This window comes from Peribacillus sp. NPDC096448 (assembly GCF_044762675.1).
Taxonomy (GTDB): domain Bacteria; phylum Bacillota; class Bacilli; order Bacillales; family DSM-1321; genus Peribacillus; species Peribacillus frigoritolerans_B.
This window is the reverse complement of record NZ_JBIWEU010000005.1, coordinates 57,672-115,342: the sequence shown is the minus strand read 5'-3', so window position 1 is coordinate 115,342 and position 57,671 is coordinate 57,672. Positions and strand designations below refer to the sequence as shown.

General features: G+C 38.2%; 35 protein-coding genes and 1 riboswitch (1 of these 36 only partly in view). Of the genes, 27 read left to right on the top strand and 8 right to left on the bottom strand.

What is annotated here, in order from left to right; translation table 11 throughout:
• Positions 1 to 1,114: the 3' portion of a malate:quinone oxidoreductase gene (locus ACIQ0C_RS10765; protein WP_403059659.1), read on the top strand. It extends 392 nt beyond the left edge of the window; 1,114 of the gene's 1,506 nt are visible here — the last part of the coding sequence; its start codon lies beyond the left edge, outside the window; its stop codon occupies positions 1,112 to 1,114.
• 291 nt (positions 1,115 to 1,405) lie between these two features.
• On the opposite strand, the gene ACIQ0C_RS10760 is transcribed toward ACIQ0C_RS10765, so the two are convergent.
• On the bottom strand, positions 1,406 to 2,461 hold the full coding sequence (locus tag ACIQ0C_RS10760) for a potassium channel family protein (protein WP_403059656.1): 1,056 nt from the start codon (positions 2,459 to 2,461) through the stop codon (positions 1,406 to 1,408).
• 687 nt (positions 2,462 to 3,148) lie between these two features.
• Here ACIQ0C_RS10760 and ACIQ0C_RS10755 point away from each other — a divergent pair.
• The 4 genes from ACIQ0C_RS10755 (at position 3,149) to ACIQ0C_RS10740 (ending at position 7,230) form a co-directional block, all read left to right on the top strand.
• Positions 3,149 to 4,486, top strand: a complete 1,338-nt coding sequence (locus tag ACIQ0C_RS10755) for a YjiH family protein (RefSeq protein WP_403059653.1) — start codon at positions 3,149 to 3,151, stop codon at positions 4,484 to 4,486.
• A gap of 527 nt (positions 4,487 to 5,013) precedes the next feature.
• Positions 5,014 to 5,790 carry a transporter substrate-binding domain-containing protein gene (locus ACIQ0C_RS10750; RefSeq protein ID WP_402838818.1) on the top strand — a complete coding sequence of 259 codons (777 nt, stop codon included), beginning with the start codon at positions 5,014 to 5,016 and terminating at the stop codon, positions 5,788 to 5,790.
• Positions 5,791 to 5,854: 64 nt separating this feature from the next.
• The gene (locus ACIQ0C_RS10745) at positions 5,855 to 6,499 is read left to right on the top strand and encodes an amino acid ABC transporter permease (RefSeq protein ID WP_403059650.1); all 645 of its coding nucleotides are present in this window, start codon (positions 5,855 to 5,857) and stop codon (positions 6,497 to 6,499) included.
• Complete coding sequence (locus ACIQ0C_RS10740; protein ID WP_403059647.1) at positions 6,496 to 7,230, top strand: amino acid ABC transporter ATP-binding protein; 735 nt, start codon at positions 6,496 to 6,498, stop codon at positions 7,228 to 7,230. Before ACIQ0C_RS10745 ends, ACIQ0C_RS10740 begins: the two co-directional genes overlap by 4 nt.
• 231 nt (positions 7,231 to 7,461) lie before the next feature.
• On the opposite strand, the gene ACIQ0C_RS10735 is transcribed toward ACIQ0C_RS10740, so the two are convergent.
• Positions 7,462 to 9,969 carry an NEW3 domain-containing protein gene (locus tag ACIQ0C_RS10735; protein WP_403059644.1) on the bottom strand — a complete coding sequence of 836 codons (2,508 nt, stop codon included), beginning with the start codon at positions 9,967 to 9,969 and terminating at the stop codon, positions 7,462 to 7,464.
• 257 nt (positions 9,970 to 10,226) lie between these two features.
• Between ACIQ0C_RS10735 and ACIQ0C_RS10730 the strand changes: the two genes are divergently transcribed.
• Genes ACIQ0C_RS10730 through argH form a run of 5 tightly spaced genes read left to right on the top strand, consistent with a single transcriptional unit; the run spans position 10,227 to position 16,857 of the window.
• Complete coding sequence (locus ACIQ0C_RS10730) at positions 10,227 to 11,453, top strand: ROK family transcriptional regulator (RefSeq protein WP_403059641.1); 1,227 nt, start codon at positions 10,227 to 10,229, stop codon at positions 11,451 to 11,453.
• A complete protein-coding gene (locus ACIQ0C_RS10725) occupies positions 11,453 to 12,544 on the top strand; it encodes an extracellular solute-binding protein (protein ID WP_403059638.1) in 1,092 nt (363 codons plus the stop codon). Before ACIQ0C_RS10730 ends, ACIQ0C_RS10725 begins: the two co-directional genes overlap by 1 nt.
• Before the next feature lie 15 nt (positions 12,545 to 12,559).
• Complete coding sequence (locus ACIQ0C_RS10720) at positions 12,560 to 13,672, top strand: ABC transporter ATP-binding protein (protein ID WP_402838829.1); 1,113 nt, start codon at positions 12,560 to 12,562, stop codon at positions 13,670 to 13,672.
• On the top strand, positions 13,669 to 15,357 hold the full coding sequence (locus ACIQ0C_RS10715; protein ID WP_403059635.1) for an ABC transporter permease: 1,689 nt from the start codon (positions 13,669 to 13,671) through the stop codon (positions 15,355 to 15,357). Before ACIQ0C_RS10720 ends, ACIQ0C_RS10715 begins: the two co-directional genes overlap by 4 nt.
• Positions 15,358 to 15,372: 15 nt before the next feature.
• Entirely contained in the window at positions 15,373 to 16,857 is a 1,485-nt protein-coding gene (argH, locus tag ACIQ0C_RS10710) for an argininosuccinate lyase (protein WP_403059632.1), read from the top strand.
• 830 nt (positions 16,858 to 17,687) lie between these two features.
• On the opposite strand, the gene ACIQ0C_RS10705 is transcribed toward argH, so the two are convergent.
• From ACIQ0C_RS10705 to ACIQ0C_RS10695, 3 genes are all read right to left on the bottom strand, one after another.
• Positions 17,688 to 19,166, bottom strand: coding sequence for a sodium:solute symporter family protein (locus ACIQ0C_RS10705; RefSeq protein WP_403059629.1), 1,479 nt, complete (start codon positions 19,164 to 19,166; stop codon positions 17,688 to 17,690).
• Positions 19,163 to 19,363 (bottom strand): DUF3311 domain-containing protein, encoded by a 201-nt coding sequence (locus ACIQ0C_RS10700; RefSeq protein WP_402838836.1) that lies wholly within the window; start codon positions 19,361 to 19,363, stop codon positions 19,163 to 19,165. Before ACIQ0C_RS10700 ends, ACIQ0C_RS10705 begins: the two co-directional genes overlap by 4 nt.
• A 275-nt stretch (positions 19,364 to 19,638) precedes the next feature.
• Positions 19,639 to 20,982 (bottom strand): amino acid permease, encoded by a 1,344-nt coding sequence (locus ACIQ0C_RS10695; RefSeq protein WP_403059626.1) that lies wholly within the window; start codon positions 20,980 to 20,982, stop codon positions 19,639 to 19,641.
• Positions 20,983 to 21,188: 206 nt separating this feature from the next.
• Positions 21,189 to 21,267: riboswitch (glycine riboswitch) on the bottom strand.
• 503 nt (positions 21,268 to 21,770) lie between these two features.
• Between ACIQ0C_RS10695 and ACIQ0C_RS10690 the strand changes: the two genes are divergently transcribed.
• Both ACIQ0C_RS10690 and ACIQ0C_RS10685 read left to right on the top strand, forming a co-directional pair.
• Complete coding sequence (locus tag ACIQ0C_RS10690; RefSeq protein WP_403059623.1) at positions 21,771 to 23,159, top strand: amino acid permease; 1,389 nt, start codon at positions 21,771 to 21,773, stop codon at positions 23,157 to 23,159.
• A 54-nt stretch (positions 23,160 to 23,213) separates the two neighbouring features.
• Positions 23,214 to 23,408, top strand: coding sequence for a hypothetical protein (locus ACIQ0C_RS10685; RefSeq protein ID WP_403059620.1), 195 nt, complete (start codon positions 23,214 to 23,216; stop codon positions 23,406 to 23,408).
• A 352-nt stretch (positions 23,409 to 23,760) separates the two neighbouring features.
• Here the strand turns inward: ACIQ0C_RS10685 and ACIQ0C_RS10680 are convergent, their stop codons facing one another.
• Entirely contained in the window at positions 23,761 to 24,546 is a 786-nt protein-coding gene (locus ACIQ0C_RS10680) for a glucose-1-dehydrogenase (protein ID WP_403059990.1), read from the bottom strand.
• An 18-nt stretch (positions 24,547 to 24,564) separates the two neighbouring features.
• The gene (locus tag ACIQ0C_RS10675; protein ID WP_403059617.1) at positions 24,565 to 25,416 is read right to left on the bottom strand and encodes a GRP family sugar transporter; all 852 of its coding nucleotides are present in this window, start codon (positions 25,414 to 25,416) and stop codon (positions 24,565 to 24,567) included.
• A 214-nt stretch (positions 25,417 to 25,630) separates the two neighbouring features.
• On the opposite strand from ACIQ0C_RS10675, the gene ACIQ0C_RS10670 reads away from it, so the two are divergent.
• Positions 25,631 to 26,191 (top strand): thioredoxin family protein, encoded by a 561-nt coding sequence (locus ACIQ0C_RS10670; protein ID WP_402838843.1) that lies wholly within the window; start codon positions 25,631 to 25,633, stop codon positions 26,189 to 26,191.
• Positions 26,192 to 26,374: 183 nt separating this feature from the next.
• On the opposite strand, the gene ACIQ0C_RS10665 is transcribed toward ACIQ0C_RS10670, so the two are convergent.
• Positions 26,375 to 26,920, bottom strand: coding sequence for a helix-turn-helix domain-containing protein (locus ACIQ0C_RS10665; RefSeq protein ID WP_403059614.1), 546 nt, complete (start codon positions 26,918 to 26,920; stop codon positions 26,375 to 26,377).
• A 402-nt stretch (positions 26,921 to 27,322) separates the two neighbouring features.
• Here ACIQ0C_RS10665 and ACIQ0C_RS10660 point away from each other — a divergent pair, with 402 nt between their 5' ends.
• The 14 genes from ACIQ0C_RS10660 (at position 27,323) to ACIQ0C_RS10595 (ending at position 57,661) form a co-directional block, all read left to right on the top strand.
• Complete coding sequence (locus tag ACIQ0C_RS10660; RefSeq protein WP_403059611.1) at positions 27,323 to 27,562, top strand: PLD nuclease N-terminal domain-containing protein; 240 nt, start codon at positions 27,323 to 27,325, stop codon at positions 27,560 to 27,562.
• Complete coding sequence (locus ACIQ0C_RS10655; RefSeq protein WP_402838845.1) at positions 27,559 to 28,464, top strand: ABC transporter ATP-binding protein; 906 nt, start codon at positions 27,559 to 27,561, stop codon at positions 28,462 to 28,464. The genes ACIQ0C_RS10660 and ACIQ0C_RS10655 overlap by 4 nt, the downstream gene beginning before the upstream one ends.
• On the top strand, positions 28,461 to 29,249 hold the full coding sequence (locus ACIQ0C_RS10650) for an ABC transporter permease (protein ID WP_402838847.1): 789 nt from the start codon (positions 28,461 to 28,463) through the stop codon (positions 29,247 to 29,249). Before ACIQ0C_RS10655 ends, ACIQ0C_RS10650 begins: the two co-directional genes overlap by 4 nt.
• Before the next feature lie 49 nt (positions 29,250 to 29,298).
• Positions 29,299 to 30,015 carry an ABC transporter ATP-binding protein gene (locus ACIQ0C_RS10645; RefSeq protein ID WP_402838849.1) on the top strand — a complete coding sequence of 239 codons (717 nt, stop codon included), beginning with the start codon at positions 29,299 to 29,301 and terminating at the stop codon, positions 30,013 to 30,015.
• Positions 29,990 to 31,582: a hypothetical protein gene (locus tag ACIQ0C_RS10640; protein ID WP_403059608.1), complete on the top strand. Its 1,593-nt coding sequence runs from the start codon at positions 29,990 to 29,992 to the stop codon at positions 31,580 to 31,582. The genes ACIQ0C_RS10645 and ACIQ0C_RS10640 overlap by 26 nt, the downstream gene beginning before the upstream one ends.
• An 88-nt stretch (positions 31,583 to 31,670) precedes the next feature.
• Positions 31,671 to 31,958 (top strand): transposase, encoded by a 288-nt coding sequence (locus ACIQ0C_RS10635; RefSeq protein ID WP_402838852.1) that lies wholly within the window; start codon positions 31,671 to 31,673, stop codon positions 31,956 to 31,958.
• A gap of 354 nt (positions 31,959 to 32,312) precedes the next feature.
• Positions 32,313 to 33,023 (top strand): 4'-phosphopantetheinyl transferase family protein, encoded by a 711-nt coding sequence (locus ACIQ0C_RS10630; RefSeq protein WP_403059605.1) that lies wholly within the window; start codon positions 32,313 to 32,315, stop codon positions 33,021 to 33,023.
• Positions 33,014 to 33,673, top strand: a complete 660-nt coding sequence (locus ACIQ0C_RS10625) for a hypothetical protein (protein ID WP_403059602.1) — start codon at positions 33,014 to 33,016, stop codon at positions 33,671 to 33,673. The genes ACIQ0C_RS10630 and ACIQ0C_RS10625 overlap by 10 nt, the downstream gene beginning before the upstream one ends.
• 12 nt (positions 33,674 to 33,685) lie before the next feature.
• Positions 33,686 to 41,221: an amino acid adenylation domain-containing protein gene (locus ACIQ0C_RS10620; protein WP_403059599.1), complete on the top strand. Its 7,536-nt coding sequence runs from the start codon at positions 33,686 to 33,688 to the stop codon at positions 41,219 to 41,221.
• A 10-nt stretch (positions 41,222 to 41,231) separates the two neighbouring features.
• On the top strand, positions 41,232 to 41,498 hold the full coding sequence (locus tag ACIQ0C_RS10615) for a phosphopantetheine-binding protein (RefSeq protein ID WP_402838858.1): 267 nt from the start codon (positions 41,232 to 41,234) through the stop codon (positions 41,496 to 41,498).
• Positions 41,499 to 41,525: 27 nt separating this feature from the next.
• Positions 41,526 to 46,244 carry an amino acid adenylation domain-containing protein gene (locus tag ACIQ0C_RS10610; protein ID WP_403059596.1) on the top strand — a complete coding sequence of 1,573 codons (4,719 nt, stop codon included), beginning with the start codon at positions 41,526 to 41,528 and terminating at the stop codon, positions 46,242 to 46,244.
• A 79-nt stretch (positions 46,245 to 46,323) separates the two neighbouring features.
• Entirely contained in the window at positions 46,324 to 54,009 is a 7,686-nt protein-coding gene (locus ACIQ0C_RS10605) for an amino acid adenylation domain-containing protein (protein ID WP_403059593.1), read from the top strand.
• On the top strand, positions 54,006 to 56,909 hold the full coding sequence (locus ACIQ0C_RS10600; RefSeq protein ID WP_403059590.1) for an amino acid adenylation domain-containing protein: 2,904 nt from the start codon (positions 54,006 to 54,008) through the stop codon (positions 56,907 to 56,909). Before ACIQ0C_RS10605 ends, ACIQ0C_RS10600 begins: the two co-directional genes overlap by 4 nt.
• 20 nt (positions 56,910 to 56,929) lie before the next feature.
• Positions 56,930 to 57,661: a thioesterase II family protein gene (locus ACIQ0C_RS10595; protein WP_403059587.1), complete on the top strand. Its 732-nt coding sequence runs from the start codon at positions 56,930 to 56,932 to the stop codon at positions 57,659 to 57,661.
• The last annotated feature ends 10 nt before the right edge of the window (positions 57,662 to 57,671 follow it).

The following is a 57,671-nucleotide window of genomic DNA, read 5'->3' as shown; positions in this document are numbered from 1 at the left end:
ACGTTTTGAAGCGCTGTCAAAAAATCCTCTGTTCCAAGGTATGGAGTATTCCGATGACCCAGCAAAACTGATGGAATGGATTCCACTTATTATGCAAGACCGTCCATCGAATGATTCTATAGCGGCAACAAAAATTGATTACGGTACAGACGTTAACTTCGGTGCTCTAACACGTATGTTGTTTGACCACTTAAAGACTCAAAACGTCGATATCAAATATAAACATAGTGTTGATAATGTTAAACGTGCCAGTGATGGCTCATGGGAATTAAAAGTGCGTAATGTGGATACCGGTAGCGTAGAACGCCATAATGCTAAATTCGTCTTTATCGGAGGCGGGGGCGGAAGCTTGCATTTACTGCAAAAATCCGGCATTCCTGAAGGGAAGCATATCGGAGGATTCCCGGTAAGCGGATACTTCATGGTATGTAATAATCCTGAAGTTGTTGCGCAGCATCATGGGAAAGTATACGGAAAAGCTAAAGTTGGTGCTCCACCAATGTCTGTTCCGCATCTTGATACACGTTTTATCGACAATAAAAAATCGTTGCTATTTGGACCATTTGCGGGCTTCTCACCGAAGTTCTTAAAAACAGGTTCAATGTTCGATTTAATAACTTCAGTAAAACCGAATAATGTTTTAACTATGTTGGCGGCAGGCGCAAAAGAGATGCCATTGACAAAATACCTGATCCAGCAAGTTATGTTATCGAAAGAACAGCGCATGGAAGAGTTACGGGAGTTCATCCCGAACGCTAAGAGCGAGGATTGGGATTTAGTAGTAGCTGGCCAACGTGTACAAGTTATCAAAGATACTGCTGAAGGCGGGAAAGGTACACTTCAATTTGGTACGGAAGTTGTCAGTGCATCCGATGGCTCTATTGCAGCTTTGCTAGGTGCTTCTCCAGGGGCTTCTACTGCTGTTCACGTTATGCTTGAGGTAATTAATAAATGCTTCCCGCAACGCATGAAAGAGTGGGAACCGAAAATTAAAGAAATGATTCCTTCTTATGGAGAGTCACTAATGGAAAATCCAGAGCTTCTGCACGAAATTCAAACTTCAACATCAGAGACGCTTGGTCTGAGCAAAAAAAAAGAGCTAGTTTATAGTTAATTTTTGGATATTGAAGCAACATTGAAATTAAAAACAACAGAACCTTTAATCTATCTTTGATTGAAGGTTCTTTTTTTGTTTTGGGATGCTTTAATTGCATCCCTCAGTTTGTAGACAAAAGGGTTCTATCTAAAAGTTAAAACTTGGTTGATTGGAGCGGGTGTTCTCGAGACTCCTGCGGGGAAAGCGGGTCTAGGGAGAGCCCGCAGGCGCAAGCCGAGGAGGCTCCAAACCGCCCGCGGAAAGCGAGTGCCCTACGTTCCAATCAACGTCCAAATTGTACAAGAGCTTCTAATGTATTTTTGAATTTATTTTGGAAATGGTCTCTTTATCGCAAATAATGAAAAGCTGTGCATCATCAGGAATTCGTGCATCTAATTTTTGGTTTATGTTAAGATCACCACGATCTGCCACCAGTGTGGCTCCTTTATCGAGAAGATCTATGAATGCATCACGATAAGTTCGCCATTCATCTTGTTTAGGAATTTCATACATCGTCTCTTCATACTTTGTGCTCATAAGTTCAGAATACATGTGGGTGACTCCATGAGAAAATAATGATCGTACTGCTGCGTGGGAGATCATTTCTTGTGTAGGAATAAACTCATCCACCTTTACACGCTCGAATAAACGAATATGCTTTTGATTGATCACTTCAGCGGTGACATGAATGGACGTATTCGTTTTTTCTTCAATGGACGTTATGGCAGTGGCAACTAATAATGTCTTTCCATCGACAAGTAACGGATCTTTTGTAGCATAATTATCTTGTGTTATTTGGTCAGCAAAAATGATAACGCCTTTTGCTTTAGGAAGGTTTGCACGGAGTAATGTTTCTTCATCGGTGGCATCCCCGCGAACATAAAACAGACGCTCCTCCATCATGGGGGATTTTTCCAAGTTATCAATGATTACAATATCAATGGTTTCATCAGATTTAAAAATTTCTTGGAGTGCTGATTTTGACTTATCACTCCATCCAATCAGAATGATATGATTTCTACCTGTATATTTCATTTTTCCACCAACTTTACGTTTTTCGATAAGATATACAGATTTAATGATTTTTCCAATAAATAGACTAACAAGCCCAATACCCGTTATGTAAAGACCGATGGTAAATGCTTTTCCAAGATCGGTGACAGGTGCATAGTCACCAAAACCAACCGTAGCAAGCGTTGTAAGAACCCAGTAAACTGAAGTTAAATATGATTCGAACGTCTGTGGCTCTATAGAAAAAGCAACATATGCTGCAACTAATATGTACAAAATGGCAAATGGTATAAAGATTCTACCTCTTAATTTTATCAGGTAATATATTATTTTTTTTACCTTAATTCTCATCATACTCATCCTAGTTTTAAAGTCATCATCGATTGAATTTATATTTCCCCAATTTAACAGATAATTAAACGTAAGTGTAAGAACTATTTATCCCCAAGTTAGGAGCAAGAAGCATATAAAAGAAAGATTGGTTCTTTAATGATATGTGCGTTCCGCTCCTGTTCTTATGCAGAAAAAGGGCAGGAACACTCTGCCCAAGTTTTATAGACTACATATTCAAGCTTTTTGTACCAAAACTACAGATTCTCCTATTAAATTTTGCTCTAATATTAATATAGATTATAAAAAGAACAATAATAGATGAATTTTTGAAAATAAATTATAAAATAATCATCAAAAAATAAAAATATTTTTCGAATTTTCAGTATACAATGGATGTTAAATGATGAGGAGGTCAACCAAAATGAAAGCGGATACAATAGAAAAAGTAACGATATGGAAAAAAGAACAGGATTGCATATAAAAGTCTCGCAACAAGTGGCAGTGTTCGCATGTTAGTGAACAATTTGGCCGGGGTGTAGTTGTGCACCGATATACGGCGGGATTGGAAAGCGGCACATAACTGTGGTGTTTTGCTTCGAATGTTCAATCATTTAAAGAGCTGTAAGCAGGTGAAGCTTTACTTGATTGGATGTGGGTATGACGCCAGGGATTTACCCAATATGCAATTAAATTATAGGGGGAATGATTATGGGATCACCAAATGTTGCGACAAATACGAAACATGAGAAGCCGCAAATTCAATCAACCACCAATGTACTGAAGTTTATTATATATAGTTTAATAGGAAGTTTTATGTTTTTCATTCCTATTACCATAAATGGTGTTTCAAGCATACCAATTGATCATATGGTAACATGGATCAAAGTAAACTTACCGTCAGCTGTTCCTATTTATGCTCTAATCGTTATCCTATTAGGAGCTGTTTATCCATTTATTTCAAAAAACTGGAGGAAAGATAAGGTATCGATAGTTTTTTCTTTCTTAAAAGTAATAGGTGCTGTTGTTGCGATATTAATATATTTCAAGATTGGACCTGAATGGTTAATGGCCCCAAGTATGGGTCCTTTCCTTTTCGATAAACTTGTCATACCTGTTGGACTTGTTGTTCCTTTTGGTGCAATATTTTTGGCGCTGCTCATTGGATACGGACTTCTCGAATTTTTGGGTGTGTTGATGCAGCCAATCATGAGGCCGATATTTAAAACGCCAGGGCGTTCAGCGGTTGATATGGTTGCTGATTTAGCAGGTAGCTACTCTATTGGCATGCTTATTACGAATAGACTATATAAAGAAGGAAAATACACCCTTAAGGAAGCTGCTATTATTGCAACCGGCTTTTCAACCGTTTCAGCAACGTTCATGATCGTTGTTGCAAAAACTCTCGGGCTTATGGACATATGGTCGCTTTTCTTTTGGGTTTCTTTAGGGATAACGTATCTTGTCACTGCCATTACCGTACGTATTTGGCCATTAAATAAAATGAGCGACGAATATTATTCGGATAATGCCGATCCAGAAGAAGTTATCAAAGAAGGACTTTTCCGAAATGCCTGGAACAGTGCGATGGTGGGGGCAAACAATTCCGTAAGTCTTGGCAGAAATTTATGGGAAAACTTAAAGGACGGTTTTCTTATGACAATAAGCATTCTGCCGTCCATTTTATCCGTTGGTCTCATCAGCCTTGTATTAGCGGAGTATACTCCAGTATTTAATTTACTTGGCTATCTTTTTTACCCATTTACCTGGGCATTGCAAATACCTGAACCATTTTTGGCTGCAAAAGCTTCAGCTATAGGAATTGCAGAAATGTTCCTGCCGGCGCTTCTCGTGGTTGAAGCACCTCTGGTAACTAAGTTCATCATTGCCGTGGTATCTGTATCATCCATATTATTCTTTTCAGCGACGATACCTTGTATCCTATCAACCGAAATCCCGATCAGTATTACGAAGTTGGTTGTAATTTGGTTTGAACGGACGCTCATCACGTTAATTATAACTGCACCTATCGCAATATTGCTGCTTTAGTACAAATCAACGAATCTTAATTCGATCATAAATCGAAAAGGTGCGTTCGTATCATAAGGTCGACCAGTAAATTACTGGTTGACCTTTTTTTGATAGAATCTTAAATCAGTAGACATGGTAGGACGCACGGTTGCACGGGACATTTAAAGTAAGGGTAGTGGAGGCGGAAAATACAATTCCTATATTCTAGTTTATGAGCCTCCAAAAGTTAATTGATTTAGTTTTTTGGGGGGATCCCTAATAGGGATGACTAAGGAACCCTGGTGAAAAACTGCCCTCTAATGGTGTTGTTTACAGGTACTGGTGACATGATCATCTATTTTTATAAAGAAGGAACAAATATGCGATTCCCATACCCTTTTGATAGTTACCATCACTGTAACAATATTAGGAAAAACATCCAGAAAAATTATTTAAAGAAAATAATATATATTCTAAAAATTCATATTATAATACTTTATACTTATGCTATATTATAGGGAGAATTATTTATTATCACGTATAATCTAAGAATTGGAGTGATTTGAATGAAGAAACTTGGTTTACTGAGTATGTTTTTGATTCTAGCTATCTTTATCTCAGCTTGTGGAACCAATGAAGAAAAAAATGCAGGTGAGGAAAAGGAACCTGAAAAGGTATATAAGGTTGGTGTGGATACGACTTATCCTCCTTTTGAATTTAAAGAGGGGAACGACTATAAAGGTATTGATATAGAATTGATCAATGCAATCGCGAAAGACCAGGATTTTAAAATCAAATTGTCTCCAATGGATTTCGGCGGAATCATTCCGGCTATGCAAGCCAATCAGCTTGATGTGGCCATTGCGGGAATGAGTATTACAGAGGAAAGAAAAAAGGTGGTAGATTTCTCAACACCGTATTTTGATGCAGGATTAACAATAGTTGTTAAAAAAGATAATACAAGCACTAAAACCGTTAAAGATCTTAAAGGAAAAACCATTGCAGTCAAAAAAGGGACAACTGGTGCTAAATATGCACAGGATAATGCTACTGAACTAGGAATAAAAGTCGTTCAATTCAATGATAGTCCAGCGATGTTCCAGGAAGTGGCCAACGGCAACGCCGATGCCCTTATAGAAGATTACCCGGTTATCTCCTATGCGATCGCCCAAAAGGATCTTGGGTTGAAAATCGTAGGTGACCGTTTGAATGGTGACCAATATGGCATTGCTGTATTGAAAGGGCAAAACGAGGATTTATTGAAGAAAATAAATGATGGTCTTGCCAATCTTAAAAAAGACGGCACATATGATGAAATTATAAAAACATATCTTGGTGAATAAACAATAGATTAAAGCTCAATAGGCGCGCTTATGGCGCGCTTTCTTTTTCAAAGGGGTGAAAGAAATGGATATAATTGTTGCGGCATTGCCACTTTTATTAAAAGGACTTCAGGTGACACTTTATATCTTTGTGATTGCCATTATCCTAGGTTTTTTGATTGGTTTAGTGGTCGCTTTGCTGCGGCTTGCCCCCATCAAAATCTTGAACTGGATTGCAAAGGTTTATGTGGATGCGATACGAGGGACGCCGTTCATCGTTCAGTTATTCTTTATCTATTTTGGTGTGAATTCTCTGAATTTGATTTCTTTGGACAGTACAACAGCTGGAATCATCACCGTTGCAATTAATGCAGGGGCATATTTTGCTGAAATAATAAGGGCAGGGATACAATCCATCGATAAAGGGCAAACGGAGGCGGCAAGATCCATCGGGTTCACTGGAGCTCAAACAATGAGATATGTCGTGCTTCCGCAAGCCTTTAGAAGGATGCTCCCTACCATTACGAATCAATCGATCATCAGCTTGAAGGACACTTCGCTATTATCCGTCATTGGTATAGCGGATTTAACTCAGCAAGGTCAGATTCAGGCTTCGGCAACCTTTGAAGCATTCAAGATTTGGCTGGCCGTGGGTGTGATTTACTTTATCATCATCTATTTGTTAACCCTAATTGCTAATTTCATAGAAAGGAGGGTACAAGTTCGATGAGCATCATTACAGTAAAAAACCTGAGAAAATCATTCGGAACTGTCGAGGTTTTAAAAGATATTAATGCAGAAGTGCAGGAAAAGGAAGTAATTTGCGTAATAGGCCCTTCTGGATCTGGAAAGAGTACATTCCTGCGTTGCCTGAATCTCCTTGAGGAAGTTACGGGCGGTGAGGTGGTCATTAACGGACATGATATAACCGATCCTAAAAGGAAAATCAATATAAACAAAGTCCGGCAAGAAGTTGGGATGGTTTTTCAACATTTCAATCTATTTCCCCATAAAACCGTTTTGGAGAACATAACCTTGGGCCCCATTAAAATTCGGGCCACCGATAAAGCGGAAGCAGGAAGGTTAGCGATTGAGTTATTGGATAAGGTTGGTCTAAAGGAAAAGGCAAATAGCTATCCAGGGGAACTTTCCGGCGGACAAAAACAGCGGGTCGCCATCGCAAGGGCATTGGCGATGAATCCGAAAATCATGCTATTTGATGAACCGACTTCGGCCCTTGACCCTGAAATGGTAGGCGATGTTTTGGAGGTAATGAAACAACTTGCCAAGGAAGGCATGACCATGGTGGTCGTTACGCATGAGATGGGCTTTGCCCGGGAAGTAGGGGACCGGGTCATATTCATGGATGGAGGGTATATCGTGGAAGAAAATGAGCCGAATGAATTATTCGGTAACCCTCAGCACGAAAGAACGAAAGCATTCTTGAGCAAAGTGCTTTAACGGGATGGCTGTAAGAAACCATGGTACATCATGAATGAAGTTGTCCTTGAAGTATGGACAAAGGAATGGCGGAAAATGAGGGGAAACCCAAACGCATCAGCCTTTTCCTCATCTTTGTGCATAACTTTTTTGTTTTTTAGAGTAGAAATCAGTCAGGCATGTTTATTAATATCAACGGGCAGGCATCAAAAAAACCTATGCATTCGGTACATGCATAGGTTTTTTTCTTGTTTACTTGGCACCGTAACTAATTAAGTTCGTCATGATTCGATATCCGCCGGGAACCTGGCCTTGAATTTGCCTGTATAGGACAAGGTTTGTGTAGAGGTAGGTGCCATTACCGTATTTAGCCATGAGGATTCCGCCATCAAATGGTTCTTCATTTGGATCAGCCATGGAAATGAATGTTTCAAACCGTTCATCCCATTCCATTGGGAAGTACAATCCTCTTTCTTGGACCCAATTGCTCCAGTCATCACTTGTTATTTTATTTGGATAGTTAAAAAGCGCCGATTCGGGTTTCGAGACGTTTACCGTGGCTTTTTCATCGGTTACCCGCCAGCGAATCGAAGGATTCCCGAGGGTAAGGGGATATGGAGCTGTCTTCAGGGCATCCCATCCATCACCCGGTTTATGGTATTGAACGACGAGATGACCGCCGTTTTCCACATATTCAAGTAAGCGCGCGTTATTTGCCTTTAAATCTTCCCTTGATAGATAAGCACGGATGCCTGTAACGATCGTGTCATATTGACTTAAATCACCTTCAGCTAAATCAGCCGCAGTTAACTTCGTAATGTTCAGGCCTGCATTGCTCAAGTAATCTGCCACTTTATCGAATCCGCTTTCAATGTACCCCACTTTTAATGAAGCTGGCTTCAAAAGCTCAAATGCAACGGTGTTGATAACTGCTGGGTATTGGTAATAGAATGTTCCGATATGGTCATAGGAAATTTCCTGAATGGTCGAATCAAAGGTTTTCCCATTGACTGTAGCAGCTGCCTTAATCTGATATTCACCATTTTGAATTGCCTTCGGAGGTCTGAGGGTGAACTTCACTTGTTTTTCTTCTGATTTTTCATTAAATGATACAGTGGCATTTTTGGGATGAACTCCCCAATTTTCAGGGACTTTTAAAGCGACCTTTGCTGATGTTTTTCCTTCTGTATAGTTTTTCAAGGTCACCGTCACTGGGACTTCTTCTTTTACATCTGCTGTATTTACGACGATATCTTCAGGAGACAGGGTAAGGCCAACGTCGGGGAGGACAGCGATCGTTCCGTCCAATTCTTCCTTGATGGAAGTTTTTGTGCTGCCGTATTTATAAGAAATGCTCGTTGTAATGGTTGGTTCATCATAGGCATGGTAATAAGCTGCATCTTCAGGGACTTCAACCAGGTAGGTCATCGTCGCTGATTTATTTGGAGCCAGATTGACATCTTTAGCTTTTGTTTTAATCTTCCATCCTTTAGGCACATTCAATGCAGCAGCGACTTTTTTCAAGGTTTGTTTCCCGTTATTCTTCACGGTTACGGTAACATTCGTTCTTTGGCCTTTCGTAAGGATCTTTGAAGCCGCGTTAGCTTGAACTTCGAGTCCTGAAGAGACATAACTGACGTTTTGCAATTGCTCTTCTTTTAATGAGAGTTTATGGAGCAAGTCGTTCTTAATGGCAGGGCTTAGCTTTGCCTTTTTGACTTGCGCAGTAATTGAACGAACTTTGGAGAGAGCATTTTGGGATGTTGAAAAAACACGTTTTTCATTTGGATAAGCCGCAATAACGGCGTCCAAATTCCGTTGCAGGTATTTAAGTTCACCTTTCAATTTTGAAGCTGAGCGAGGGAGTTTTTCAGCCCATTCAGTAAAATTGTATGGTACACCTTCAAAAAGGTCCGACTCGCTTTTTGTATTAACGGCGCTTTGCTTCAAATCCAGATGGATTTGGCGAGGTGCTGCAGGGATATCAGAACCCATGCCTTGGCTTTTATGCAGATAGCGTGATTGTTCTCCAAGCTGCGGGTAAGTCATATTGTATATTGGGTCAAATTTACCTATTTCAATCGAAGTTGTTGCTTGATCTGCCGAGGAAACGGGCAAATATAACTTTTTCACTTGCCATACCGATAGACCTTGTTTCAAGTGTTGTGGAAACACAGTTGGGTCGGCGGCATCCTTAAAGGCACGTTCACTTAAGATTGTCATTGTTCGATGATGTCCATGCTGGGTATCATCATTTTGAAAGGATGGCATCAATATATCCGGCTGATACGTCCGAATAAAGCGGATTAGCCTTTCATAGGTGAGTTCCTCGCCCCATCTTTCCAATGTTTCCTCTGGTGTTTTAGAGAAGCCGAAATCATAAATGGGATCTGAGGTAGTTTCACTTAGATGATAGGCCTTAACCCCGGTGATTTTTGCAGCTTCTATCATTTCCCTCGAACGGATGATTCCAAGAGCATTGTCCAGTTCATCCCCAATTTCATTTTGTCCTCCTTCACCACGGTTTGCAATCAGGCTGGATGTCTTAACCCCTAACCCTCTCGATAGATAAGCGAGAAAGTCACTGCGTTCATCATCCGGATGGGCACCGCTGTTCAAGAATGTCACGGTCGTCTCGAGCGGCTTGACCGCACTCCATAACTCAACGTTGGCTTTCTCAGGATTTGCAGCGTTACCCCCAAGCGGCAATGATGCAAGGACCAACCAAAGGGAAAGCAACGATAACAAAGCTTTTTTCATCTTCTTGTAACCCCCTTCAACTTTTATAAAACACCTAAAAAAAATGTAGGTTAGTAATGTTTTCTAACTAACCAGACGAAAAAAAACATATCTAATAAATAGCACTAATGGTTATAAATGTAAATAATACGAAGTAATTATTTAAAGTTGAACATTTTAAATGTTCAGAAAAATAGCTTGTCCGTTGAATATTTTTAAGTTATATTTTTACTTAATTAGTAAGATTTACTAACTAAATGATGTAAGGCCGTGATGTGATGAGTTATAAAAGAACACCCAGTCATCAAAAATATGTAAATAAAAAAAGAATCATTCAATGCATCCAAGAATGTTCACCCATTTCAAGAGCTGAAATCGCCGTTAAGCTTCAGCTAAGCAAACCAACAGTTTCTCAGGCTGTGGATGAACTTATACAGGAGAAATGGGTATTGGAGAAAGGAATAGGAGAATCCTCATCTCAAGGCGGGAGGAGGCCCATCCAGCTCTTTTTTAATGAAAAGGCTGCCTATATCATCGGTGTCGATATAGGCGGGACGAAAGTGAAAATCGTTTTAAGTGATTTAAGCGGCAACATCCTTGCCGGCACTAGTTTTTCAACTAACACTTATTTAAAATCAGGGCTTCTTAAACAAATGGCGATTGAAACGGAACGGTTAATTGCAAAGAATCAGATTGCGAAAGTAAGGATATTGGGGATGGGAGTCGGTATCCCTGGTATTACGCAAACGGCAAGCGGATTGGTAATAGAGGCACCGAGTTTAGGATGGGTACAATATCCATTTATAGCAGAAGCGAAGCGTTATTTTGATTTCCCGATCTTTCTGGACAATGATGTAAACGCGGCTGCACTAGGGGAACAGTGGCTGGGTAATGCACAAAATAAGCGGAATCTGCTGTTCATTGCGGTGGGCACGGGGATCGGAAGCGGCATTATCTTGAATAACCAGTTATACAGAGGGGCTTCCAGTGCAGCTGGGGAAATGGGATATATGGTGACGGACAAAGAGGATATAAAACGTGAATTCAAGCCGATTTTCCATAGATACGGCTATTTGGAAAGTGTTGCAGGAGGAAAGTCGATTGGCGGTCATTTCACCAGGGAGGTCCTCAAGGATCCTCATCATTTTTTATTCGAACGGGCCAAATCTTCCGAACTATCGGGGGAGGATGCTTTTTTTGCAGCAAAAAAAGGAGACACGACAGCCATTGCCGTCATAAATGAAGCCATCGAACATTTAGCCTGCGGAATTGTAAATGCGGCTAGTTTGCTAAATCCGGAAGTGATCATTTTAGGAGGTGGTGTATTAAATTCTTCTGAATACATTTTACCTAGAATTCGGGAGATCGTTGATCGATATCTTCCAAGTTTAGTAGAAATGAAAACTTCACAACTGGGAGAAAACGCAGGAGTGCTTGGAGCGGTTTCCCTATTCTTAAGGGAACATGATGGCATTTTGAATTTTCGTGATGAGGGGGATTATTAATGAAAAATAGGAAAAAGTCGCTTGTTTCAGTTATGGCCTTATCGGCAGCGCTATTGATTTCGGGATGTAACGATACAGATACGAAAACGAATTCGGATACTGGCGGTGCCAAGGGAGAAAAGGGTGAGCTGGAAGATAAAATCGTTGTTTATTCACCGCATGGCAAAGATATTTTATCAAAATTCGAAAAGCAGTTCGAAGATAAGTATGGTATTGATGTTGAGTGGCTTGATATGGGTTCCCAGGAAATTCTTGACCGTGTTCGATCAGAGAAAAGCAATCCGCAGGCAGACGTTTGGTGGGGTGCACCTTCCACGAACTTCAATCAGGCAAAGGATGATGGGCTGCTGGCTGCTTATAAGCCTAGCTATTCCGATAGTCTCGATGAAGGATTCCGCGATCCGGAATGGTATTGGACAGGAACGAGCCAGACACCGGAAGTCATCATGTATAACAGCAAAGAGCTATCAAAAGACGAGGTACCGAAAGATTGGGATGAGCTGCTTGATCCGAAGTGGAAAGACGAAATAATCATCCGCTATCCGTTAGCCTCCGGAACGATGAGGACAATTTTTTCTGCGATGATCTATCGTACGTATAAGGATACAAATGATCCGAAAGAAGGGTATGACTGGTTAAAGAAGCTCGACCAAAACACAAAGGAATATTCAGCGAATCCTGAAATGATGTATAACAAGGTAGCCAAAGGGGAGGGGTCACTTTCCGTTTGGGCAATGCCGGATGTTGTCATGCTTAAGGAAAATAAAAATTATCCATTTGAGTTCGTCATTCCGAAAAGCGGAACACCAGTATTGACAGAAGGTATCGCCATCGTTGAAGGTGCCAAGCATCCAAAAGCGGCAGAGGCCTTTTATGAGTTTGTGAATACACCTGAAGCCGCAAAAACTTTGGCAGAAGAATTTTACAGGATTCCGACCAGAAGTGATGTGAAGGGTTTACCTGAATGGATCACGGAAACAGAAATTAAAGCGATGGATATTGATTGGAAGGCATTCGAGGAAAAAGGTGACGAGTGGATGAAATACTGGGACGAAAATATTAAAAGTGGAGATAAAGAAATTAAAGAATAAGGAAGTGTCGTTGGGATGGCGTCAATAAAAATGGAAAATGTCCAAAAAGCCTTCGGGAAAACGATAGCTGTTGACCAGTTAAATCTGGAAATCAAAGAAGGTGAGTTTTTTACCTTTCTTGGTCCAAGCGGCTGCGGTAAAACGACAACGCTTCGGATGATTGCCGGTTTTTATTATCCGACAAAAGGTGTCGTCCGATTTGGCGACAAAGATATGACGCGTGTACCTCCGGAGAAAAGAAATACAGGCATGGTTTTTCAAAACTATGCCCTCTTTCCCCACATGACTGTTTTTGAAAATGTAGCGTTTGGCTTGCGTGTCAGAAAGGTTTCTCCTGCTGACTTAAAAAGGAGAGTGCTGGATGCCCTCCAAAAGGTCAGGCTGGAGAGCTACTCGGATCGTCAAGTGAGCCAGTTAAGCGGAGGACAGCAACAGCGGGTGGCCCTTGCGAGAGCACTGGTCATTGAACCGGAGATATTACTGCTGGATGAACCATTAAGTAATCTGGATGCCAAGCTTCGTGATGAAATGAGAGTGGAAATCTTAAGGCTGCAGCGTGATTATAAGATTACCACCATTTATGTCACACATGATCAGGCTGAGGCATTATCCATGAGTGATCGGATCGCTGTGTTCAATTATGGTGTATGTCACCAGGTCGGGACGCCAACAGAAATTTATAATCGGCCGGCCAATGACTTTGTGGCGAGTTTTATAGGCGAGATTAATCTATTGCCCGTTCAAGTCGAAAAAGTTCAACAAGATAATATAGAGGTTGCCCTTAAAGGTAGTGAACAACCGATTAAATTGAATGTGGAAAATCAAGCTAGAGAAGGAATTTCAATCTTACAGACTGATGTTGACCTTGCTGTTTCGATTCGTCCTGAAGCAATCAGAATTCTGGATGTGACCGAAGAAGGAATGAATATCTTTAAAGGTAAAATAAATTCCGTCCAATTCTTTGGATCTGTTATGAATGTCATGGTGGATGTTCAAGACGTGTCACTAAGGGTCGACGTATTTAACACCCATGATTTTGGATACTTTTATCAAGGAAAGGAAGTGTATGTCCAGCTTCCCGAGAAACAGCTGCGTCTTATCCCTGTCATAAGCGGTGATGCTCCATGATTAAAAATCGTGTTACGAGATTGACGGTTTGGCTCCTTCTACCAGTTGCATTGGTGCTTGTAGCATATGTACTCTACCCATCGTTGAGGACCTTTATAGAAAGTCTGCAAAAAGACGGAATGATATCCCTTGGAAATTATCAGGACTTCTTCGTACAGGAATCGAAAACGAACTTAGAGGCTCTTTGGAATTCTGTTTATATATCCTTATTGAGTGTATTGGTCAGTGCCTTGATTGGCATTCCGCTCGCATTCATTTTTAACCGTTACGATTTTCCCGGCAGAAGCTTCTTTTCATCAGCAGCGATTTTGCCGATTGTCCTGCCATCATTGGTAGGGGTCATGGCCTTTATGTTTTTATATGGAGAATCGGGATTGGTTCCAAATGCCATCAAGGACCTGTTTGGTCTTGATAAGGTTCCATTCAAGATTGGCGGGGTATCGGGAATTCTTATCGTGCATGCCTATACGATGTATGTTTATTTTTATATGACTGTATCCGCTGCAATCAATAAAATAGACCCCTCACTTGAAGAAGCCGCTTATAACTTAGGCGCAAATAAATTCAAGGTTTTTTGGAAGGTGACATTTCCATTATTGACACCTGCCATCGTTGCCGCCTCTTTACTTGTTTTCATGATATCAATGGCTTCTTTCAGTGCCCCGTTTTTATTAGCTGGCGGATACAGGGTGTTGAGCCTGCAAATTTATTTTTCAAAAATCAATGGTGATATGGAAATTGCCGCTACTCAATCGGTCATTCTATCCATCGTTTCGATTTCATTTCTATTATTCATGCGTTGGTATCAGAATAGGAAGGATTATCGCATGGCTTCGAAAGGAATTGGCGCACACAGGAGTGAAGTGAAGAACCCGTTCATGAAATGGGTGATGGTCGTAACGGGTATCATCGGCGTAATTATTCTGCTTTTACCGCATTTTACGATTCTTTTGCTTTCACTAGTACCTGATGGAACCTGGACATTTCAAACGTACCCCACAGTATTTAATGTGGAAAATTACCGGCTTTTGTTTGAAGATCCTAATATCTTCAAACCGCTACGAAATAGTTTACTGATGGCGGTCATTGCAACGTTGGCAAATCTGGTGTTTGGGGTCATAGCGTCCTATGTACTTGTCAAACGGAAATTCGTCGGGAAAAGCCTTGTCGATATTCTAGTCATGATTCCTTGGGCGTTGCCTGCAACGGTCATAGGGATGAACTTGATATTCGCATTCAATGAACCTAGCGTTTTTTCCTTTGGTCAAATATTGGTAGGAACATTTTGGATTTTGCCGCTTGCCTATTTCATCAGGCATATTCCACTCGTTGTCCGCTCGACTAATGCCGTTCTGGAGCAGCTGGATGATTCGATTGAGGAAGCAGCCAGAAACTTGGGAGCTAAGTGGTTTTATACCTTCAGAAGGGTCATATTTCCGATTATTATGCCAGGTGTTTTATCAGGGACATTATTGGCATTTATCGAATCTGTGGGGGAATTCCCGACCTCGGTCCTGTTGTACACGATTTCAAACAGGCCCATATCCATTGAAATCATGAATCAGCTTAGGATGTTCAATATGGGGCAGGCAGCCGCATATGGGATGATTCAAATCACGCTGATTGTAATCGTTCTCTTTATTTCGAACAAGTTTTTTGGAATCAAAGCGGAAAAAGCTTTATAAATCGGAGGTTCAAAGATGAGCAGGCTTGAAGAGTTTATCAAAAATGAAGGTAGTGTCTTTCCCGGAAAAACCTATGCTAGAGAGCTTCTGATGCCTGTTTTTAATGATCAAAGAGATTACTTATTTCATGCAATGTTCGATATTCATCGGGCACATGTCATCATGCTTTCGGAACAAAAGATCATTAAAGATGAAGAGGCGAAAACCATGCTTGATGGGATTCGGAAAGTGGCCCAAACAGATCTCGCGCAGTTGATCTATCAGCCCCAATTCGAAGACTTATTCTTCATGATGGAGGCAAAGATCGGTGAGGAAATCGGTCATGAACTTGCAGGGAAGATTCATATCGGCCGCAGTCGTAATGATATGGGAGTCGCAATGTACCGGCTTGTTTTGAGAGGTCATCTGCTCCAATTGATAGGCTATGCAAACCAATTGAACGAAGCATTCTTAGTGCAGGCTGAAAAACATACAGAAACCTATATTACAGGTTATACGCATACCCAACCGGCTCAGCCGACTACAATAGGACATTACTTTTTAGCCATTTATGATGTGCTTCAAAGGGATATTGGCAGATTGTGGTCAGCCTATGAAACGGTTAACCAATCCCCTTTGGGTGCGGCCGCGTTAACGACCACCGGTTTTCCGATCAGTCGGAACCGTACTGCTGATCTGCTTGGGTTTGATTCGGTGATTGAGAATTCCTATGACTCGATAGGCGGGGCAGATTATTTATTGGAAACCGCAACTGCAATCATGACGTGCATGGTCAATACAGGGAGATGGATTCAAGATTTCCTGCAGCATGTGACAAGGGAGTTTGGAACATTTCATGTGGCGGATCCTTATGTTCAAGTGAGCAGCATCATGCCGCAAAAAAGAAATCCAGTCTCAATTGAACATTCCCGTTCAATTGCAAGCAGTGCGTATGGTGATGCACTTGCTGCAATGAATATGATCCACAATACACCATTTGGTGATATCGTCGATACGGAAGATGATTTACAGCCGCATTTATATCGAGCTTTTTCGAATGCAGGCCGTGTCATGAAACTAATGTATGCCGTCATATCGACTTTGAAAGTAAATGAAGAACATACAAAGAAAATGGCCGCAAAATCCAGTATAACGGTTACTGAATTAGCGGATACCCTATCAAGAGATTACGACATATCCTTTAGAAAAGCCCATTCCATAGCCAGTACTATTGCAAAACGGTCAATTAGTGAAGGGAAAGAGCTATATGATTGGGACACACAAGAAATCAACAGTATCATCAATGAATTCGTTTCAGTGAACATAGCTGAAGACGAATGGAAAAAAATAATCTCTCCCGAATATTTTGTGGAGATAAGAAGCATTCAAGGCGGGCCCTCCCCGAAAGAGGTTACGAGAATGATTGTAAATAGAAAACAAAAACTGGAACAAGAGTTGCAAGAATATAAGAAAATGGTCAAAGAATTGAATGATGGCAGGAAGGCTTTAGTGGATTACTGAAGGTGCGGGGTAAAAAGGAAATGAGCTTTAACGGACATGAAATTCACGAGTATTTGCACCAAATTCACGAGTAAAAACATGAAACTCACGAGTAAAAGTCCGAACCTCCTGAAGAGAGTATTTTTTGTCGGCTTGGACGAAATACGATGCATTTTATCTGTTAACAGAGAAAGCTTCCTATTTTATGATATATAGTCATTCTTTATTAGGGTGGCTATTTTTTTGAATTTTATTGAAACTGAGATATCCCCATTAACAATAAATGTAGATTATTTCCAAAGGCAATGCCGTTATTTGTAAAATATATAATATGAGGCAGAATGTTAATGTCAAATAGATTTCAGTTCGGTTTTATCCTGATTTTAATAGCTTTCGTAATATCGATTATTTTTTGCTTGAATCCGGAAGCTTTATTAAGAGGTGGATATGACTTAGCTATTGATGGTCTGGTAGTATCCAGAACCTTGATGATTATTTTTTCGTTGTATTTATTAGTTAAAATAGGGGATTTGTTTATAAACAGAAAAGATTAATAGTCTAAAATGAGACTTCCTATAATCAAACTTGAGAAAAAGGACATTATGCTTTGTCTGTCGATAATAAGGAAGGCTCAGTCTTTTGACTATAGTTTCTTTAGGTTTTTACAATTTGAGCGAGTGCCTGAGGGGTCTCCCCTGGAAACGCTTTTCTAAGCAGGAGTCTCGTACACCCGCTCCAATCAACTTTGTTTTAACTTTTTGATAGAATCCTATTGTCTACAAACGGAGGCTCAGTCTTTTGACTGAGCCTCCAATGTTTATTTATCCAGAATAACCAGTTTCAAAGTTGCTTCATATATCGTTAACGGATTTAGGTTCCAACTGAACCGCATGCTTTCTGAAAGCAAGACTTACCGTGATCATCACAATGAAATTGACTGCCAATGCGATGATTCCCACATTCAAATCTTTCGCTGCTTGCGGCAAGGATGGAAACAAGGTCCCTATTGTCGATTGACTTAGTGTAATGCAGATTACGATGGCCAATCCGGTGATGATACCGGTGATTGCACCAAATTTATTGATCGGATTATTCCTTTTCAGACTAAAGAGAAGGGACGGGAAAAGCTGTGTGATGAGACTGTATCCCATAAGAATTAATGCCGACATCGTTTCACCGCCGTTTAAGGTGAAGTAGACGGCTATAAGGGCAATGACTGGCACAAGGAACTTTGCCAACCGTACAATGTGGCGATCGGATACTGCGGGTGCAAATTCCTTATAAACGTTTTTCGCGAGCAGTGTAGCGACGCTCATCAAAAGCATGGATCCCGGCACCAATGCGGTCAACAATCCAGCTCCGCCGATTATGCCTATAAACCATGGATCAAAGGTCTCGATCGAAAGGCGCAGCAATGAGAGGTCTGCATCTGCCCCAACGAGTCCGGGCACTTTCAATATAGCTGTAAACCCAACGAAAAAGACGAATAACAGCATGAGTGTATATAAAGGGCTGATGATGGCGTTTTTTCGAAATACCTTGCCGCTGCGTGCTGAATAAACAGCGCTGAAAACTTGTGGCCACATATAGAAACCGAATACGAGCAATATTACCGTGGAGATGAACCATGATACGCTAAGCCCCTGATCAGGGAACTTTAGAAAACCAGGCTTGGCCGCATCAACCGCTTCAAACATCGGCTGAAATCCGCCAAAGTAATGTATCGGCAGATAAATTCCCAAAAATCCTATTATGGCGACCATCATGATATCTTTAATGACCGCTGTCCAAACTGAACCGTGGATACCGGAAATCATCACATAAATGGTAAGGCTGATCGCCCCCATCCAAACTGCCTCGGACATTGAGATGGCACCATAAGATGCTTCCGAGACAATGATCCCCAATCCTTTCAGCTGCACGACGATCACTGGAATCATCGACACCACACCGACAAGCGCAGCCAAAATTCCTAAACTGGGACTCTTATATTTGTTTACAAAGAAATCGGATTGAGACATCAGTTTATTTTCTTTGGCATATCTCCATATTTCCGGTAGGAGCCAATAGGATAATACGTAAGATAAAGTAATGTAAATGAGAACATATAGAGCGGGTGCACCCTTGCCATAAGCCCAGCCGCTGCCGCCAAGGAAGGAGAAGGTCGTATAGATTTCCCCGGCCATCAGCAGAAAGACGAATATCGCACCAAAACCGCGTCCGCCCACCGTCCATTGTTCCAAGTCCATATCTTTTCCTTTTGAAGAGCGTATGCCTAAAAATATCGATAGAAGTAAAAATGCTAAAATGATTAAGAGAGCAATATTCATTCCTGGTCACCTTCCCGGTTCCTGGGATCCAGCTTATACATGATGCCGAGTATGGCAGAGGTAAGGACCACCCACATAGCCATCCAGAACATATTGAAAGGCATCCCTAATACATATGGTTCTATTTTATTAACAAAAGGTAGAAATACGAGTATGCCTATAAAAGGAACTAGAGTAAGAATATATATAATCTTCACTAAACAAACCCCTCCGTTTTTAAATAAAGTGAAACGCCCACCAATGGGGGTTTATTCTTCAATGCCACTGATGGATGGGTGAACCAAACCGGGATGAAAAATTCATACATGGCGGAAAAGGTCCGATGATATATATTAGCTTACACTATTTTGATATAAAATTTAATGCAGTTGCCTGATATATTTTAGCAACAGTTCGCAGACAGCCGAATCCAAATGTGTTCATAAGACAGATAAAGCCTTGAATTCATATTGAGTTCAAGGCTTTATTTCCTTTAGCTATCTTTTTTCCGATAGTTATATAGTATCACCAAGAGGATGAACCAGATTGGGGTCAAGAGCAGTGATAGTCGTGTAGCTTCAGCGAATAGCATAACAATAAGGATGAACAGGAATAATCCTAAAATGGCGTAATTGACAAAAGGTGTAAAAGGAGCCTTGAAAGTCGATTCGGCTCTTAGGTCAGGCCTTGTTTTCGAATATTTGATATGGGAGATCAAGATAATGCTCCATACCCATATGAAACAGATGGCACTGATGGTAGTCACGACAGTAAATGCCTGTTCAGGTATCAGCTTGCTTAATAATGCCCCTATTGATACAACGATTGTGGATGTTAATAAGGCATTGCTCGGAACAGCCTGTTTATTTAATTTTTCCAGTTTAGCAGGGGCTTCTCCATTCCTGCTTAACGTATAGAGTATTCGGCTTGTTGAAAATAAACCGCTGTTGCATGCAGAAGCAGCGGATGTCAAAACGACGAAGTTGATGATCCCTGCAGCGACGGGAATGCCAATTAACGCAAAGACCTCTACAAATGGACTGCTCGTGGCATTCAATTGTGTCCATGGGTTGACGCAGAGAATGACGAATATGGCACCAACATAGAAAAGTAAAATCCGGACAGGGATTTTATTGATGGCAGATGGAATGTTCTTTCTCGGGTTCGCCGTTTCTGCTGCAGAAACCCCGACCAATTCGACACCGACAAATGAGAAGACGACCAACTGTAAAGATAGTAGGAATCCGGAAATGCCATTGGGGAACATGCCACCATGATTCCATAGGTTCGTTAGGGAAACCGTTCCGGTATTGGTATTGAAGCCGATGATCAAAAGAAAGATTCCTACGATGATCAAGGCGATGATCGTGATTACTTTAATGATGGCAAACCAGAATTCCAATTCGCCAAATATCTTAACGGTCAATAGGTTCAATCCTAACAGAATGACCAGGCATATTAGAGCCGGAATCCATTGAGGGACATCAAACCAATATTGTATATAGACACCGACAGCTATGATATCGGCCATTGCGGTCATGATCCAACAGAACCAATATGTCCAACCTGTCACGAAGCCGGCCCATGGACCGACATATTCAGTTGCGAATTCAGTGAATGATACATACCCTGCATTGGATAAGAGCAATTCCCCCAGGGCCCTCATCACAAAAAACAAGGCAATCCCTATTATCAGATAAGAGAATAATATGGAAGGTCCCGCCAATTGTATAGCTTTTCCTGAACCTAAAAATAACCCGGTGCCAATGGTTCCTCCTATTGCAATCAGTTGTACATGTCGATTTTTTAAATCTCTTTTCAATTCTTGTTTAGCCAATTCGTACGCCCCCGTCTTTTATAGTCTTGGTAGTGAATGTTTTTACCTGCATGGTCTTGGAGAGAGGGACGTGATTATTTCGCCCAGCTGGCCTTTCCCATTGGTTTTAAAGTTGGTGTTTTTAGTCCAATCACAAAATGGACAATAAAAAAAGAGATTGGATAATACCAATCTCTTAAAGGGCTCAGAATAACAATTTTATCATTCGTTACTCTTCTGTCCTTTTGCCTGAGATTGTGAATCCTTCGGCGCTGTATCTTGTACAGTCTCTCCAGAAGCTGCTCCTGCTATAGTGTCATCCATAGCATTCATCGCTTGCTTGTATGCGGTTGTGAAGAAATGTCAGTCAGTGAAAATCTATCACTGCTGGAGCATTCATTATACTTATAAAATAATATTGGAATTCTATCATCTATTTTTCGGTAGGTCAACAAGTTTTTTTGAAGTGAAACTGGCCTTATCTGCAGTTTATAGTGGGTTGTATTTAACTTAAGGTTTAAGCAGAAGTGATCTTTTTGAACGATCACTATAATAAAATACTGAACATCATTTTTTTAAAATGATATTTTTAGACTGGGAAAATCGACAAGATATTATTGGTAACTGTTTATTTCAAAAATACAATTGTATTTTTACAGAATATTTACTATTATAAGATAAGAAAACGTAATTGAAGTGTTATGTAATATTGATTAGGATAAAGCATTTCTAACTGCAATAATTAATAGAGAGTCGTTCGTGGTAAGGATAGTAAAACATTACCGATATTGCATCTGGGGGAGTTAATCATGTCGAACAAGGAATTAAAGAGAGGGCTGGAATCACGACATATTCAAATGATAGCTTTGGGCGGAACCATCGGAGTCGGGTTATTCATGGGATCTGCGAGCACGATCAAATGGACCGGGCCCTCTGTAATGCTTGCTTATGCCATCGCAGGTATTTTTATATTTTTCATCATGCGTTCCATGGGTGAGATGTTATATTTAGAACCGACTACAGGTTCTTTTGCAACCTTTGCGAGCAGCTATATACATCCTTTGGCAGGTTATATGACTGCTTGGAGCAATTGGTTTCAATGGGTAATCGTCGGAATGTCCGAAATCATCGCGGTTGGGTTGTATATGCAATATTGGTTCCCGGAGTTACCTGCTTGGATACCAGGTGTGGTAGCCATGATCATCTTGGGGGCGGCCAACCTCATTTCCGTAAAATCATTCGGGGAATTTGAATTCTGGTTTGCGCTTATAAAAATCATAACGATTATATTGATGATCGTTGCCGGCCTGGGCCTTATCTTCTTTGGGATAGGCAATGGCGGGGATGCGATTGGATTATCGAATCTATGGGCAAATGGCGGCTTCTTTACGGGAGGCTGGACAGGATTCTTCTTTGCGCTTTCACTTGTCGTGGCTTCCTATCAAGGCGTTGAGCTTATCGGCATCACGGCCGGTGAAGCGAAAGACCCAACGAAGACCGTAACAAAAGCGATTCAATCAATCATATGGCGTATATTGATTTTCTATATTGGTGCCATATTCGTAATCGTGACAGTCTTCCCTTGGGATCAACTGGATGACTTAGGCAGCCCATTCGTTTCAACCTTTGCCAAAATCGGTATCACTGCGGCGGCAGGAATCATCAATTTTGTCGTAATCACTGCGGCAATGTCCGGATGCAACAGTGGGATTTTCAGTGCAGGACGTATGCTTTACACACTGGCATTGAATGGCCAAGCTCCGAAAGTCTTTGCTAAAGTATCCAAAAATGGAGTGCCGGCATATTGCACGATCGCTGTACTATTAGGATTGGGCATCGGGGTTATCCTGAATTACCTTGCACCGCCGCAATTATTCCTTTATGTGTATAGTGCGAGTGTATTGCCCGGGATGATTCCATGGTTTGTCTTACTTATCAGTGAGCTTAAATTCAGAAAGGTAAATGCCGCTGAAATGGAGAAGCATCCTTTCAGAATGCCGTTGGCCCCTTACAGTAACTATGCGACAATAGCCTTTTTACTGATGGTGCTGGTGGGTATGTGGATCAATCCGAGTACCCGGATTTCCTTGGTTGTCGGGATCGTTTTCCTAGCCTTGGTCGTGGCAAGTTATTACATGCTGAAAATGGATAAACGAACACCGTTGGATGTTAAATCCGATGATGAAATTTCAGGATGAAAAATTCTATTAGAAAGCCCTTCTCTTAATTCGAGAAGGGCTTTTGTTGTCTTTGTGGATCAATTGTTAGAATTCACGAGTAAATCAGCGAAATTCACGAGTAAAGTAGTTGAATTCACGAGTAAATCAGCGAAATTCACGAGTAAAGTAGTTGAATTCACGAGTAAAGTAGTTGAATTCACGAGTAAATCGGCAAAACTCACGAGTAAAGCCGTGGAATTCACGAGTAAAGCTAATTTGACCCCATAACAAGGGAGACCAGTAGGGGGAATGAATCAAAAAGCCTATGGAGTGAGAATTCCTGCCAGATTTTTTCATCTTTACACAAGGAAGTTTTTATACAAATTACCGGGCGTACCGTAACACCAAATGATGCGCTCCACATGAACGAATATAAACAGCGTCTATTCCAGACGATTTTCCACTGACATCAAGTCCGCGATATAGCTTAGGATTTGTTGGTTCCAATGCAGAAATCGAGCCAAATGGGACACCAATCCAAGTAAAGAACGCAAGTATAGTAAGTATTATTTTTTAACAATATTTATTCGCCGAGAATAAAATTCTAAGTTGTGTACAACATTCTTTTCATAAGTTAAGTTCAGCCTTTTCCTGCTTGGAATCCTGGATATTTGGTCATTCCGCCATCAGCGTATAAGGTCATTCCCGTTACGTAGCTCGATTCGGCGGAAGCTAGCCAAGCGGCACAAGCGGCAATTTGTTCCGGTTTTCCGATGTATCCCATCGGTATCAGGTCGATGACTTCTTGTTTGGCTTTTGGGTCATTGAATTTTTCGGCATTGATGGGTGTGTCGATTGCCCCAGGTGAAATATTATTAATGCGAATCCCTTTAGGAGCATATTCAAGTGCAAGGGTTTCTGTCATCATCTTCACTCCGCCCTTACTTGCTGCATAGTGGACAAAATGAGGCCAAGGTATCCGGTCATGGACGGAAGACATGTTAATGATATTGCCCTTGATACCATGATCGAGCATATAATTGATTGCTTCCCTGCTTGCCAGGAACATCCCCGTTAGATTTACATCGATGACTTTCTGCCAATCTTCAAGAGTCAATTTTTCGCTGGGCACTTCATTTTCAATACCAGCATTGTTGATCATGATGTCGATTGTACCAAAGGTGTCCACAGCGAAAGAAAGCAATTTCTTCACATCCGCTTCTTTAGAAACGTCACCTTGAATGGCTGCGGCTTTCCCACCTGCAGCTTCAATCGTTTTGATGATTTCCTTATGGTCGCCATTTTCAGTGTGATAATTTAATACGACATGTGCTTTTTCTTTACCGAACCTTTCGGCCATGGCTTTTCCTAACCCTTTTGCCGCCCCAGTGATCACGACCACTTTTTTCTCTAAATCGTCATACATCATTCATCTCTCCTTTAACTATTCTTTTGTGAAGCCGATCATGATTCCGCCAGCAATTACGAGTACACACCCGATGATGACGAAGGCCATTTGCTTTTTGGATTTTTTCTCTCCTAAAAGAAAGATGCCGCCTAAAGTGGAAATGACGATTCCCATTTGGGAAAATGAGAATGCGATGGCAACGCCAACTTTTGGATTAGCGAGCAAGAGACCGATATTTCCGACTGCCCACATCATTCCGGTTAGAATATTTCGTCCGGCATACTTATTAAACGGTTTATGTTTGATTGAAAGGAGCAAGGCAGCCAGGAACATGCCAATTGCTTGCGGCAGGATCGCCGACCATCCGTCAACTTCATTCCATCTAACGACGATGACATATGTAACATAACCCATCGTAGAAATGGCAAGGTAAAAAACCCCTTTTTTCATGCTTCCTTCTTTTTTGTTATCACCATCACCGTAGCTAGTCAGCAAGACACCTGTAATCAAACAGATTATTGCAACAATGCCGATGGTGATTGTCATCTTGTCATTCCATTCCCTGAAAATGATAACCGCAAAAAATGTATTCCCTAGAATTTGCAGGCCTGTTGAGATTGGAACGGTTTTTGATACCCCGATTTCCTTCACGCTATTGAATTGAAATAACTGCCCGAATGCCCAGCCTATCCCGGAAATGATGCCGACAATCCACACTGTACCGCTCCATTCCGGCTGATTGATGAAAGACATCATGATGGCGAACAGTAATGAACCGATTGTAATGCCAAGTGTTTGATTATAGGAGTTGCCTCCGAGTTTTTCGGAAACAAGCACTAAGCTGCCCCATGTCAATGCAGGCAGGAGCGCAAAGAGAAAACCTTCCACAAAATTTCATCTCCTAAACTAGAAAACAATGTTTTTATCAATATAAAATAGTAAGTTAGTAAGCTATTGAATGTATGTATAGTTTTCCCTTTACACGGGAAAGAAAACATGGTTTTAATTTACCAATTTTCCATTTTATTTTTCAGGAGTGATTCAATGAAATAATAAGTGGTTTATGGTACTTTTAATTTAAAAAATAGTTAGGAGAAATAGTATGACGACACTGAATGAATGGTTTGAAAAGGGGATTTCTGCTCAAGAATTTGTATCTTCGATGAAAGTTCATAAAGAAAACTTACAATCGATCCAGGATGGTTTTTCCATTTCTGCAGAGGACCAAGGTTTTTTTGATGCATTAAAGAAGAAGGAACTTCGAGCCATTGTCATTACTGAAGACTGGTGCGGAGATGCGATGATGAATATTCCTATACTGCTGAATATATCTGAAGCGGCAAATATTGAAACCCGCATGGTTTTACGAGATCAAAATCTTGAACTGATGGATCAATACCTAACGAATGGAACAGCGCGTTCGATTCCCATTTTTATATTCATTGATAAGAATGGTGAAGAAAAAGCTGTTTGGGGGCCTCGTGCACCAAAGGTACAAGAGTACGTAATGGAGTTAAGGTCTGACCTGCCTCCCAAGGATGATGAACGTTTCGAGGCAGAGCAAAAAGCATTCATTAAAAAGATAACTGCGGCTTTTGCTGAAGAAAAACACCTGTGGGACGAAGTATACGGCAGTATAAAGGAAGCATTGGGGAACTGCTGAAATCGGATATATCACTTTTAGTCCTGTCCCATAACGGGTGGGATTTCTTCCATAAAATGAAGGGCTGTTTCAAAACGGGACTGCAACCTGATTGGTTGGTGAATATATAGATATGTTTCCTGACGGTTTTTTTCTAAGTATTCTTTTCTTGAGTCCGTGGTTTTGGAACAGCCTTTTCATTTTTTATGATTCTGGAATAATTGTAACGCCGATTGTTCGAATAGGAGAGTCTTGTTTGGCACTTTGATTCGTCGCTTTGTAGTATTTTAACATTAAATCGTTCAATTCATTTTGGAAGTTAAGGAAGCTTTCATCATCAAGCTTTAGTTCTATAAGGGAAAAGGTTGAACCATCTTCTGCGCAGTCTCTTTCTTCTAATTTAGTAAGATAGTTTTGATATTGGGTCATAAGGGATAATTGATAATAAGAAAAATAGTTCACCTTTTTTTCATTAGAGGATTTTTTCCATTCTTCCCCGCTAAGCCGTGCTTCTTCTTCATTTAAAACGTAATATTTTTCGGAAACGGATCTCACTTTTTTCTCTTTTACAATGCGTATGACCCCTGAATCCAAAAGAACCTGTATATGTCTATATAATGTTGCTTGGGGTACATCTTTAATAATTTTTAACATTTCTAATGGTGTTAAACCATTTTCCCTATTTCTCATTAAAGCTTGGGTAATCTTTATTCTTACCGGGTGCATTAAAATTTCAGCTTTATTAATCATCTAATTCTCCTCACATTGTTATAACTGGATAATTTTTGATCAAATTTAATGTTGGTCATGAATAATAAGTTTAATTCGTCATATATTGTAATGTTTGAATCATTTTCATTTAAATAAAAATGACACGGTTCGAAAAATAATATTACCGAAATATTTTTTCGAAGTAAATAATAAGCCTTTTTAAATAATTTAAATTTTAAAAAAAAGATGTCTTCATGCAATGAAAATTAATAAATATCGCGATATTTTATTATTATTCATTATGATAATATTATCATTATAAATAACAATAAAAACTAAAACAATATTTTATTAAGAAAAAAAATAGGTGCAAAATTCCAAATTACATGTTATCATTATCGATAATGATAATAATATTTCGTTACCAAAGGAGTGGTATATATGGAATTGCATTATGGATGGAACGAATTGAAAGATATTGATTTCATGTCTATTCTGCCGATTATTTTACCGGTAATTGTAATTGGAATGATTTTAGTGCTTATAGCATTAATTGATTTATACAGAAATCGAAAGACGAGGAAAAATGTTTTATTGTGGACACTCATCATTATTTTTGCAAATACTATCGGTCCAATTCTGTACTTCGTTATCGGTAGAAAGGATAGTGAAAGAATATGAAATTAGAGATTAAAAATGTTACAAAAAAATTCAAAGAAAAAACAGCGGTCAATAATTTTTCAATGGAATTGCAATCAGGGGAATGTGTTGGATTGATTGGGCCCAATGGGGCTGGTAAATCGACACTGATAAAAGTGATTGCAGATATTATAGATCCAAGTATGGGAGAAGTATTGCTTGATGGTAAGAAAATTTCAAAAATGAAAAAGGAAATAGGCTACTTACCACAATACCCTAACTTCTTTCAATGGATGACCGCCAAAGAAACCCTTACTTTCATGGGGCAGCTTTCGGGTATCAAGAGGGAAGAATTATTAAGCGGCATCCCAGAGATATTGTCGAAAGTGGGGTTGAGCGGGGAAGAGAATTCAAAGGTGCGGACTTTTTCAGGCGGAATGAAACAAAGGCTTGGAATTGCACAGGCGCTGTTACATAAACCGGCATTGATTGTCATGGATGAACCGGTTTCGGCATTAGATCCAATCGGCCGGAGAGAAGTGTTGAATATCATAAAAGAGATAAAGAAAGATACGACAATTTTATTATCGACGCATATATTAAGCGATGCAGAAGAAATATGTGAGAGGTTTGTCATTATAAAAAGCGGTAAAAAAATTGAGGACACAACAATGCCAGAATTATTAAACAGGAATAGCGGAAATAAAATCAATGTCGACATAACCTCTAAAAGTCAAAAATGGATTGAAACCGTTAAAAGCTTGAACTTTGTCAAAGGTGTAGAGGTAATGGGAAATAAATTGAAGATAGAAGTGGAAAATATTGAGTCAAACAAGAATATGTTACTGGCGAATGCTTTGGAGCATAATGTTGATCTTGTCAGGTTCGAAATAGATAACGATACATTGGAAGAGATATTCTTAAAATTGGTGGTGGAAAAATGAATAATTTTGCCGTTTTAGCTAAAAAGGAATTTGTTCAGATGGTACGTGAATTTAAAGTGATTTGGCTACCGCTTGTATTTATATTTTTAGGAATAACTCAACCAGTTGTAAGCTATTATTTACCTTCAATATTAGAGGCACTGGGCGGGGGCCAAGGGATCACCATTGATCCAAGCATGGCTGCCCAAAAAGGCGGCGAAGTTCTTGCCAGTACCTTAGGGTCTCAATTTGATCAGCTAGGGGTCATGATCATCATCGTTTCCATGATGGGAGTCGTACAGTCCGATAAAGCAAATGGGATGCTTGCTTTCATACTTACAAGACCCGTCACGGTCGGATCATATATAAGCGGGAAAATCATTTCCAATTATCTGTTTGTTGCCTGCAGTGTAGCATTGGGATATTTGGTTTCATATCTGTATGTAGTTTTTTTGTTTACGAATGTTAACTTTGCGGATTTAATAGTGGCTTTGCTTTTCTATCTGCTGTGGATCCTATTTATCGTTTCATTCACGACGATGATCAGTACCATTTTTAATAGCCAGGGTATTATAGCATTAATTTCGATAGTATTTCTCCTCGGGTGTAGAATCATAGTTGGATTAAGTCCGGTAATAGACAATGTGAATCCGGCAAGCATGAGTAAACATGCCATGGAAGTACTGATTTTAGGCACAGTCAATTCACAGGCGATTTGGGGTGCATTAGCTGCACTTGCATTGACGGCAGTAACGATATTGGTAACGAACATATGGATTTCAAAAAAGAAATTCAATAATGAGTAAGTTTGGGGTGGAAATGTGTTAATCATGAAGTGATCGGAGGGTGATAACTTTGTTAAGCATCACAGATTTAGAGAAAAGCTACTCGGCCAGGAAGATTTTGAATGGGGTAAATCTAGAAATCAAAAAAGGGGAAATCTTAGGTTTTATAGGAGCAAATGGTGCAGGGAAAACCACGACGCTGAACATTATTACGGGCATTTTAGATTCTGAAAATGGAAAGGTTGAAATAAATGGCCTGACCAAAGAAGACGGCATAGAATATAAAAAACAATTTTTCTTCATTCCTGATACTATCAATGTATTTAACAATGTTTCGGGATTTGATTGGATTCGTTTCTTGATGAACCTATATGGAAATGATGACAAAGAGCGGTTGGGGAAATATATCAACCGGTTTGGGATGCAGGAGTCCATTAAAAAGCCAATGGGAAGTTATTCTTATGGAATGATGCATAAGGTATCCCTGATAGCGGCTTTTACCATTAATCCCCCGATCATCATTATGGATGAACCATTAAACGGATTAGATCCAAACGCCGTTTTAGTTTTTAAGGGCTTGATCAAACAATATGTTGAAATGGGCGGTACAGTGTTTTTCTCGACGCATCTGCTGGATGTGGCAGAGAAAATTTGTAATACAGTGGCTATTTTAAAAGAGGGAAAAATCATCCTGCATGATGAAATTCAAAATATAATAGGTGAAAGTTCATTGGAATCTACCTTTATGGAGGCTCAGGTATATGAAGGAAAAACTTCAGTTAACTAGATTTTTCGTTTCTTCCTTCTATAAAATGCCCAAGCAGACAATGTTGCAGGCTGTCCTGATAATCGCCGTTTTTTATATGTTTTTGCAGCTGACTGTCGTTAATGCCTTTGTTTATTTTCTTGGAGATACCCAGGTCTTCCTATTTTATAATTTGACGATTTCCAGCATTCTCGTCTTTGCATTGGTTTGTTATTTGTCCACATCACAAATATTTGCTTATTATGAATTTAAAGTATTGGCACCTCTGCCGCTCACCTATAAGGAAATATCAAGGGCTAAGGTGTTAAGTAGCTTATGCGTCCCCATCATCTTATCAATGATAACCCAAGTGCCAACATTAGGCTTCTTGATAGTCGATCTAAAGTTTATGGAAGCAATTAAATTATTCGCGTTTTTACCGATTGTCAATGGATTAACGGCCTTGTTCCTGCTTTTTATCCTATCGTGCATTAATAGGTATTATTATAGATTCAAAAGTAAAGTAGCATACTTAATGGTGAACATTGCTATCATCCTATTGCTTACGATTTTTTCCATCGTATATTTTGCAGGAAAATCATCAATTGCCATTTCAAAGGTCTTCTCGGAAATAGATTTGAATTCTTTTGAAGGGCTAAAAAACTCGTTGGAATTGTTAATGAGACATATGTTTGAAACCGCAAATATGATTCCAGTGATTAAGTGGATACTGGATGCTTTTGTTTCAAATGAAATAACAGGTCAATTTTTTATTATTTATATTTCGATACTGGTAATTGGTTTCCTATTGTATTCAATTATTATAGAAAACATTTCTGTTAATTACTTTAAAAACGGGTTATTGGGAAACAACAAAACGAATATAAAAAACTCAAAGGTTAATATATCAAAAAATCAATGGAGTAACTATTTACAAAGAGAGATATGGATCATTAAGTCTGAAGCATATTTTAAGATGCAAATCGCTTTAGGTCTCCTGTTGCCGCCAATCGTATCACTTGTCATATTATTGCTGATTCAGAATGAAGTGTTCCCGAGTTATTTGAATATAACGAAAGAGGGAGTCTTTGATAAATATTTTTCATATTCGGTCCTTTTCTTGTGTTGTATAAATAATATAAGCGGAACTCCATATTCAAGAGAAGGGAAATACCATTATTTACTGAAAAGTACCCCTTTTGATGAAAGATATGTTTATTTTTCTAAAGTGATATTTTCATCAATAATCAGTATTATTGCCGTAGTGATCAGCTTTATAATATTTGCGCTTTTTGGCTATTGGGAAATGGAAAATGCAGTCTTGTTATTGATTACTTCTTGTTTAGTGGTTTGCTATAATCTTCTAACACCATTATATGATATGAAAAATCCTAGTATAGAATGGGAGAACCCATCTGCTGCAATTAAATCAAACCCCAATGTATTAATAAGCCTGCTTTATGGATTGCCATTATTAATCATGGTAACAGCGATTCATTTTGTCTTGATTTGGTTCAGTGTCCAACCCCTGATGGGAGCTCTGATAATTTTAATGATCGCAATAGCGATCAATTCCATTTTGATTAATAGATTGAAAATAAATTTATGAAAGTCTTTATATTAGAAAAACATTTCCGTTTGATAAAGGAAGTACAGAAAATCGGCACTAAATAAATTTAAAAAAGGAGTGTCTTATTATGGGGAAGCACCATGATAAAGATTTTAAAATTTATGCTGCTCGATTAGTATTGGAAGAAGGCAGAAAACCTAAAGAATTGGCCGAAGAACTTAATATCTCCATACCTACATTAAGAAATTGGGTCAATATCTATAAAGAAACAAATGAAGATGGCCCGGCGGACTCCAGTAATGGTTTTTCAGGGCTCAGTCTGAAAGAGGAAAAGGATAAAATAATTAAAGATTTACAGGAAGAGAATGAGATTTTAAAAAAGGCAATGCACATTTTTACGAAACAACCAAAATGATTGAACAGTATTAAAGCCATATTTTATTTTTCACAAATTATAGTGAAAAATAAAATATGGCTTTTTTATTAGAAAATTTAAGGTTAATTTTTTCATCTAAATTCACACGATAAGTCCTATGAAAATACTACTAAAGAAGAAAAAATAAAAATTGGTAAAGTTATTATGTAATGTAGATAATTTACAAATTTTTAATGGACTCGGCAAAATTGTTGTGATAAAGTGTTATCGATAATGATAATAGGTAATATTTGACCTAGAAAATGAAATATTTGTTTAAAAAAAGAAATTTTTGAGGTAAAAAATGGAGAAAAATGCGAGATTTCTAGAAAAAAGAAGGGAGGCAAATTATAATTGATTGAATATTTTATGAATAAGAAAAAAATTTATAAATCTTATATCAAGTTTTATGAAGCGGATTCAGTCAATTTGAACTATATTGATGATGTTTTTAACGAAAAAGAATGGAGTTATCTAAATTTGCAAAATGGTCCCAAAAGAATCATCGAAGCAAAGAAAAGTTTGTACTGTGGAAAAAAAGCAATTATGGAATTTTTAGGTATAGGTTTGGATGAAATAAAGAATGTATCACTGTTGAAAGGAGTCTTTGGACAGCCGGTTATTGTTGCAAACTTGTTCTTATTAATGAACATGGGTATATCCATCACACATACGGATAAAACATTCGGAATATTGATTTTTGATCAGCTGCATCCAATGGGAATCGATATTGTGACTAAAACGAAATCTGATTCTGAATTTTTGGAGAATTATTTAACGGAATCCGAGAAAAAAATGATTAAGGAAAGTGATGGTGTTTTAAGTAAAGAAATTTTCTTTAGTGCAAAAGAAAGTCTATCAAAGATACTAAAAACAGGATTGACCTCTCCACTTGAAATCTATGAGATTTCCAAGGTTGAATTGGATCATGATAACATCTCACTTTTTTATAAAAATTTTTCCCAATACAAATCGACGGTTGTACTCGTGAATGATGAAATAAGAAGTGTTACCTTTCCAATAAATTCTACAAAAATAATTGAGGGGGAATACCAATGGAATTAAAAATGGAAGCAAATGCTGAATTAAGAAACAATAACAAATTAGTGCAATATCTTTTTAAAAAAGAGGATAGAGTTCATAAGTTAATAATTTCGTTATTGATACTCAGTTTAATAGCAGGTATCGAAACGACGCTTTTGTTATATTCTGCAGATCAAAAAGGGATGAACGTATTAAATGGCATGTCCATTTCAGAAATCGGAGCCATGGGTTTTGCCATTAACACAATTGTAATGGGGGCTCTAGGATTATTGGTTACATTCATCATTCAAATATTAATTGTGTGCCTATTATTTTTAGTTTTAAAAGAAAGGCCGGTAAATATAAAAGGGATCTGCCAAGCTGTCATAAATGCAGGGATATGCATCGTGATTGGATCTGGTGTTAATGCAATCATCGCATTATTGGTTAAGAGCAAGGAAACGACATTTACTAGTTTATCCTTACTGGTGCATGATAAACATTCCATCCTTCACACATTCATGGCTGAGTTTGAGTTGTTTTACATTGTCAGTTTAATTCTATTCAGCTATAGTCTGGAAAAATTGGCGCTCATTAAGAGAAGAAATGCATTGATCATAACGATTGTAATAGCTTTGATTTCTTTGGTTTTTCATATGTTGACAGTTGCATCAGGCACATATTTAAAATAATGGGGGAAAATGATGAATATGAATTCTTTAGCGAATTTATTTGAAGAAAGTGTTAGGGAATATGGAGACAATATTGCAGTAAGAAATAAGGATAGGCAATTTACATATAAAGAAACGAATATCTTGGCAAATAAAATGGCAATGTACATAAAGGACAAAGGGATAAATAAAGGAGACAATGTCGGAATCTATATTGAAAAATCCGAGCATGTTTTATTTTTGATCATAGCACTACTTAAATCGGGTGTTACTTATGTACCTATCGACCCTAAAAGTCCTGATGAAAGAGTAAAGCATATAATAAAGAATTCAGAATTGAAGTTATTAATTGGGGATAAAAGCAATATTAGCGACATTGATTGTAATTATGTATCCATTGATGAAGTGATAGAGAATTCAAAAGAAATGACAGGTGAGAATCTACATACTTTAATTGACCCAGAAGATCCAGCCTATATCATTTTCACATCGGGCTCTACAGGAAAGCCTAAAGGAGTTTGCGTTTCACATGAAAATGTCATGAACTTGTTTTATGGCTGCGCCGATTTGTTCGAGTTTAATAATAAAGATAAATGGACATTTTTCCATTCCTACGCATTTGATTTCTCCGTATGGGAGATGTGGGGGGCTTGGATATATGGCGGAGAAGTTGTAGTGGTTTCATTTGAAGAAAGCAGAAATCCAATATCCTTTGTTGAATTATTGATAAGTACAGAAACAACCGTTTTTAATTGTACGCCAAGCGCTTTCTTCGAGGTGAGCGGTGAGCTCATAAATCGTCAAAATGAATTAAGTTTAAAATACATTATTTTTGGAGGGGAAGCATTAAACTTCAAGAAATTGACGCAATGGTTTTCTCCCGAAAATGGCAGACTGCCAAAGCTAATAAATATGTATGGAATAACTGAAACAACCGTTCATGTAACATACAAAGAAATCGCCAATAGTGATGTTGAAAAAGGAATTACCAATATCGGAAAAGTCTTGCCCCATCTTGGGTTCAAAGTGATGAATCAAAATGGAGAAGAAGTAACTGGAGATGAAGAGGGCGAGTTATACGTTTCAGGAAAAGGTGTATCGCTTGGCTACTATAAAAACCCCATGATGAATAAGATGAAATTTACGTATATTGATAATGTCCGCTACTATAAGTCAGGGGATGTAGTGAAACTGTTGGATGATGGTGATCTGCAATATATCTCCAGGAATGATGAGCAAGTGCAGCTAAGAGGTTTCAGGATTGAATTAGGGGAAATTGAGAGCGCGTATAATGATTTGCAAAACATCAAGAATGCAGTTGTTACGATGGATAAAGCGTTTAATGATGATATGCATTTATTCTTATACTATGTTGCTGATGAAGAATTAGCTGCTGATTATTTGAGGGAAAGTGTAAAAAGCTCTTTGCCAACGTATATGATACCAAGCTTTTTTATCAAGGTGGACAACATCCCCCTAACTGTAAATGGAAAACTGGATAAATCATTATTACCAAAATTCATAATAAAAGACTGTGAAGCTCCATCGAATATCAAGAGTCCAGCAGATAAAACAATAAGTGAAAAAGTAAGGGAATTGGTGGTTAGCATCATAGGCAATGGGGTTATAAATAATAATCAGTCGCTACTTGAAAGTGGAATGAACTCATTATCGATAATGAGATTGATTGTCAATATTAAAAATCAATTTCAGATTGAAATTGCGCCTTCCGTTTTATTGGAAAACGATACGATTATGAAATTATCCCAGGTCATAGAAGCTCGTCAAAAAGAAGAGGTAAAGCAAGAGTATACACCTATCAATATGAATGCCAGAAATACATACCCTTTAACATATGAACAAGAAAATTTGTGGTTCATTCATCAAACCAATATAGACAAATCATTATATAACATCGTTTTTTCGTATGAAATAGCAGGTGAAGTGAATGAAGGAAATCTGGAACTATCTTTAGATAAGCTAAGCAATAAGCATCAAATTTTAAAAAGTGTCATTAGAGAAGAAGCTGGAATGGGCATCTTGGCTTTCGATGAGTCGATTCATCATTATATTAATTATTTCGATGTTTCGGATATTCCTTCAGCCATGCAGGAAGAAAAAATGAATCACTTTGTGAAGGAAGAAACGGAACGGCAATTTGATTTAGGAAATGGTCCCCTCCTATCAATTACGTTAGTGAAGACGAATGAACGTGAATATCAATTATTATGTAACATCCACCATATCATTTTTGATGGTTGGTCGATTCCATTAATGATCAATGATTGGTTTGCCATTTATGAGCAAATCGAGAATGGACAACGAAATGATGAAGATAACCAATCAATCCAATATGGAGATTATGCTTTATGGCAAAAAAACTCACCAAATTATGTAACCAGTAAGGATAATGAGTTCTGGAGTAATGAACTAACTGCATTACGGCAAAAGTCCTTTTTACAATATGATCATCAAAAAACGGGAGAAGGTAAAAGCACGTCCGATATTATCAGCTTTTTGTTACCGAAAGAAATTCAAGACAACCTGGAAAGTCTTCATAAAAAAACGAAATCGACTTTGTTCATGAGTTTACTTACCGCCTATCAAACCTTTTTATCGGTTTATTTTGATGAAGGGGAAGTTGTCGTCGGCAGCCCTTTGGCGAAGAGAAACCATGTGGAAACTGAACAATTGATAGGATATTTCGTCAACACCTTGCCCTTTAAATTAAATGTGTCTCAGGAAGATTCATTTGAAGAGATTTTGCGAAAAAACATAAAAAATATTGCAGGTGTTTTTGACCATCAAAATTTACCTACTAAGGAAATTTTGAAATATATATCGGTAGAAAGAACCATGGGAAATACGCCATTGTTCGATACAGTATTTGTCCTGCAAAATAACCAAAAAGAAAAGCTGGCATATAGAAATTTCAAGTTAAAACCGAAAAAAATCAATACCTTTAAAGCTAAATTTGATTTGGTTGTTCAGGCAGAAGAAATGGATGAGGATGATTTAGTCATCTCGTTTGAATTCAACAAATCATTATTCAATAAAACGACGATTCAAAGAATGGCCAGTAATTTTCAGCATTGGCTGCAAGAGGTTACAACCCAGGAAAACAAGCGGATAAAGGACATTACCTACTTAGAGCCTGAACAGTTGCAATCAATAATCGAAATGGGGACAGGCAATGTAAATCAAGAAGTGGAAGATCATCGCTTTGAAGATGTAATAACCAGGTTTGAGAAAAAAGTAAGGACAAATTTCACTGATGTTGCCATTGTTCATGGTGATGCGCAGGTGACGTATAGCGAATTAAATGCCCGGGCAAATCAGGTGGCGCAACGCTTATTCCTAAACCATGTAGGTGTAGAGGATAGAATTGGGATTTTTATGGATCGATCGATCAATATGGTTACGGCCATTTTAGCCATTATGAAAGTTGGGGCGGCATATGTACCTTTGGACCCGTCACAACCAGTGTCACGGCTGAAACATATGATTGAGGATTCTCAAATCACATATTGTTTAAGTAATGAAGCAGGACTTCCCAAGTATCCTGGTGATGAAGGAAAACTATTATGTATCGAAGACATACTAAAAGAACGGGAAATTGAGTGCTCAGAATTCGATTCAAGAAAGATATCGGAAAGTGATCTGGCCTATATCATCTACACTTCAGGAACAACGGGAAAACCTAAAGGGGTCATGATTGAGCATGGAGGGTTGGCTAACCTCTGTAATTGGCATATCAATTATTATTCAGTCGATGGAAATGATGCAGCAGTACTGGTTTCGAATACATCTTTTGACGCTTCCGTTTGGGAGATATTCCCTTACCTGACGAATGGGAATAAACTCCTGATACTGGATTACTATGATTTATTGGATGTAGAAATCCTTTCGGAGAAGATGGAAAAGGAGAAAGTCACACTCGCGTTTTTTTCAACGGGACTGCTCGAGCAATTATTTATAAACGATATGAAATTCCCAGAATCAATCAGAGCTATTTTGACAGGGGGAGATCGTTTAAAAACGATACCCGATCGTTTGAGTTTTGATTTATATAATAATTATGGTCCAACGGAGGGAACTGTCGTTTCGACAGCATATAAGGTACTTCCAAGTGATGATACAGTGATTCCGATCGGAAGGCCAATATTAAATGCAGAAGCATACGTGTTCAATTCCTGGATGAAGCCGACTCCTATAGGTCAAATAGGCGAGCTGTATATCGGCGGGAAAGGCATTGCAAGGGGATATATAAATAATCCGGAGAAAAACGATGAAAGCTTTATTCCTAATCCGTTCAGTCCCTCAAGGACACTATATAAAACTGGAGATTTAGTTAAGTATGCCGAGGATGGAAATCTACTATTTGCAGGTAGAGCTGATGACCAAGTGAAAATCCGGGGATATCGTATCGAACTGGGAGAGGTCAGTGCAGTTCTGAATAAATGCACGGGTATAAAGGATTGCTTCATAGCGATAAAAGAAGAATCTAAATCGAAGAAATTCATCATTGCCTATTATATCGCCGACAATGACCTAGAAGAAAATTATATCCGGGATTATATGAAGAATCACCTTCCCCACTATATGATTCCTTCATATTTCATTAAACTGGAGTCCTTTCCGCTAACCGTTAACGGCAAAGTGGATGCGAAGAGCCTACCGGATACAAAAACGAATTCGGAAGGAGCCAACAGTAAAAGTGTCATTAATGGAACGGAACAAAAATTGTTAAAGATATGGAAAGAGGTGCTGAATAATCAGGAAATAACCATCTTTGATAACTTTTTCGAATGTGGAGGAGACTCCATCCTAAGCATTCAAATTTGTTCACTTGCCAAGAAAGAAAATCTTCACATCACTTCAAAAAACATCTTTGAAAAACAAAGTATCGAAGAGCTGGCAAAGGTTGTGGAATTGACGGGCGATTTAACGATAACTCAGTCTGATGTTTTTGGAAAGGCACCATTTACACCTATTCAAAGTTGGTTTTTCACTCAACAAATAAATAATTATAATCATTGGAATCAATCTGTAACGTTAAAGGGCTATCCGCAATTGAATGAGAAGCGGCTGCAAAGAATCATGGCCCATATCGTCAGACATCATGATGGGCTCAGATCAAGATTCAATAGAGAAGAATCATTTTCGCAGGTGGAAAAGCATATCGACCCGTCTGAAAATTGGACTTTGAATTACGTAAATCTATCAAACGTGAATAAGGACAAACAGGAACGGGAAATAGCTAGACTCGGGATCGATGCACAACAGGGCATCAACATATCAAACGGACCGCTAATGAAAATAGTATGCATCAATACAGATCAAAACGAGCATGAAATCATTTGGATCATTCATCATTTACTTGTTGATGGGGTTTCCTGGAGAATCTTGATCGAAGATTTTGACCAGCTATACATGCAAGATATAAACAATCAGGAACTAAAACTGGATAGTAAAACGACATCATATAAGGAATGGGCGAATAGCCTAAACCAATATAAAAATAGCATTCCTTTAGGCATTAAAGAGTACTGGCTGAATGAACATGACACAGCATACGAAAACGCCCTAGTCAAAACAGGGAATGTTTACGATGGAAAATCATTTGAAATGAAGCTGAATAAAGAGATTACAAACAAAATCTATAATGAAATGACAAAAGCGTATAAAGCATCTATCGATGAAATATACTTATCCATTTTCGCAGCGCTGATCGGGAAATATTTTAATAAAAAAGATATTCATTTTACTTTGGAGGGACATGGTCGCGAAGAGTTATTTGCAGGTGTCGATCTGTCCAGGACAGTAGGATGGTTTACGACCATGTGCCCGGTTTATATAGAAAATAAAGAATCCATTTCGAACACGATTCAAGGTACAAAGAAAAAGTTAAGGACACTGCCTAATAAAGGGATTGAGTATGGAATCATAACCGAATTATGCGGCGGGACACATATGAAACGAAATAGGCCGATCATCAGTTTTAATAATTTAGGTAGATTTCACCAAAACAATGAATGGGCTGCAAAAGAGGTCATCTTTTTTAGTGAACAAGATATTCAACATAATTCCTATACCGAACATGAAGTCGATATCGAATTGCTTGTAGTGAATGAGGAGCAAACCATAAAAATAAACTATAACAGACATTTCGTAAGAGAAGATTTTGAGCAATATATTCAACACAATATGCCGGAAATGTTACGGACATTGGAAGAAGAAACATTGGGAAAACAGATGTACCGTCCGGAAGACTTTCCATTGGTGGATATGCCCGAAGAGGAACTTAACCAACTATTGCACAAAGAAACAAGAATTGTTGATATTTATGAATTGACGGCTTTGCAAAAAGGGATGTTGTACCATAGCTTGTTTGATAGTGAAAGCAGCCAGTATAAAGTGCAACTCATTTTTGATATTAAAGGTTTTCTGGACGTCGAAAAATTAAAGAATGCCATTGTGACAACTGCAGGGAAACATGACATTTTAAAAACCAAATTATATTCAAGCAGAAAAGGGGTATTCTACCAACTGTTAATGAGTTCCATGGATACCGAGATTGAATATGAAGAAATAATTGATCATCAAGAGAACTTGGAAAAGTTGTTAGCAGATCAATATAAGATCATAGATATCGAGAACAATAAGTTGAATCGCTTCATGATCGTTAAGCTTGCGGAAAATGAATACCAATTAATATGGACATTCCATCATATTATTATGGATGGTTGGAGCTATTCGATGGTGATAAATGACATTTTTGCTTCTTATCATTCAATAGCAACATCACCATCCGTGAGTGCTTCATTTAAAAAGTATGTTGAATATATGAAAGATTATACGAGTAATAAGGAGCTGCGGGACTATTGGGCAGGGAAATTGGAAGGTGCTCGAAATTCCGGATCTAGTTTAATGGGAGTGTTGGAAGGCGAGGGGTACATTGAGAATAGCTACTTGAAAGTATTGGATGAGGAATTAAGTGATTCCATTCAACGATTCTGTCAGGAGCACAAGATTACCATGAATACTTTCTTTCTAACCATTTGGTTAGTCACTTTGAAAGAAGTAAAAGGAACGGAAAATGTATGCTGCGGCGTAGTGACATCCGGCAGGAATATTCCTGTCCAAAATATTGAGTCCATGGTTGGTCCATTTATCAATACTGTGCCGTTTATCAAGCATATCAGCCACGAAAAGACCTATATGGAAATACTGGATGAAGTTCAAAATGAATTTTTGGAATTAAGTGCCTATGAGAATACACCGTTATCAGAGATTTATGAGTGGGCTAATTTGGAAAACCAATTATTTGAATCATTATATGCTTTTGAAAACTATCCCGTGAAACTAGCTAATAATGATGAAATTAACGTGAGTTTGAAAGAAGGGCGGGAAACGACCCATTATCCAATCGTCATCATCATCACCCCTGGTTCAAGTGTTCAAATTAAATTTAATGAGGCAGCGGTCAATCCAAAGTTAAGGTCATCAGTACTTTCTATATTTAATCAAATCTTAAGTGAAATGTTGGAAAAATTGAAAGTGAAATGAGGGGAAATATATGGAGACAACAATTACGGTGAAGGAAAGGTTAATTGAGGAAAAGCTTATTGGATTTTGGAGGGAAATTTTAGAACAAGAAACAATAGATACAGATTCCAACTTCTTTGACTTAGGAGGGAATTCCCTTTTGGCCATGCAATTTATACAAATGGTGAAGAATAACCTGGGAGTGAGATTACCAATCAAAGTCATGTTCGAACAGTCCACCATCCAGGAACTATCTGTACTCATCAAACAATTGGACGATATGAATAAGTTAAGTTGAATGGAAAAGAATTGAGGTGTTTTATCTATGAATAGGATGATCAGTGAAACGGAAGATAGGCTATTAAACTTGATTTCAATTGTTATCGAACCTTTTAAAATATCACTATTAGAGGACATGAATGAATCATTAAGCACAAATGAAAAAAAAGATGAGTTTTTGTCTTCGATAAAACAGGAGTTTGGTATTCAATTAACGCCGGAAATCATTTCAAGTCAATGGAATATAGAAAAACTGGCAAGTTTCCTGAACATGCTCCTCGAAATGAGGGAAGTCGAGGTAAATAAGCCTTATAAACGCGGGAAAAGTGAAGGAATGCTTTCTCATAATCAAGATCGAATGTATCTGTTTGACAGCCTGAATGAAAGGAAAATGCTCTATAATATGCCATTTAAATTCATTTTAAATGGCGTAGTGGATACTGATGACCTGCAACAGGCATTAGATTTCATGATTGACCGCCATGAAACTTTGCGAACTAATTTCAAGGGTGAAGAACATCAAATCCTTCAATTCTTATCAAAAAAAAGCAGAAACATAATTGCCTATGAAGACTGTCGGGATTTAGATCCCGAAGTCAGTAATATAATGGTCACCTCCCATCTTACTGAAGAGATGGAAAGATGCTTCGACCTGGAAAATGATCATTTATTTAATATGAAACTATTTCGGGTTGACGAAGAAATGCATTATTTAGTATGCAATTTTCACCATATCATTTTTGATGGAGTATCGTTTGTCACCTTTTTCGAAGAGTTATTGGAGATTTATGAAAGAATTCAAACAGGCAGGGTTGGGGATATTCCCCCTCTGGACATGCAATATTTAGATTATGCTGTCTGGCATAAGGAGTGGGTCAAGGAAAGTACGCCAAGCCAAAGGAGGTTTTGGGAAAGTTATTTAGATCAAGAGGAAGAAGCATTAGAACTTCCATTTGACTTTCAACGTCCAAAATCACCTTCTTACTCAGGGGAAAGACTGGAAATGGACATAACGGATGAACTTCGTGTATTGATAGACAGGGTTTTAAAGGAGAATGGTACAACTTTATATGCTTTTATGATGACAGCCTATCAAGTGTTTTTAAGTCAGTATACCGGGAAGAATCAAATCATTGTCGGGAGTACCGTGGCAAACCGTGGCCAAGAAGAATTTGCCCGGACAGTTGGATGCTTTGTCAATACGCTGCCATTGAAGTTAACCGTGGATGCCACGGAATCATTTCATGAAATATTGAACCGGAATCGTAAAGTGATTTTGGATGTATTGGAACATCAGGCTTTTCCATTTGAAAAAATTGTGGAAATCATTAATCCAGACAGGGATCTCAGCCATTCCCCATTGTTCCAAACAGCTTTGGCAATGGAAGAAAGCTTTGATGGGAACTTTAGCAATTCATTCTTCACTCTTGAACAAGACAAATTCGAAATTCCTTATTCAAATTATGACCTGACCATAAAGGTGAAGGGGTCTCATGATCTAATCCTGGAATTCGAGTATTCCGATGAACTTTTCAGACGGGAAACAATTGAAAGACTCATGTTGAGTTTCGAAAAATGGTTATTCCAAATTTGCAGAAATGCAGATATGCCTATCTGTCATTTGCAGTATTTAGATGACAATCAAATGAATCAATTGTTAATTGGGTGGCAAGGTGAGGTTTCGGATGCACATCAAAATGAGACGATCACCACCATATTCAAAAGAATCGTTAAGAAGCATTCAAACAAATTAGCCGTTGCTGATAATGGTCAGACCATTACTTATTCGGAATTAGATCAAAGATCGAATGTGATTGCGAAATTGGTTAGAAATAAAATAGAAAATGGTTCTAATAAGGTAGGCCTGCATGTAAACAGATCGATTGATATGGTAATCGGCATGTTGGGAATCATTAAAGCCGGATGTGCTTACGTTCCGCTTGATCCTATGCTGCCAGCTGAAAGATTGGAATATATCATCAATGATTCGAAAATGGATATATGCATTACGAATCAAGTTGAGGTTCCTGCCATTAAAAAAATAGATAAAGTGATTGATCTTGAATCCGTACATTACGTGGATACCGGGTGCTGTAACGAATCCATTGCACCTTCCGATCTGGCTTACATAATCTATACTTCGGGAACGACAGGAAAACCCAAAGGTGTCATGTTATCTCATAGAGGAGTAGTGAATTTAATAATAAGTCAAAACAAATACTTACAACTTGATGAGACCTCAAAGGCATTACAATTTGCCACGTTTAATTTTGACGCTTCTATATATGAGATTTTTGGGAGCTTATTAAATGGTGCAGAGCTGCATATCGGGAATAATAAGGAGGAAATGTTTGATTTATTCGCATTGGAAAATCAAATCAAAAGTGAAAAGTTAACACATCTAGTATTGCCGCCTGCAGTATTACAAGAGCTCAATATAGAGGGATCCCATGTGAAATTCGTTGGTTCAGCCGGATCTGAATGTCCAATAGCTTTGCTGGATCGCTATCAAAATATAAATTTTTATAATGCCTATGGTCCAACGGAATATTCAGTATGGACCACGTTTGAAATGTTTAAAGCGTATGAAAACAATGAGACTACTAATAATAAAGTATCGATAGGCAAACCAATCCTGAATACCGACGTCTATTTATTAAGTCCTGAGCAAAGACTCGTCCCGATAGGTGCGGCAGGGGAAATATATATTGGTGGTGAAGGGTTAGCCGTTGGATATGTGAATAATGATGATTTAACAAAAGAAAAGTTCATTGAACATCCTTTTAAAGCTGGAAAGCGTTTGTATCGCAGCGGTGACCTTGCAAAATTCACGAGCGATGGTGAGTTGATTTTTCTGGGGCGTAAAGATAATCAAGTGAAAATAAGAGGTTTCCGTGTGGAAGTTGATGAGATTTCGGTCAATCTCAATGCTTATCCGCAAGTAAGTGACTCATTCATTAAGGTTCAGGATCAGCCAAACTTAAATAAACAAATAATCGCTTATTTCACATCCAAACAACAAGTTGATTACGATCACTTAAAAGCATTTTTAAAAGAGAGATTACCAAGTTACATGATTCCTTCATTCTTTATGCAAGTGGACAAATTTCCGTTAAATGCAAATGGGAAAATTGATTCAGCGCTTCTTCCGGTGCCAGTAACTAGAAGCAATACATTGGAAGAACCTGAGACGTTCAATGAGAAAGTGCTTCTTCAAATTTTTAAAAGTGTCTTAGGGTTAGATGATATCAGTATCCGAGATAACTTTTTTGAACTTGGCGGCGATTCCATTCAGAGCATTCAAATATGTTCACTAGCAAGGCAGGAAGGTATAATCATTAGTCCAAAATCAATTTTTGAAAATCAAACGGTAGCAGAGCTGGCAGCGATCGCGAAAACCAAAAATAAGGTCATGATCCAACCTATAGCCACTAGGGGGAATGTGGAACTGACCCCCATCCAAGAATGGTTCTTTGCAGAACACACGACTTCCATCAATCATTGGAACCAGTCTATTGTTTTTAGTAAAGATGCCCGTGTCCAAATGGAGGACATGGAAAAAATTCTATCTCAAATCGTGGAACATCATGATGGATTGTTAACCCTATTTAAAAAACAAGACAATAAATATATCGGGAATATAGACTCCGAACACAAAACATGGGAGTTAGTCTATAAGGATATACATCATTTAGATGAAGAAACGCGGATGAAAATGAGAGATGAATGGGAAAGCAAGGCTCAAGGTTCATTGGACATAAGTAATGGACCGATCATGAAAATGCTTGTTTTAAAAGAACAATCGAACAAATATCGCTTCTTTTGGGTAATCCATCATTTATTGATTGATGCAGTTTCCTGGAGGATTTTACTTGAAGATTTCAATACTCTCCATGATCAAGCATTAAACAATCAAACAGGGAAGCTGGCTTATAAAACTTCATCATTCAAAGACTGGTCAAACTTCTTGAGGAAATACAATGAATCGTTGATGGACCCTGAAACACTCCGTTATTGGGAACAAAAAACAAAAAGTGAAATAACGGATTTTAAAATAGCGGAAGACTTTATAGCTAAAGAAGAAAGTACGATGGAGAAATCATTCGGTGAAGAAGAAACTGAATTATTGATCCAGGAATTAACAAGGCAATCTAAAGCGACTGTAGAAGAAGTATTGTTGTCATTAATCGCAAAGGGTTTGAAACAATCTTTGGATGTGAAGAACTTTTGGATGGAAGTAGAAGGGCATGGCAGGGAAATGGTGGACGAAACAATCGATGTTACTAGGACCGTTGGCTGGTTTACTGCGATGTATCCAATATTGCTGCATTCAGATGAGACGTTTGACGACACTTTAAGAAACACGAAGAATGCCATAAGGGAAATCCCCAATAAGGGTCTTGATTATGGCGTCATCAAGTATTTACGACCTGGGGTCATTCAGGAGCCGGATATCCACGTGACTTTCAATTACTTAGGAAGATTGGATTCTCAATTTGAATCATCCAATAGCAGGGATTTTGGTGAGTTTGAAAATAAACCAAAACTGCATTTCCTGTCATTTATTCAGGACGGAAAACTAATCATAAAAATCATTTCAAAATTAGCCGCAGAAAAGATGAACTTAATAATAGAAGCTATTGATAAAGTCGTCATGGAAATCAAGGGAACTGAATTTGACCAAGGTTCTTTAATAGAAAGTGATTTTCCGGATGCGATACTCACTGAGGAAGATTTGTTTCATATATTGAATTCTAATAAATAAGGTGATTACTGGTTTAATAGAATGATTGTAGTCAGCGGGTATGGATGACACGAAGATAATGGAATCGGGAGGCGCAAAATTGGAGAAATCTATTCAGAATATCTACTCATTAACTCCGCTTCAAGAAGGAATCCTTTATGAACTGGAAATGAACAATACAGCTGAGAACCTTTACATTTCTCAAATGCGAATCAGGATAACAGGCGCTCTTGAAGTGAATGCATTGTTCGAGGCGTGGAGTCAGGTTGTAGAACGTCATGAAGCATTAAGAATGAAGGTCATCTCTAAAAATATTGAAAATAATGTTCAGGTTGTATTCAATACAATGGATTATCAACCGGAAATGATCGATATGACAGAGTTGAGTGATCATGATCAATTAAAGGAAATTCAGAGAGTGACTTCCGAATCCCAGGAGATGGATGTGAATAACTCCAATTTGATGAAACTCCAGTTAGTGAAAATTGAAGAAAATCAGTTTATCTTGATTTGGACTCATCACCATATAATTTTGGATGGCTGGAGCACCAGCATAGTCATCGATGAACTCTTTGTTATTTACAACCGAATTGTGGGAAAAGACTCCAAAGGACTTATTGAAAAGCCAAAGCAATATGGAGATTTTATCCGGTATATGAATAAAACAGATGAGGAAGATTTAAATCGTTTTTGGAAAGAGCTTGCAAAGGATATTGAGCAGCCGACGATCACTTTTCCCGTCATGAAACATGTGAAGGAAAACCAACAGGAAAATGATCTCTTTTGGGAGCTGGATAAAACACAAAGTAAGCTTTTAAGAGAATTTGCCGCTAGAAACCATGTAACGCTTAATGTATTACTGCAGTTAATTTGGTCAATCCTCCTAAAGGAAATGTCCAATCAAAATCGAATAGTCTTTGGAATCGTCAGCTCTGGCAGGTCGAATAACTTATTCAAATCGGAAGAAATTGTTGGGATGCTCATTAATACCATTCCTATGATAGCTGAAATAAGCGATACAGACAGCGTTACCGATTTACTGAAACGATTCCAGGAAACATTAAACAATATGCTGGACTACTCCCAAATTTCTTTAGTGGATATCAAAAGGCATACGAAATTAAAGAAGGACGATCCGATTTTCCAAACTTTATTTGTTTATGAAAATTATCCGGAGGCGAAAGATGAAGGCATTAGCATTAACTGGGAGGTCGAAGGCGGAAAAGAGTCACATAGCTTTCCGTTATCGTTACAAGCCCAGGATAATAAAGAAACGGTTAAATGCAAATTGTATTTTAATACCTGCTTCTTACAGCGTTCGCTAGTAAATGATATCCAATCAGCCTTCATGCAGATTGCCCATCAAATTACTAAAGTTCAGCAAATTGATGAAATATCTGTGGATATTGATTTTTCAAAACTTAAAAATAATGTGAGTAAAGACGATCAAGCAACGGATTGCCATTCGATCACATCCACACCAGTTAATCAAGGACTTAAAGAAATATGGCAAGAGTTTTTCTTGAACAGCGATATTAATGAGGATTCTGATTTCTTTCAATTGGGCGGGCATTCGATAACAGCCATGAAAATGGTGTCTAAAATAAATAAAAGACTTGATGCGAATATGAAATTAGCTGATTTGTTTGAAAATCCTACATTGAAAATGCTAAATCATAAGATCTTTCAGGAAATGAGTACACCTCCGAGAAATGAAACGCAGGTAGTTTCATCTTTCGTGGAAAAGACATTTTTGGAAGTCTTATCAACAAGTCAAATCGATAAAGATGCCGATTTTTTTGAAATGGGCGGACACTCGATTTTAGCCATGAAGTTATTGACAAAATTAAACAAAGAATATAATCAAATTCTAACTTTGAAAAATATTTTTCAAAATTCTACAATCGATTCGTTGACGGCCTTCATCATTAATGAAATTTCAGATCATGACATTGAGCACATAGAAGTGCAACAAAAAGATCATGTTTTATCCAGTAACCAAGAGGCTTTATGGTTCAACGAAAAACTCAATGGTAAGACAGCCAATTATAATATCCCTCAAAAATATAAAATTACTGGAACAGTGGATACTTTGATGCTGGAAAAAGCTATCAATCATGTCATTGATAGACATGAGATTTTGAGGACGACCGTCCGTGAAAAAGCTGGTAAAGGCTATCAGGAAATCAGGGAAGATGTATACATTAAAATAAATGAAATCGATCTCTCTGCGTTAAAGCCTGAACAGCAAACGACTCGTATGCTGCAAATTGAAGACGATGTCCAATCGGAAATCTTTGAAATTGAAAAAGGTCCTCTCATGACAGTGAAACTTGTTAAATTGAGTGAAAAAGATTTTGTTTTATTTGTGAATCTCCACCATTTCGTTTTTGACGGATGGTCAGTGAGTATATTTTTAGATGAATGGTTATCTTTTTATGACAGTGAAGTGAATGAAAAGGAACTTATCCTTGGAAATGACTTTAAACAATATAAGGATTTTGCATTAGAGCAGAAAAACTGGTTGGAAAATAACATTAAAGAAGAATCACTATTTTGGGAAACAAACTTATCTGGGGAATTACCTAAATTGGAGCTTCCTTTAGATACGATGCGTTCAAAAGAAAATCGCAACGATGGCAGTAGTTTTATAGTGGAACTAACAAGGGAAGAGCTCCAGGGTTTAAAGCGGATGTCCCTGGAAAAAAACTCGACATTATTCATGACACTGCTAACGATGTACCAGTCTTTTCTAGCAAAATATACAGGTCAAAATGATATCATCGTTGGAAGTCCTTTGGCGAATAGAATGATTGAAGGGACAGAAAAATCGATAGGTTATTTTGTCAATACACTTCCCTTTAGATTAAAGCTGGGACATGAGGAAACATTTGAAGAGATTCTTCAAAGAAATACAGACCATATCATCGACATCTATGATCATCAGCAAATGACATTGGAGAAAATCGTTGAAGTCATTAACCCTGAAAGAAATTTAGCAAGCACTTCTTTATTTCAAACCGTCTTCATTTTACAAAATAATGCCAAAGCTGCATTGGAAAGTGAATACATAAAGATAACGCCTGAAGTAATAAAATCAAAGGCAGCAAAATTCGATTTGAGTTTAGCTGCTGAAGAATATGAAGATAAGCTATTATTCGCCTTTGAGTATAATTCAGGGATCTTCAATGAACAAACCATTCAATCGTTAGCTGAGAATTTCCTGGAGTGGATCAAGAAAATTACTTATCAGCCTGCACAATCCATTGACAAGGTATCTGTCGTGTGTAAGAAGCAGGAGAAAGTATTATTGGAAGAATGGCAGGGGGAAACCATTCGCTTTGAGGGGATCAATGACACAATCCCAGAAGCCTTCCATAAAATTGTTGAGCGATTTCCCGATAAGATAGCCATTGTTGATGGTCCTAGAACCATTACATATCGCGAATTGAATGATAAGAGCAATCGACTTTCACACTATTTACTAAGCAAAGGGATTTCTAAAGAAGAAAGAATAGGAATTTATGTGAATCGATCAATTGATATGGTGACAGGGATGTTGGCAGTAATTAAAGCAGGTGCTGCGTATGTCCCATTGGATCCTCATTATCCTAATGAACGATTAAGCTACATGGTTGAAGATTCGTCCATTTCCTATTGCTTGAGTCACAAAGAACTCGGAAAGAATGGTTTGATTGACTCATCCAAAATAATATATTTTGAAGATATTGAAAAAGAATCGGATTTGTTAATGAAAGAGAATCTTCACATTGCGGATCAGCGAGACTTAGCATATGTCATTTATACCTCTGGAACGACAGGCAGGCCCAAAGGAGTCATGTTGGAACATAGAGGAATCATTAACTTAGTTTATAACCAAAATAAAATGATGTGTTTAGATACATCAGCTAAAGTGCTGCAATTCGCTACGTTTAATTTTGATTCATCCGTCATAGAGATTTTCAGCACACTATTGTTCGGTGGCGAGCTGCATATAAGCGTAGATAAAGAAAATCAATTTGACATGAGTAAACTTGTTGAACAAATTAAGCACGAAGGAATTTCTCATATCATTTTACCGCCTGCTGTGTTGAAGGAACTGCCAATCAATGAATTGAGCACTATTAAAGTGTTGGGATCCGCAGGTTCTGAATGTCCAGTTGAGCTCGTTTCAAAGTTTAAGCATATATCGTTTTTCAATGGCTACGGGCCTACTGAATATTCGGTGTGTACAAGTTTTAAAATGTTTCCCCCGAATGAGGATGTTACAGATGAATTCGTTGTTTCAATTGGGAAGCCTCTGACTAACACGGTTGCACTTGTGCTGGATGAAAACCGGAAACTAGTTCCGGCAGGAACGGTTGGTGAACTTTATGTCGGAGGAATGGGGTTAGCAAGGGGATATCTGAATAATGAGAGTCTGACAAATGAAAGATTCATATCCAATCCATTCACCCCTAACGAAAAAGTGTACAGAACTGGGGATTTAGTAAAGCATAACAAATCTGGGGAATTAGTTTATATAGGCAGAGCGGACGATCAAGTGAAAATAAGGGGATACCGTGTGGAACTATCTGAGGTTAATGTTTCATTACGAAAAATAGCAGAAATCAAAGATAGTTATGTAACGGTAATGGAAGATGGATTTGAGAATAAAAGGCTAATTGCTTATTATACGGTGAATGATGAGGTTTCGGTGGATTCAATCAGAAGAAGACTGAAAGATACACTGCCTGCGTTCATGATTCCTGCTCATTTTATGCAACTGGATAAATTCCCTTTGACGCCGAATGGAAAAGTTGACCGGAAATCCCTGCCGAAATGGATTGAACAGTTGGATGAGAGGAAAGAAAAAGTGCTGGATGTGCAAGAATTGTCCAAAACTGAAACAGAGCTTCTGAAAATATGGAGAAATGTTTTAAACGATCCAACTATAGGGCCGGAAGATAACTTTTTTGAATGTGGCGGTGATTCAATCATCAGTATACAAATATGCTCTGCTGCAAAAGAAAAAGATTTATTTATAACGCCTAAAGATTTATTTGAATACCAAACGGTACGTGAGCTAGGGAATATTGTAAATGAGCTTGAGCAAAAACAAGTGGTTCAAGAAAAAATATCAGGTTATGTACCGTTGACGCCTATTCAATCTTGGTTTTTTAATGAAAATCATGAGAATATCCATCATTGGAATCAGTCAGTCGTTTTGATGAAGGATAATGCGTTGGCGACTGAACAATATAAAAAAATCATCATGAAATTAATTGATCAGCACGACATATTAAGGACGTTATTTGTAAAACATGGTGATTCATATATTGGAAATATTTCAAATGCTGATACGGCATGCGGTTTTTATGAGTATCATGTTTCAAGTTTTACAGATGAAAATAGTCTGAAAGTAATTAAGGAGCTAGAAGAAAGCGCCCAACAAAGTTTAAACATACACAATGGCCCCATGATGAAGTTCCTTCTATTCAGGGATCAAAGGGAGGTAAGGATTTTTTGGGTGATTCATCACCTTGTGGTTGATGGTGTTTCATGGAGGATACTTCTTGATCATTTCGAAAGATGCTATCAACAGATAAAGAATGAACAAGAACCTTCACTGCCTTTAAAAACGACTTCTTATAAACAATGGTCCGAGAAACTGAACGAATACCGGAACACTGACCTACCGGACGATGCCGTTCAATATTGGGAAAAGGAAATGAATATTCCGGTTTCTCCGCTGACGGAAAGCTTGGGAGAAACATGTGATTTTGAAAACATGTACAAAATACAAATGGATGAGGACCAAACACAAAACCTTATTAAAAACACTTTAAGAAAACATAAAACGACGATTGATGAAGTCTTATTATCCGTTATCGCCCATGCGTTTTCCAATATAATGGGAATCGATGAGTTTTGGCTCGATTTAGAAGGACATGGCAGAGAGGATATTGAAGATGATATTGATCTATCAAGGACGGTAGGGTGGTTCACCTCCATTTATCCAGTTAGGATTAAAGGAATGGCGGCTTTGGGCTCAACCTTGAGAAATACAAAAAACATATTAAGAAGTGTGCCAAATAAAGGGTTCGACTTTGGGATCCTAAAGTATATTTCCACCCGGAATCATAACTATCCAGATAGCCTTGTGAGTTACAACTATCTTGGACAGTTCAATAACACTGGTGATATGGAACAAACCAATAGCAGCAATATCGATTTAAACTATAAATTTCCATATAAACTCAACTTTGTCGCCAGCATCGTAAACAATAGACTCATGCTGAATATTATTGGCGATAGCAACAATGAAAACTACCAAATGATATGTAAAGAAGTTGAAGTACACTTAAACAAAATTTTAAGTGGAAGTGCAGATTTGAATGAAGCTATTGTCGAAACGGATTTTGAAGCTGAGAAAATAGTCGATGGAAGTACGATCACCCATTTCATTAATAAGTTTAATAACATTGAAGAGATTTACCCAGTGACATCACTTCAAGAAGGGATGTTATTCCATAGTGAAGTAACTCAAAGTCCTGAATATATTTCACAGCTATCGATTGATTTAATAGGTGATCTGGACTTTGTTAAATTGGAAGAAGCTTGGAATGAAACCTGTAGAAAATACGACGTTCTTAGATCTGTTTTCAGGCGCAATCAAATGGGTGACCGTTATCAAATCATACTAAATGACATTTATTATGTGTTTAATCATGTGGATCTAACGATGTTTAGTGAAGACGAGAGAGCATCCAAGATAGAAAATCTTATAGAGCATAGCAAAAATAGACAAACGGATTTAGAGAATGGTCCGCTCATGAACATCACCTTGATCAAGCTATCGGATCATCGCTATAAATTCATATGGACACATCATCATGCTTTAATTGATGGCTGGAGCCTGCAAATCGTCATTAATCATTTTTTGGATAATTATCGAAGTCCATCCAATATGGCAAAAGACAGTGATGAACACAAGATTGCTTATAAACAAGTCATGTATCATGTCCGGAATATTAATAAACAGGATGAAGCAGCTTTTTGGAATGAAGAATTGAAGGATTTTGAACAAGTAAAAGCACTAGTAGGTAAGAAAACGGATAAGGAAGCTGTTACATCGGATAAAGTTATTGAATATAGTTTACCTGAAGAGCTTACCGAAAGATTAATAGAATTATCCAAGCGGCATAGAAAGACGATCAATACAGTCGTTCAAGGAGTCTGGGGCATCGTCCTGTCCTGCCTCAGTGAAAGCGACTCAGTATGCTATGGGGTGACAAGCTCAGGAAGGAACCTCAGCATTCCGCATATTGAATCAGCTGTAGGCTTATTGATCAATACTCTGCCATTCTCGTTAAAAATCGATTGGGATGATGATTTACAATCCTACCTTACTGCTATTCAAAACAAACAATTACAAATGAGAGAGTATGAGTTCAGTTCACTTACGGATATAAAGCGATACGCCAAAATTCCATGGGATAAAGAATTGTTCCAACATATATTTGTATTCGAAAATTATCCGAGCACAGAACTGGCAGAGGATTCGCGAATCATGATCGAAAATTCAGTTGGAAGCGAATCGACCAATTTTGATCTTACGTTCTCTGCGGCTGTAGTGCAATCCAAGCTGCATTATAAAATCATTTATAAAGACAGTAAATTTGCCGAAAATGAAATTTTAAGTTTTATGGATTCCATGCAAGAAATATTCTTAAAACTAATAGAAGATGAAACGCTTCTATATATTGGTGAATTAATAAATCACTTGAAAGTTGGGTCCCGATGATAAGTAAATCGATGACGACGAATAAATTGATATCAATAACTGAAGCTTTTAAAAAAATCGTGGAAGATAATCAATCAAATGCGGCACTTTGTGAAAATGAACGTCAAATTACTTATAAAGAATTAGACATTCTTTCAGATAATCTTGCCAAAAGGATCATTGATTTGGGGATTCAAGAAGAAACAATGATCGGTATTCCAAGCAAAAGGTCCATTGAACTGATCATAGGGATGCTTGCCATAATTAAGTCAGGCTGTTGCTATGTTCCAATTGACGAAAAGTACCCATTAAAAAGATTGGAATATATGCTTGCAGATACGGATATGAAGTTCTTCTTATCGTTTAAAGGTCAAGAAGGGAAGCTCAGTGAATTGGATATCGAACCAATTCCATTTGAGATGAATGAACTAAGCAGGGACGGGCATATTCCCGTGAACCGTTCTTCGGAGAATGGTCTCGCATATGTCATCTATACATCAGGAACGACCGGGGAGCCAAAAGGTGTAATGATAGAGAATAAGAGTGTAGTCAATTTAGTACTGAACTCTGAAATTCTTGAAATAAACGAAAATAATAGAGTGGCTCAATTTTCCAACCCATGCTTCGACGCCGCAACTTTTGAGATATGGGGAGCTTTATTGAATGGAGCAACTTTATTCTTGATGCCGAATGAGTTCACTTCTTTTGATGATTGGAAAGAAGCGATATCCATTGGAAAGGTGGATGTAGCTTTTTTTACGACAGGTCTTTTCAATGCAATGGTAGATGAGGATCCATTAATTTTTGAAGGATTAAAGAAAATTGTGGTTGGCGGAGATAAAATCTCGGTTTCCCATGTGAGGAGATTGAAGCAAACAATCGGTCATTTTTCCTTGATTAATGGGTATGGGCCAACTGAATGCACGACTTTTGCCATTTGTCATGAGGTCGAAGACAAAGATGCAGATGTTATTCCCATTGGAAAGCCATTGAGCAATGTAGAAATCAGGATTCTATCTGAAGAACAAGTCGAGGTAGCAGATGGGGAAATAGGCGAAATCTACATTGGCGGTCAAGGGGTCATGAGAGGCTATTTAAATCAGCCGCAATTAACCGGACAAGCGTTGATCATAGATGATTTGAATCAGACCAAGTGGTATAAAACAGGTGATCATGGCATCCGGTTACATAATGGTGAGACCCTGTACAAAGGCCGAAAAGATAGTCAAGTGAAAATTCGCGGTTTTAGAATTGAACTGAATGAAATTCAAGACAAGCTTGATAAATACATGAAGGTTGAAAGTTCAGTAGTTGCTGTTAAAAACATCAATGATGAAAAATATGTTATCGCTTATTACAAACATAAAGATGAAAAAGCCGAAAACGCTGAAAAGGATATTAAAGATTATCTGAACAATGAATTGCCGAATTATATGATTCCCCACTTTTTTGTCAGAGTGGATGATTTCCCGCTTAATGCCAACGGTAAAGTGGATAAAGAGAAATTATTGGAAATGGATATCATGTCAAATAAAACTTCCTTAGCCAATCAAGAAACTGGAAAGAAAAAAGAAGTATTGGAGATTTGGAGAGATGTATTAGGAAATCAAAGTCTAGGATTGGACGACAACTTCTTTGAAAATGGAGGCCATTCCATTTTAGCTACAAAACTGGTCTATGTAATGAAGGAAACTGTACTTCCTGAAGCCACTTTACAAATCTTATTGGAAAATAATACAGTGAATAAATTTGTTGAGGCACTTGAAGTCGATTATTCTTGCAGCATGGAAGCTGTGATGGAGAAGGATTCCATGCTCGATCAAGAGTTGATGGGGAAAATAAGGGAAATATCCGCTAAACCAGTTCAAATTGAAAAAAATATGATGATTACAGGTGGAACAGGTTTTTTAGGAGCACATCTATTAAACAAATTGTTACTGGAATTGGAAGATGTCAAAATCTATTGTTTGGTTAGGTTTCCTTCAAGAAATAGGCTGAAAGATACATTAATGAAATATGGTCTTTGGCAGGATGAATTCGTAAGTCGAATCGTTGTAATTGAAGGGGATCTTAGTAAACATCAATTCGGTCTGGATGATATGACATATGAGAAATTAAGCAATGATGTTTCTCATGTGTATCATGCCGGTGCAGAAACGAATTTCTTCGAGCCGTATACCAAATCAAAAATATCGAATGTGGATGGTGTAGTGGAAGTCATTAAGTTTGCTTCATCATACAATCGGAAAAACATTTATTATGCATCAACGCTTTCTGTCTTGACCGGAGAAAGGAAATGGGACGAGGAAGACGAATTGGTTTACTCCCCCGATTTAATGATCGGGTACAGTCAGTCCAAATGGGTTGCCGAGAAACTGCTACTTCAAGCAAGGGAACTTGGACTTACAATCGATATTTTCCGATTAGGCAGGATTTCATCTAATTCAAACGGGGTTTGGAATGAGAAGGATATGTTGTACAAGGTTTTCGAATCATTTATTGAACAAAGGATATTGCCATTTAAAGAGGAAATTCATTTTGAATTGATGCCAGTCGATTTTGTAAGTGAGTTTATTTACAAAATATCAAGATTAAAAGAGAATCAGAAGCTCGGGATCTATCATATGTTCAATGATCAGAGAGTTTCAAGTGAATTCGTGACCTCCTTCTTCGAAAAAAATGAAATACCTTACTCCAATATGGATTTGGAAGAATGGTTACAATCTTTAAAAGAAAAGACACAATCTAACGAGATTCATTCATTAAGTGCTTTGTCCCAGTTAATAGATGAATCAACCAAATTAAAAGAGTCGGAAATCCTGCAATCAAAAACCAAGAAGGACATGGAAAGGCTATCAATGAAAATGCCGGAAATTGATTCAAGGTATGTTGAAAACTTTATGAAGTACATGTTGAAATAATTGATCGTAAGAGAAGGGGGATGAAAGGACTGAAAAAAACACTTTTTTGTTTCCCTTATGCTGGGGGAAGTGCATCTTTTTATAGAGAATGGAAATTTGACGATGATGTGATAGAGGTAGTCCCGCTGGAATACCCTGGACATGGCAGTAAATATGGTGAACCATTATGTGATCATATGACGGATTTGACGGATATATTATTGAAAGAAATGGAAACGAAACATCGAATGAATTCACTGGAAAGCATCTCTTTGTTTGGACATAGCATGGGTGCGATCGTAGCCTATGAAATTGCGGCAAAATTAGAAGAGAGAGATGGTAATAAAGTTGAACATTTATTCATATCAAGTAAGTCGTCTCCAAATTATAAAGTAGATCAAATCGATTGCTCTAATACAAAACATTTAAAACAATCGCTTGAAAAAATCGGGGGCACAAACAAGGAACTCCTGGAAACGGAAGATTTCATGAATATATTCCTTCCGATAATCCAGTCGGACTTGAATGTATTAGCAAACTACCACCATGAGAAAAAACGCGAGAAAAAGGTGGGAAACAAAGCCGTTTTGCTATTGGGATCGAATGATACCGTGACGAAGGAAAGTATCGAAAGCTGGAATGAATATATTGAACATATTGAAGGATTGCATATATTAAAGGGTGATCATTTCTATATAAAGCAAAACCAGGATATCGTTTTAAAAATCATTCAAGAGTATGTACTCAATCGTCGTTGTGAAGTTCTCATTTAAGATAGCGGCC

Excerpts from the sequence above, each read along its gene's own strand:
- ACIQ0C_RS10760 (WP_403059656.1), bottom strand. The coding sequence starts at position 2,461 with ATGATGAGAATTAAGGTAAAAAAAATAATATATTACCTGATAAAATTA.
- ACIQ0C_RS10755 (WP_403059653.1), top strand. The coding sequence starts at position 3,149 with ATGGGATCACCAAATGTTGCGACAAATACGAAACATGAGAAGCCGCAA.
- ACIQ0C_RS10750 (WP_402838818.1), top strand. The coding sequence starts at position 5,014 with ATGAAGAAACTTGGTTTACTGAGTATGTTTTTGATTCTAGCTATCTTT.
- ACIQ0C_RS10745 (WP_403059650.1), top strand. The coding sequence starts at position 5,855 with ATGGATATAATTGTTGCGGCATTGCCACTTTTATTAAAAGGACTTCAG.
- ACIQ0C_RS10740 (WP_403059647.1), top strand. The coding sequence starts at position 6,496 with ATGAGCATCATTACAGTAAAAAACCTGAGAAAATCATTCGGAACTGTC.
- ACIQ0C_RS10735 (WP_403059644.1), bottom strand. The coding sequence starts at position 9,969 with ATGAAAAAAGCTTTGTTATCGTTGCTTTCCCTTTGGTTGGTCCTTGCA.
- ACIQ0C_RS10730 (WP_403059641.1), top strand. The coding sequence starts at position 10,227 with ATGAGTTATAAAAGAACACCCAGTCATCAAAAATATGTAAATAAAAAA.
- ACIQ0C_RS10725 (WP_403059638.1), top strand. The coding sequence starts at position 11,453 with ATGAAAAATAGGAAAAAGTCGCTTGTTTCAGTTATGGCCTTATCGGCA.
- ACIQ0C_RS10720 (WP_402838829.1), top strand. The coding sequence starts at position 12,560 with ATGGCGTCAATAAAAATGGAAAATGTCCAAAAAGCCTTCGGGAAAACG.
- ACIQ0C_RS10715 (WP_403059635.1), top strand. The coding sequence starts at position 13,669 with ATGATTAAAAATCGTGTTACGAGATTGACGGTTTGGCTCCTTCTACCA.
- argH (WP_403059632.1), top strand. The coding sequence starts at position 15,373 with ATGAGCAGGCTTGAAGAGTTTATCAAAAATGAAGGTAGTGTCTTTCCC.
- ACIQ0C_RS10705 (WP_403059629.1), bottom strand. The coding sequence starts at position 19,166 with ATGAATATTGCTCTCTTAATCATTTTAGCATTTTTACTTCTATCGATA.
- ACIQ0C_RS10690 (WP_403059623.1), top strand. The coding sequence starts at position 21,771 with ATGTCGAACAAGGAATTAAAGAGAGGGCTGGAATCACGACATATTCAA.
- ACIQ0C_RS10680 (WP_403059990.1), bottom strand. The coding sequence starts at position 24,546 with ATGTATGACGATTTAGAGAAAAAAGTGGTCGTGATCACTGGGGCGGCA.
- ACIQ0C_RS10670 (WP_402838843.1), top strand. The coding sequence starts at position 25,631 with ATGACGACACTGAATGAATGGTTTGAAAAGGGGATTTCTGCTCAAGAA.
- ACIQ0C_RS10665 (WP_403059614.1), bottom strand. The coding sequence starts at position 26,920 with ATGATTAATAAAGCTGAAATTTTAATGCACCCGGTAAGAATAAAGATT.
- ACIQ0C_RS10660 (WP_403059611.1), top strand. The coding sequence starts at position 27,323 with ATGGAATTGCATTATGGATGGAACGAATTGAAAGATATTGATTTCATG.
- ACIQ0C_RS10655 (WP_402838845.1), top strand. The coding sequence starts at position 27,559 with ATGAAATTAGAGATTAAAAATGTTACAAAAAAATTCAAAGAAAAAACA.
- ACIQ0C_RS10650 (WP_402838847.1), top strand. The coding sequence starts at position 28,461 with ATGAATAATTTTGCCGTTTTAGCTAAAAAGGAATTTGTTCAGATGGTA.
- ACIQ0C_RS10640 (WP_403059608.1), top strand. The coding sequence starts at position 29,990 with ATGAAGGAAAAACTTCAGTTAACTAGATTTTTCGTTTCTTCCTTCTAT.
- ACIQ0C_RS10635 (WP_402838852.1), top strand. The coding sequence starts at position 31,671 with ATGGGGAAGCACCATGATAAAGATTTTAAAATTTATGCTGCTCGATTA.
- ACIQ0C_RS10625 (WP_403059602.1), top strand. The coding sequence starts at position 33,014 with ATGGAATTAAAAATGGAAGCAAATGCTGAATTAAGAAACAATAACAAA.
- ACIQ0C_RS10620 (WP_403059599.1), top strand. The coding sequence starts at position 33,686 with ATGAATATGAATTCTTTAGCGAATTTATTTGAAGAAAGTGTTAGGGAA.
- ACIQ0C_RS10615 (WP_402838858.1), top strand. The coding sequence starts at position 41,232 with ATGGAGACAACAATTACGGTGAAGGAAAGGTTAATTGAGGAAAAGCTT.
- ACIQ0C_RS10610 (WP_403059596.1), top strand. The coding sequence starts at position 41,526 with ATGAATAGGATGATCAGTGAAACGGAAGATAGGCTATTAAACTTGATT.
- ACIQ0C_RS10600 (WP_403059590.1), top strand. The coding sequence starts at position 54,006 with ATGATAAGTAAATCGATGACGACGAATAAATTGATATCAATAACTGAA.
- ACIQ0C_RS10595 (WP_403059587.1), top strand. The coding sequence starts at position 56,930 with ATGAAAGGACTGAAAAAAACACTTTTTTGTTTCCCTTATGCTGGGGGA.